Annotated in this window: 50 protein-coding genes (1 of these 50 running past the window's edge); 18 read left to right on the top strand and 32 right to left on the bottom strand. The window is 31.7% G+C overall.

The features are described 5' to 3' along the window. Both gcvP and ACEW8E_RS04215 read right to left on the bottom strand, forming a co-directional pair. Positions 1-1,714, bottom strand: the 5' portion of a protein-coding gene (gcvP, locus tag ACEW8E_RS04220) for an aminomethyl-transferring glycine dehydrogenase (protein WP_373479092.1). 1,325 nt of this gene lie to the left of the window's left edge; only the first 1,714 of its 3,039 coding nucleotides appear in the window; its start codon is at positions 1,712-1,714; its stop codon lies beyond the left edge, outside the window. A 95-nt stretch (positions 1,715-1,809) separates the two neighbouring features. Beyond that, a complete protein-coding gene (locus ACEW8E_RS04215) occupies positions 1,810-3,132 on the bottom strand; it encodes an FAD-binding oxidoreductase (protein ID WP_373479091.1) in 1,323 nt (440 codons plus the stop codon). A gap of 310 nt (positions 3,133-3,442) precedes the next feature. On the opposite strand from ACEW8E_RS04215, the gene purF reads away from it, so the two are divergent. Beyond that, on the top strand, positions 3,443-4,918 hold the full coding sequence (gene purF / locus ACEW8E_RS04210; RefSeq protein WP_373479090.1) for an amidophosphoribosyltransferase: 1,476 nt from the start codon (positions 3,443-3,445) through the stop codon (positions 4,916-4,918). 277 nt (positions 4,919-5,195) lie between these two features. Here the strand turns inward: purF and ACEW8E_RS04205 are convergent, their stop codons facing one another. Genes ACEW8E_RS04205 through ACEW8E_RS04195 form a run of 3 tightly spaced genes read right to left on the bottom strand, consistent with a single transcriptional unit; the run spans position 5,196 to position 7,475 of the window. After that, a complete protein-coding gene (locus ACEW8E_RS04205) occupies positions 5,196-6,116 on the bottom strand; it encodes an SPFH domain-containing protein (protein WP_373479089.1) in 921 nt (306 codons plus the stop codon). A gap of 10 nt (positions 6,117-6,126) precedes the next feature. Then, entirely contained in the window at positions 6,127-6,567 is a 441-nt protein-coding gene (locus ACEW8E_RS04200; RefSeq protein WP_373479088.1) for an NfeD family protein, read from the bottom strand. Between the two features lie 53 nt (positions 6,568-6,620). Next, entirely contained in the window at positions 6,621-7,475 is an 855-nt protein-coding gene (locus tag ACEW8E_RS04195) for a branched-chain amino acid ABC transporter permease (protein WP_373479087.1), read from the bottom strand. Between the two features lie 204 nt (positions 7,476-7,679). Here ACEW8E_RS04195 and infC point away from each other — a divergent pair, with 204 nt between their 5' ends. Beyond that, positions 7,680-8,219: a translation initiation factor IF-3 gene (infC, locus tag ACEW8E_RS04190; RefSeq protein WP_066344743.1), complete on the top strand. Its 540-nt coding sequence runs from the start codon at positions 7,680-7,682 to the stop codon at positions 8,217-8,219. 160 nt (positions 8,220-8,379) lie between these two features. Continuing rightward, the gene (gene argJ, locus ACEW8E_RS04185; protein WP_373479086.1) at positions 8,380-9,621 is read left to right on the top strand and encodes a bifunctional ornithine acetyltransferase/N-acetylglutamate synthase; all 1,242 of its coding nucleotides are present in this window, start codon (positions 8,380-8,382) and stop codon (positions 9,619-9,621) included. A 51-nt stretch (positions 9,622-9,672) separates the two neighbouring features. Here the strand turns inward: argJ and ACEW8E_RS04180 are convergent, their stop codons facing one another. Together ACEW8E_RS04180 and ACEW8E_RS04175 are read right to left on the bottom strand one after the other, a co-directional pair. Next, the gene (locus ACEW8E_RS04180; protein ID WP_373479085.1) at positions 9,673-9,888 is read right to left on the bottom strand and encodes a high light inducible protein; all 216 of its coding nucleotides are present in this window, start codon (positions 9,886-9,888) and stop codon (positions 9,673-9,675) included. 111 nt (positions 9,889-9,999) lie between these two features. Beyond that, positions 10,000-10,899, bottom strand: a complete 900-nt coding sequence (locus ACEW8E_RS04175) for a CoB--CoM heterodisulfide reductase iron-sulfur subunit B family protein (protein WP_373479084.1) — start codon at positions 10,897-10,899, stop codon at positions 10,000-10,002. 125 nt (positions 10,900-11,024) lie between these two features. On the opposite strand from ACEW8E_RS04175, the gene xth reads away from it, so the two are divergent. Continuing rightward, entirely contained in the window at positions 11,025-11,813 is a 789-nt protein-coding gene (gene xth / locus ACEW8E_RS04170; RefSeq protein WP_373479083.1) for an exodeoxyribonuclease III, read from the top strand. 36 nt (positions 11,814-11,849) lie between these two features. Here xth and nadA read toward each other — a convergent pair whose 3' ends face one another. From nadA to cysE, 5 genes are all read right to left on the bottom strand, one after another. Beyond that, positions 11,850-12,806 carry a quinolinate synthase NadA gene (gene nadA, locus ACEW8E_RS04165; RefSeq protein WP_373479096.1) on the bottom strand — a complete coding sequence of 319 codons (957 nt, stop codon included), beginning with the start codon at positions 12,804-12,806 and terminating at the stop codon, positions 11,850-11,852. Between the two features lie 65 nt (positions 12,807-12,871). Beyond that, a complete protein-coding gene (locus tag ACEW8E_RS04160) occupies positions 12,872-13,249 on the bottom strand; it encodes a phosphomannose isomerase type II C-terminal cupin domain (protein WP_373479082.1) in 378 nt (125 codons plus the stop codon). Positions 13,250-13,422: 173 nt separating this feature from the next. After that, complete coding sequence (locus ACEW8E_RS04155) at positions 13,423-15,003, bottom strand: S8 family serine peptidase (protein WP_373479081.1); 1,581 nt, start codon at positions 15,001-15,003, stop codon at positions 13,423-13,425. Then, complete coding sequence (locus ACEW8E_RS04150) at positions 15,003-15,200, bottom strand: heavy-metal-associated domain-containing protein (RefSeq protein ID WP_373479080.1); 198 nt, start codon at positions 15,198-15,200, stop codon at positions 15,003-15,005. Before ACEW8E_RS04150 ends, ACEW8E_RS04155 begins: the two co-directional genes overlap by 1 nt. Before the next feature lie 90 nt (positions 15,201-15,290). Further along, on the bottom strand, positions 15,291-15,962 hold the full coding sequence (gene cysE, locus ACEW8E_RS04145) for a serine O-acetyltransferase (protein ID WP_373479079.1): 672 nt from the start codon (positions 15,960-15,962) through the stop codon (positions 15,291-15,293). A 373-nt stretch (positions 15,963-16,335) separates the two neighbouring features. Between cysE and ACEW8E_RS04140 the strand changes: the two genes are divergently transcribed. The 3 genes from ACEW8E_RS04140 (at position 16,336) to ACEW8E_RS04130 (ending at position 18,394) form a co-directional block, all read left to right on the top strand. Next, on the top strand, positions 16,336-17,439 hold the full coding sequence (locus tag ACEW8E_RS04140; protein WP_373479078.1) for a TRAP transporter substrate-binding protein: 1,104 nt from the start codon (positions 16,336-16,338) through the stop codon (positions 17,437-17,439). A 113-nt stretch (positions 17,440-17,552) separates the two neighbouring features. Then, a complete protein-coding gene (locus ACEW8E_RS04135) occupies positions 17,553-17,972 on the top strand; it encodes a YeeE/YedE family protein (protein WP_373479077.1) in 420 nt (139 codons plus the stop codon). 8 nt (positions 17,973-17,980) lie between these two features. After that, positions 17,981-18,394, top strand: a complete 414-nt coding sequence (locus ACEW8E_RS04130; RefSeq protein WP_373479076.1) for a DUF6691 family protein — start codon at positions 17,981-17,983, stop codon at positions 18,392-18,394. 2 nt (positions 18,395-18,396) lie between these two features. On the opposite strand, the gene ACEW8E_RS04125 is transcribed toward ACEW8E_RS04130, so the two are convergent. After that, positions 18,397-19,959: a B12-binding domain-containing radical SAM protein gene (locus ACEW8E_RS04125; protein WP_373479075.1), complete on the bottom strand. Its 1,563-nt coding sequence runs from the start codon at positions 19,957-19,959 to the stop codon at positions 18,397-18,399. Positions 19,960-20,353: 394 nt separating this feature from the next. Between ACEW8E_RS04125 and ACEW8E_RS04120 the strand changes: the two genes are divergently transcribed. Continuing rightward, positions 20,354-21,229 (top strand): carbohydrate ABC transporter permease, encoded by an 876-nt coding sequence (locus ACEW8E_RS04120; protein ID WP_373479074.1) that lies wholly within the window; start codon positions 20,354-20,356, stop codon positions 21,227-21,229. A gap of 95 nt (positions 21,230-21,324) precedes the next feature. Then, on the top strand, positions 21,325-22,533 hold the full coding sequence (locus tag ACEW8E_RS04115; RefSeq protein WP_373479073.1) for a M20 family metallopeptidase: 1,209 nt from the start codon (positions 21,325-21,327) through the stop codon (positions 22,531-22,533). Positions 22,534-22,608: 75 nt separating this feature from the next. Here ACEW8E_RS04115 and ACEW8E_RS04110 read toward each other — a convergent pair whose 3' ends face one another. The 4 genes from ACEW8E_RS04110 to ACEW8E_RS04095 all read right to left on the bottom strand — a co-directional run bounded on the left by ACEW8E_RS04110 (position 22,609) and on the right by ACEW8E_RS04095 (position 27,578). Next, positions 22,609-22,965, bottom strand: coding sequence for a 4a-hydroxytetrahydrobiopterin dehydratase (locus ACEW8E_RS04110; RefSeq protein WP_373479072.1), 357 nt, complete (start codon positions 22,963-22,965; stop codon positions 22,609-22,611). 20 nt (positions 22,966-22,985) lie between these two features. Then, the gene (locus ACEW8E_RS04105; protein WP_373479071.1) at positions 22,986-24,032 is read right to left on the bottom strand and encodes a glycerate kinase; all 1,047 of its coding nucleotides are present in this window, start codon (positions 24,030-24,032) and stop codon (positions 22,986-22,988) included. A gap of 5 nt (positions 24,033-24,037) precedes the next feature. Then, a complete protein-coding gene (locus ACEW8E_RS04100) occupies positions 24,038-26,278 on the bottom strand; it encodes an ATP-binding protein (protein ID WP_373479070.1) in 2,241 nt (746 codons plus the stop codon). 214 nt (positions 26,279-26,492) lie between these two features. Further along, positions 26,493-27,578: a metallophosphoesterase gene (locus ACEW8E_RS04095; protein ID WP_373479069.1), complete on the bottom strand. Its 1,086-nt coding sequence runs from the start codon at positions 27,576-27,578 to the stop codon at positions 26,493-26,495. 46 nt (positions 27,579-27,624) lie between these two features. Here ACEW8E_RS04095 and trmB point away from each other — a divergent pair, with 46 nt between their 5' ends. Next, positions 27,625-28,266 carry a tRNA (guanosine(46)-N7)-methyltransferase TrmB gene (trmB, locus tag ACEW8E_RS04090; protein WP_373479068.1) on the top strand — a complete coding sequence of 214 codons (642 nt, stop codon included), beginning with the start codon at positions 27,625-27,627 and terminating at the stop codon, positions 28,264-28,266. 339 nt (positions 28,267-28,605) lie between these two features. Here the strand turns inward: trmB and ACEW8E_RS04085 are convergent, their stop codons facing one another. From ACEW8E_RS04085 to ACEW8E_RS04065, 5 genes are all read right to left on the bottom strand, one after another. Beyond that, entirely contained in the window at positions 28,606-29,088 is a 483-nt protein-coding gene (locus ACEW8E_RS04085; RefSeq protein WP_373479067.1) for a DUF4079 domain-containing protein, read from the bottom strand. A 214-nt stretch (positions 29,089-29,302) separates the two neighbouring features. After that, positions 29,303-30,016, bottom strand: a complete 714-nt coding sequence (locus ACEW8E_RS04080) for a hypothetical protein (RefSeq protein WP_373479066.1) — start codon at positions 30,014-30,016, stop codon at positions 29,303-29,305. A gap of 33 nt (positions 30,017-30,049) precedes the next feature. After that, positions 30,050-33,760, bottom strand: coding sequence for a response regulator (locus ACEW8E_RS04075; protein ID WP_373479065.1), 3,711 nt, complete (start codon positions 33,758-33,760; stop codon positions 30,050-30,052). A gap of 178 nt (positions 33,761-33,938) precedes the next feature. Further along, the gene (locus ACEW8E_RS04070) at positions 33,939-35,372 is read right to left on the bottom strand and encodes a GTP-binding protein (RefSeq protein WP_373479064.1); all 1,434 of its coding nucleotides are present in this window, start codon (positions 35,370-35,372) and stop codon (positions 33,939-33,941) included. Between the two features lie 51 nt (positions 35,373-35,423). Continuing rightward, positions 35,424-36,611: a GNAT family N-acetyltransferase gene (locus ACEW8E_RS04065; RefSeq protein WP_373479063.1), complete on the bottom strand. Its 1,188-nt coding sequence runs from the start codon at positions 36,609-36,611 to the stop codon at positions 35,424-35,426. A 279-nt stretch (positions 36,612-36,890) separates the two neighbouring features. On the opposite strand from ACEW8E_RS04065, the gene ACEW8E_RS04060 reads away from it, so the two are divergent. The 4 genes from ACEW8E_RS04060 to ACEW8E_RS04045 all read left to right on the top strand — a co-directional run bounded on the left by ACEW8E_RS04060 (position 36,891) and on the right by ACEW8E_RS04045 (position 43,222). Beyond that, on the top strand, positions 36,891-37,361 hold the full coding sequence (locus ACEW8E_RS04060; RefSeq protein WP_373479062.1) for a DM13 domain-containing protein: 471 nt from the start codon (positions 36,891-36,893) through the stop codon (positions 37,359-37,361). Between the two features lie 318 nt (positions 37,362-37,679). Beyond that, a complete protein-coding gene (gene cruF / locus ACEW8E_RS04055; RefSeq protein WP_373479061.1) occupies positions 37,680-38,600 on the top strand; it encodes a gamma-carotene 1'-hydroxylase CruF in 921 nt (306 codons plus the stop codon). Positions 38,601-38,784: 184 nt separating this feature from the next. Beyond that, positions 38,785-40,791 carry a SpoIIE family protein phosphatase gene (locus ACEW8E_RS04050; protein ID WP_373479060.1) on the top strand — a complete coding sequence of 669 codons (2,007 nt, stop codon included), beginning with the start codon at positions 38,785-38,787 and terminating at the stop codon, positions 40,789-40,791. A 253-nt stretch (positions 40,792-41,044) separates the two neighbouring features. Beyond that, positions 41,045-43,222: a glycosyltransferase gene (locus tag ACEW8E_RS04045; RefSeq protein WP_373479059.1), complete on the top strand. Its 2,178-nt coding sequence runs from the start codon at positions 41,045-41,047 to the stop codon at positions 43,220-43,222. On the opposite strand, the gene ACEW8E_RS04040 is transcribed toward ACEW8E_RS04045, so the two are convergent. Further along, the gene (locus ACEW8E_RS04040; protein ID WP_373479058.1) at positions 43,178-44,722 is read right to left on the bottom strand and encodes a glycosyltransferase family 39 protein; all 1,545 of its coding nucleotides are present in this window, start codon (positions 44,720-44,722) and stop codon (positions 43,178-43,180) included. The genes ACEW8E_RS04045 and ACEW8E_RS04040 overlap by 45 nt on opposite strands. A gap of 167 nt (positions 44,723-44,889) precedes the next feature. Between ACEW8E_RS04040 and ACEW8E_RS04035 the strand changes: the two genes are divergently transcribed. From ACEW8E_RS04035 to zds, 3 genes are all read left to right on the top strand, one after another. Continuing rightward, on the top strand, positions 44,890-45,600 hold the full coding sequence (locus ACEW8E_RS04035; protein WP_373479057.1) for a PHP domain-containing protein: 711 nt from the start codon (positions 44,890-44,892) through the stop codon (positions 45,598-45,600). 127 nt (positions 45,601-45,727) lie between these two features. After that, entirely contained in the window at positions 45,728-46,300 is a 573-nt protein-coding gene (locus ACEW8E_RS04030) for a Uma2 family endonuclease (protein WP_373479056.1), read from the top strand. Between the two features lie 198 nt (positions 46,301-46,498). Then, positions 46,499-47,950 (top strand): 9,9'-di-cis-zeta-carotene desaturase, encoded by a 1,452-nt coding sequence (gene zds / locus ACEW8E_RS04025; RefSeq protein WP_373479055.1) that lies wholly within the window; start codon positions 46,499-46,501, stop codon positions 47,948-47,950. 44 nt (positions 47,951-47,994) lie between these two features. Here the strand turns inward: zds and ACEW8E_RS04020 are convergent, their stop codons facing one another. From ACEW8E_RS04020 to ACEW8E_RS04010, 3 genes are all read right to left on the bottom strand, one after another. Next, a complete protein-coding gene (locus tag ACEW8E_RS04020) occupies positions 47,995-48,165 on the bottom strand; it encodes a hypothetical protein (RefSeq protein ID WP_373479054.1) in 171 nt (56 codons plus the stop codon). 107 nt (positions 48,166-48,272) lie between these two features. Next, the gene (gene tgt / locus ACEW8E_RS04015) at positions 48,273-49,370 is read right to left on the bottom strand and encodes a tRNA guanosine(34) transglycosylase Tgt (protein WP_373479053.1); all 1,098 of its coding nucleotides are present in this window, start codon (positions 49,368-49,370) and stop codon (positions 48,273-48,275) included. A gap of 117 nt (positions 49,371-49,487) precedes the next feature. Continuing rightward, positions 49,488-49,931: a hypothetical protein gene (locus ACEW8E_RS04010; RefSeq protein ID WP_373479052.1), complete on the bottom strand. Its 444-nt coding sequence runs from the start codon at positions 49,929-49,931 to the stop codon at positions 49,488-49,490. Positions 49,932-50,383: 452 nt separating this feature from the next. Between ACEW8E_RS04010 and cobS the strand changes: the two genes are divergently transcribed. Next, positions 50,384-51,142 (top strand): adenosylcobinamide-GDP ribazoletransferase, encoded by a 759-nt coding sequence (gene cobS / locus ACEW8E_RS04005; protein ID WP_373479051.1) that lies wholly within the window; start codon positions 50,384-50,386, stop codon positions 51,140-51,142. A 24-nt stretch (positions 51,143-51,166) separates the two neighbouring features. On the opposite strand, the gene folP is transcribed toward cobS, so the two are convergent. From folP to ACEW8E_RS03975, 6 genes are all read right to left on the bottom strand, one after another. Then, the gene (folP, locus tag ACEW8E_RS04000; RefSeq protein ID WP_373479050.1) at positions 51,167-52,012 is read right to left on the bottom strand and encodes a dihydropteroate synthase; all 846 of its coding nucleotides are present in this window, start codon (positions 52,010-52,012) and stop codon (positions 51,167-51,169) included. A 117-nt stretch (positions 52,013-52,129) separates the two neighbouring features. After that, entirely contained in the window at positions 52,130-52,855 is a 726-nt protein-coding gene (tpiA, locus tag ACEW8E_RS03995; RefSeq protein WP_373479049.1) for a triose-phosphate isomerase, read from the bottom strand. A 218-nt stretch (positions 52,856-53,073) separates the two neighbouring features. Continuing rightward, positions 53,074-53,349 carry a MoaD/ThiS family protein gene (locus tag ACEW8E_RS03990; RefSeq protein ID WP_373479048.1) on the bottom strand — a complete coding sequence of 92 codons (276 nt, stop codon included), beginning with the start codon at positions 53,347-53,349 and terminating at the stop codon, positions 53,074-53,076. 222 nt (positions 53,350-53,571) lie between these two features. Next, the gene (thrC, locus tag ACEW8E_RS03985; RefSeq protein ID WP_373479047.1) at positions 53,572-54,876 is read right to left on the bottom strand and encodes a threonine synthase; all 1,305 of its coding nucleotides are present in this window, start codon (positions 54,874-54,876) and stop codon (positions 53,572-53,574) included. A 236-nt stretch (positions 54,877-55,112) separates the two neighbouring features. Continuing rightward, positions 55,113-56,108, bottom strand: coding sequence for an aldo/keto reductase (locus tag ACEW8E_RS03980; protein WP_373479046.1), 996 nt, complete (start codon positions 56,106-56,108; stop codon positions 55,113-55,115). A gap of 24 nt (positions 56,109-56,132) precedes the next feature. Next, positions 56,133-57,059, bottom strand: a complete 927-nt coding sequence (locus tag ACEW8E_RS03975) for a hypothetical protein (RefSeq protein WP_373479045.1) — start codon at positions 57,057-57,059, stop codon at positions 56,133-56,135. Positions 57,060-57,671: the final 612 nt, after the last annotated feature.

The following is a 57,671-nucleotide window of genomic DNA, read 5'->3' as shown; positions in this document are numbered from 1 at the left end:
AACCCGTAATTTCTGCTAACCATGTCTCTAATTGAGAAAAAAGAGTTTGATAACCCTGAGTTTGAGATAAAGGTGCGAAGGGATGAATACTGTTAAATTCTGCCCATGTCACGGGTAACATTTCGGCGGTAGCATTAAGTTTCATGGTACACGAACCTAACGCAATCATAGATGTAGTTAAGGATAAATCTTTAGTTTCAAGACGGTGTAAATAACGCAATAATTCCGTTTCTGAATGATATTGATTAAATACTGATTCCGTTAGATAACGAGACTGACGCTTTAATGGTGAAGGAATACCTAAGTTATCTATGGTTAAATCATTAATATTAAGCTCATTTTGTCCGAAAATTGACCAAATTGTTTTAATATCATCAATAGTAGTGGTTTCATCAACACTAATAGCGATCGCATTTTTGAAGTAACGGAAGTTAATTAAATTGCTTTGTGCTTTTTGTCTAACGATATGAGGATCATTAATTTCTATCGTAATAGTGTCGAAAAAGTTATTAGATTTGATTTTATAACCAAGATTTTCTAAACCTTTTGCGAGAATTTTTGTTAATTGATTAACTCTTAAAGCAATATTTTTTATCCCTTCTTCCCCATGATAGACGGCATAAGTAGAAGCAATAACCGCTAATAAAACTTGAGCAGTACAAATATTACTGGTTGCTTTATCTCTACGAATATGTTGCTCTCTTGTCTGTAAAGCTAATCTTAAGGCTGGTTGCCCGTGTACATCTTTTGAAACTCCAATAACTCTACCTGGGACTTGTCTTTTATAATCGTCTTTTGTAGCAAAATAAGCAGCGTGAGGGCCACCATAGCCTAATGGTACACCAAAACGTTGAGTATTTCCTACGGCGATGTCAGCATTTAATTCACCGGGGGATTTTAACAGAGCAAGGCTTAATAAATCGGCAGCAAGGGTGACAATACCTTTTTGTTGATGAATTTGATTAATGATTTCTTGATAGTCATAAATTGTGCCGTCTGAAGCAGGATATTGAAATAATGCTCCGAAAATAGCAGTATTAAAGTCAAAAGTCTGAGGATTATCGATAATTAACTCAATTTCAAGATATTTTGCCCTTGTTTTAATAACTTCTATGGTTTGAGGGTGACAATTTATATCAATAAAAAAAGTATGAGATTTATGTTTTGTGACTGCATAACTCATCGTCATGGCTTCAGCCGCCGCAGTGGCTTCATCTAACAGGGATGCGTTGGCTATTTCTAACCCTGTTAGGCTAATAATCATGGTTTGAAAATTTAATAACGCTTCTAGTCTTCCTTGGGCAATTTCTGGTTGATACGGGGTGTAAGCAGTGTACCAATTTGGATTCTCAAGAATGTTACGTTGAATAACTGCAGGAGTTATACAGTTATAATAACCCATACCTATATAAGAATTATAGACTTGATTTTCTTGGGCGATGGCTTTTAGGGTAGCTAAGGCTTGAGTTTCCGTGAGAGGAGAGGGTAACTTAAGGGGATTTTGCAGACGAATAGATTTGGGTACAGCAGTATTAATTAACGTATCTAAGCTATTATAACCTAGTTGTTTTAACATCAATTGTTGTGAGTTGCTATCAATACCGATATGACGATGTTTAAATATATCTTTGGCTATAGAAATTTGAGGTTGAGAGGAGATTATTTGATTATCTTCGACAACGGAGGAGGAGTTAATATTATCTAAATCAAGCATTGGCTGATGGAAATTAATGAATTGATATATATTTTAACATATCTTAATCTAAGGAATTTATGATTTAGGTGAAACCAATTCACCCCTATAGATTATTAATTGTTTTTCCATGCTTTCATTTTACCTTGATTCATTAAACCATAAGGATCTACTATTTTTTTGAAATTAAGTTGCTCAATATCAATTTTTTTTCTACCACCATCTTCTAAAATATAAGTATGAGGATTAGCTATAAATGCACCATTTTCTTCGTGATATTTGATAATTTCATTTAATCTTTCTTCTGTGGAAAATTTTACTAATTGTAACCCAGCAGGAATAGCTTTTCCTTCCACTCTTAAAAATTCTAAGTGCATCATAACTTCATCACCAAAATAATTATACATTTCTTCAACTTTATCTATGGTGAAAAAGAAAGTTTGTAAATAGGTAATATTTGGCTCAATATTTCTGACATGAAAAGTAGTATGATTCCATGTAAATTCAATTAAATTAATGTTATTTTCTTTAGATAAATCTTGTTGATAAGTAATTTTTCCTTGATATTCATTAACTAATTCTTGTAAAGGATATAAAGAATTTTCAGCTATGGTTAATAAAGCACAATTTTCTCCCTTTGGTAAATAAGATTTAAGAGCTATAAAATAATTAGCAATAGGTTGAGCATGAATACTGATTAGTTTTTTAATTATACCATCACTATCAGCTAAGGCTTGACCAAATTTTACACTGGTAATAAAGTCATCAAAAGTTACGATAATATCAATCCAATTATAAGTTGGTGCGAGGGGAATTTCTAATTGAGTAATGATGCCATTTGTGCCGTAAGCATGGTTAATTTGTTGAGTTTCATCTCCTTTTAATTCGATAATTTTTGGCTCTTTTTCTAAAGTCACAACTCTAACTTTATTTAAGTTTCCTCTATCTCTTAATTGCCCATAATTTATTGAGCCAATGCCACCACTACCACCTCCAATAAATCCTCCTAAAGTTGCAATTTTATAGGTAGAAGGAATCATGCGCAATTCCCAACCTTGTGTTTTAGTTTCTCTTTCTAATACACTCATTTTTATTCCTGCATCGACACAAGCAACTCCTGATTTTATCCAGTGAATTTTCTTCATTTGCGTCATATCTAAAACAATGCCTCCATTAAGAGGAATACATTGCCCATAATTACCTGTACCAGCACCTCTTACCGTTATAGGTATTTGATATTTAACGCAAATTTGAGCGACTTTTAAGACTTCTTTCTCACTGGTAGGAATAACGACTAAATCTGCTGTTTTATCTTGTAAAATTGAGGCTAAAATAGGACTAAAATAATAATAATCTTGAGATAATTTTTTGACTTCTTCTAAGTTTTGAATGGCTTTAATATTGCCTAATTCTTCAATAATTTTTGGATAGTTAATCATAGTGTTTTAAAAATATTATTGGTTATTGATATAGTTACAAATCGGTTAAATTAGCCTCTATTATAATCATAATTGCAAAGGTAATTATTGTCATTTCTTGATGTGATAAAATACCGATGTTTTTTGAAGATTATTATTTAGACTATTTTAACTAACGGGGAATGATTTGATTGTTTTTTTATGATAACAATATGAGTTGTTTAAGAATTGGTTAAAGAAAAGAAAGATAATGCTCTGAAAGTCTGTTAAGATTGACCCTATGCAGGATTACAATATTTAACTGAGCAGGTAGAGAAAATCAGGACAGAATATGAAGGATAACCAATACAACCTAATCGATGAACACTACTCCATCCAAAAAGGAGACAAACCCGAAGAAGCCTGTGGTGTTTTTGGAGTTTATGCACCCGAAGAAGACGTGGCTAAATTAGCTTATTTTGGATTATATGCACTACAACATCGAGGGCAAGAATCCGCAGGAATAGCTACTTTTGACGGTGAAGCCTGTTATTGCTATAAAAATATGGGGTTAGTCTCTCAGGTTTTCAGTGAATCTATTTTAACAAATCTACAGGGTAAAATTGCCATTGGTCATACTCGTTACTCTACTACTGGCTCTAGTTTACAAGCAAATGCACAACCTGCGGTGATTAATACCAGACTAGGAAAATTAGCCCTAGCACATAATGGTAATTTAGTCAATACTTTAGCCTTAAAAACAGAATTAGATAAAAGAAATTGCACATATATTACCACCACCGACTCGGAGATGATTGCCTTGATGATGGGTAAAGAAGTCGATGGCGGAAAAGATTGGGTGGAAGCAGCTATCAGTGCTTTTCAATGGTGTCAAGGTGCTTATAGTTTGGTTATTGGTACACCTGTTGGTATAATTGGTGCAAGAGATCCTCATGGTATTCGCCCTTTAGTAATTGGTAAAATGGAGGAGAAAGGCACACCTATTCGTTATGTTTTAGCTTCGGAAACTTGTGCTTTAGATATTATCGGTGCAGAATATATCCGAGATGTCCAACCGGGTGAATTAGTTTGGATTACTGATGAAGGTTTTTCCTCCATTCAATGGGCAGAAAAAATACAGCATAAACTGTGCGTATTTGAAATGATTTATTTTGCTCGTCCTGATAGTATTATGGGTCATGATAGTCTTTATGCTTATCGGTTAAGATTAGGAGAACAATTAGCCAAAGAATCCATGGTAGAAGCTGATATGGTAATGGGTGTACCAGATTCAGGTATTCCAGCCGCTATTGGTTACTCTCGTTATACAGGCATCACTTATCAAGAAGGATTAATCAAAAATCGCTATGTAGGGCGTACATTTATTCAACCAACTCAACATATGAGAGAACATGGTATTAAAATGAAACTTAATCCTCTTAAAGATGTTTTAGCTGGAAAACGTATTATTATCATTGATGACTCTATCGTTAGGGGTACAACTAGCCGTAAAATTGTTCGCGCTTTAAGGGATGCTGGAGCAAAAGAAGTACATATGAAAATTTCTTCTCCTCCTGTTACTCATCCTTGTTTTTATGGTATTGATACCGATAGTCAAGATCACCTCATAGCTGCTACAAGAACTGTTGATGACATTGCGAAACAAATCGAAGTGGATACTTTAACTTATTTATCTCAAGAAGGGATGTTAAAAGTAACTAATGAGAATCCTCAAAGTTTTTGTACTGCTTGTTTCAACGGTAATTATCCCATAGATATACCTGAAGAAATCAAACGCTCAAAATTAATTTTAGAAAAAGTCTCTTAATTTAACAATTTAAAAATATTTTGGGCTCTACTACTTCTGTTCGTGATAAATTATGTCTAAAAAAAGGTATCAGGTAGCAGGTATTAGGTTAAATTCAAACTGTTAATTTATAATAATTGCATTTTTAAAATACTCAAAGCCATACTGATTAAAGTTTACATTAATTATTTTCTATTAATTTGTCATAACTACTGTAGGAGAGCCATATTTTGCTTTTTTTGAGGGGGTTAATACTTGGTAAGTAGATTTGCCATTAACCCCTAGTTTTATTTATTAATTAATGAAGGTTTTTTTCGGTATCGATAATTGAGCCAATACCCTGTAAAGTGGAGACAATAGAAGTGGGATTCATAAACATGACTTTACTACTTTCACTACTGCCGATAGTTTTGCTGGTGTCTAAATATTGTTGAGTTAAAAGAAATTGTAATGCTTTTTCTGAACCTTGATCACTGTTTAGTTGATTCATAATAATTGATAAAGATTCGGCGGTAGCTTGTGCTTGAAGAAGTTGCTGTTGTTTTTTGGCTTCTGCTTCTAAAATAGCGGCTTTTTTCATGGATTCTGCTTCTAGTAGTTTAGCTTCTGCTCTACCTTGGGCGGAATTAATGGCTGAATCTCTATCCCCTTCTGAGTTTAAGATTACTGCCCGTTTTTTTCTTTCTGCCGTCATTTGTTGCTCCATGGCTTGTTGTACTGCAGTTGAAGGAGTAATGTCTTTTAACTCTACTCTTAATACTTTAACACCCCAAGGATCTGTGGCAATATCTAATTCTCTTAGTAATATATTATTGATTTCGGTTCGTGCGACAAAAGTTTCATCTAATTCTAATTTGCCGATTTCCGAGCGAATTTGGGTTAAAACTAGCTTTTCCATACCTAATTCTAAATTCTCAATTTTATAATAGGCTTTTTCCATGTCCACAATACGCCAATAAACCACGGCATCAACGCTGATAGAAACGTTATCTTTAGTAATACAAGATTGAGGAGTTACATCTAAAATCTTATCCCTGATGGTGTCTTTATAAACAATTTTATCTAAAAAAGGCACAACAAAGTTTAACCCTGGTTCTAGTTTCTTATTGTAACTTCCAAGACGCTCTACCAAAAATTCATTTTTTTCGTTAACGATTTTAACGCTACCAAATAATGCCGAACCGCCTAATGCGATAATTAAAAATAAAAATGATTCCATAATCTTTCACCTAAAAACTTGAATTTTTTAAAAATCTTGTGGGTAAAACCGATAAAGTATTACCATTTCTGCTAACAATATAAACTTTTTCATCGGGAAAGATCTTAATATTTTCATCTTCACAAACCGCACTCCATGAATTACCTTCATACATCACTTGCCCTATTTTTCCTGCCTCAATAGCTGTAATGGTTATACCTTCTTGTGCTTGTTCTAAAATCGGATCTTTCTTTTTAGGCATTATAAACTTTTTCGTCATCATTACTAGCACCACGGAAATAACCATCCACAAAATAATTAAGACGTTATCATAAGGAATTAATAATGCTAAACCTGCCACCATAATCGCACTTAATCCCATGGCAAATTCTACAAAAGCTGTAGGGAAAATTAATTCCATTAAGCATAAAATAGCGCCAATTATAAGCCATAAAAATACAGGAGAAGACATGGTTAAATGAGTAATGAGTAATGAGTAATGGTGAAACTAAATTTTAAATCGGATTATTTGCTAAAAATTCCTTGAGGGCGAACTAATAAAATTACTATCATTATAACTAAGGCTACTGCTAGTTTATATTCTGAACCAAAGAAGGGAACACTTAATTCTTGTGCTATACCGATAATTAAACCTCCTGCGATCGCACCATAGGGATTACCAATACCACCTAAACTGATAGCGGCAAACATGGGTAAAATTAAAAACCAGCCCATATTCGGGCGCACGGTAGTAATTAAGCCATATAAACCTCCTCCAGTGGCTGTTAACACCGCCGTAATAATCCAAGTAAATAATACTACCTGTTCAACATTAATGCCTGAAACTCTAGCTAAATCAATGTTATCCGCCACCGCGCGCATGGCTTTTCCGATTTTTGTATTTTTTAAAATTAGATGCAGTGCCACAATAGCGACAATAGTTAAAGCAATAACGATGACTCGATAATAAGCAATTTTCACCCCACCTATATCAATAGCTTCTAAAATCGGTAAATCATAATTTTGGTTACTACCTCCCCAAATAAATAAAATTCCATTGCGTAAAAATAATGCCAAACCAATAGAAATAATAATTAAAGTAGTGCTATTTGATCGCTTATTTCGCATCGGCTTCCATAAAAGTTGCTCACAAATTAACATTAAGATTACCGTACCCAGTGCCGCCACGATCATTGATAACCAAATATTAATACCTTTACTATTAACCAACCATGTTAAATAAGCACCGATGGTTAAAAAATCACCGTGAGCAAAATTTGATAATCTCAAAATACCTAAAGTAAGAGTTAAACCCACCGCAGCTAAGGCGATAATACTACCCACGGCAACACCATTAAAAAGTGATTGTATTGTTTCCATTCAAATTTAAACTTGTTAATTTTTTTTAATATTATGATTAAATAAGCAGTAATTAAAGTTTCTGGTGAAAATGCTCAATAAAAAATCCGACAGATTCGCTCCGGTGCAATTATAATATTGACTATGAAGAAAAAATATTATTTACACAATCAACCGTTTTCATTAAACCATTTGATCGCATATTGGAGAAGTTAATCAAAGCCTGTGACCTATAGCAACAACAAAAGAACCAATCAAAGAGACTTACCAAAAATCAACAACAATATTCGTTTTCCTCAAGTACGAGTAATTGGTACAGAAGGAGAACAACTGGGTATCCTCGACACCAGAGACGCAAATCGTATGGCTGAGGAGCAAGAATTAGACTTAGTATTAGTCAGTGAAACCTCAGATCCTCCTGTATGTCGTATCATGGACTACGGGAAGTTTAAATTTGAGCAAGAGAAAAAAGCCCGTGCTATCCGTAAAAAGCAACATACTGCGGATATAAAAGAGGTAAAAATGCGTTACAAAATTGATGAGCATGACTATCAAGTGCGTGTGAGTCAAGCAAAACGTTTTCTCAATGCAGGAGATAAAGTTAAAGCTACCATTAACTTTCGAGGTAGGGAAGCGCAACACGTTCACTTAGGTCAAGAGTTACTCGAACGCATGGCTCAAGATTTGACTGAGTTGGCAGAAATTCAGCAAAAACCGAAAAAAGAAGGACGTAATATGATTATGTTTCTCTCACCCAAGAAGTAAAGGAGAAAAACATAGGCAAAACTTCCACGAGGGGAAGATTGGGAAGACTACAGTAAACTTATAATTACCCTTTGTCTTTCCTAATTGTTTATGGTGAACTATTCATTATTCACTTTTTGCTAATTATTAATTCCTAATTTCTAATTCCTAATTAACTATTATGTCTGACTGGAAAGTGATTGAAGGGGGCGTAACAGCCCCTAAAGGCTTTAAATCTTCAGGTATTACCGCCGGGTTAAAAGCGTCTAAAAGTCCTGATTTATCTTTAATTTATTCAGAAACTGAGGCTATTGCTGCTGGAGTTTTTACTACTTCTGAAGTTCGTGCTGCTTGTGTAGATTATTGTCGCCAAAAATTACAAAAAAAATCTAGCGCCAAAGCTATTTTATGTAACTCAGGACAAGCTAATGCTGCTACTGGTGAACAAGGTTGGCAAGATGCAAAAGATAGTGCAGAGGCTTTAGCTAAAGAGTTAAATATTGATGCAGACTCCATTTTATTGGCTTCTACTGGGGTTATCGGGCAACGTATCAAGATGGACATCATGATCAATGCTTTCCCTCAATTAGTGGCAGAATTATCGGAAAATGGTGGAGAAGCTACGGCAAAAGCTATTATTACTACTGATTTAGTTACTAAATCCATCGCCCTTGAAACCATCATAGACGATCGCCCAGTACGCATTGGCGGTATTTCTAAAGGTTCGGGGATGATTCATCCTAATATGGCTACTATGTTGGGTTTTATTACCTGTGATGCCGCCGTTTCCACAAACTTATGGCAACAGATGTTAAAACGAGCGGCGGATAAAAGTTTTAATCAAATTACCGTAGATGGTGATACTAGCACTAATGATAGTTTAATCGCCCTTGCTAATGGTCAATCTCGCACTCCAGCCATTACTAGCCTTGATGAAAATGGGCAAAAATTAGATGCTATGTTAACGGAAGTATGCCAATATTTAGCTAAAGCGATCGCCCGTGATGGTGAAGGGGCAACTTGTCTGATGGAAGTAGAAGTACAAGGAGCAACCGATGAAACTTCCGCTCGTCAAATCGCTAAAACCATTGTAGGATCATCTTTAGTCAAATCTGCTATTTTTGGAAGAGATCCTAATTGGGGAAGAATTGCCGCAGCAGCTGGTAGAGCGGGAGTACAATTTAACCAAGATGATTTAATGATTAAACTTGGGGACTTTTTATTAATGGAAAGAGGACAACCGCAACCATTTGATCGTATTGCAGCCAGTAATTATTTAAAACAAGCAGCCACGGGAGAATATTTAAAAACCGACACTGTAGCCATTTCTGTTTCTGTAGGTAATGGTTCAGGAGTAGGTAAAGCGTGGGGTTGCGATCTCAGCTATGATTATGTGAAGATTAACGCTGAATATACAACTTAAACATGAGATAGGGTGGGCAATGCCCACATTTCTATCGAGCATTATCAAATTTTAAAGATTAATTAACCAAGATACCAATCCTTGTCCAGTTATCACTTCAAAACCGACAAGAGAGATAAAACCGATCATGGCTAAACGGCCATTCAATTTTTCAGAGTATTTATTAAAGCCAAATTGTTGACTAGAGTCCACATACATTTTTGGTTCAATGGCGTAGTTGTTTAAACGACCTTGATCTTCAACTATAAAAGTGTTTTTTGCGTTCATGATAATTATATTTTTATGATTGCTTATGTTAAACATTATAACAGTATGTTAACTTTTTTTGCAAGGTCTTGACAAAAACAAATAAATACTGTATCTATTTTGTTCAAGAACTCAAAAATTTATTCCTAATTTAGTGAGAATTTTTTGAGTAGAAACAACATGATGGTTTAAGCCTAATAAATGAGGCTCAATTCCTAAAGCTAAACCGACTAATTGCGGTAAATGTAGAATAGGAATATCTAACTTTTGTTTTATAACTTTAGCTACTTCTGGTTGTCGAGAATCTAAATTGAGATGACAAAGAGGGCAAGGTGTAACGATACAATCAGCGCCGTTATGGATAGCATCTAATAAATTTTTCCCCGCCATTTGGAAAGATTGCTCTGTGGCATAACTAGATAAAGGCCAACCACAACATTTACTTCTACCTTCATAATAAATAGGAGTTGCACCTAGGGTAGTAAAAACATTTTCTAAAGATTGAGGATTGAGAGGATTATCAAAGGGTAAATTTTCCCCCGCGCGTAGTAAGTAACAACCATAAAAAGAGGCACATTTTAAACCCGTTAATGGTTTAATTACCTTTGCTTTTAACGCCTCTAAACCATAATCTCCTACTAATGCCCACAAAATATGTTTTACTTCTGTTGTACCTTGATAGGGTGAGCAATTTTCTTTTGCTAAAAAACCGTTAACTTTATCTAAATAATCAGGGTTATTTTCTTGTGCATCTTTTAATCTTTCATCTACATGACCAATTACTCCTTGACAGGTGCTACAGTGGGTTAAAAGTGGTAAATTTAAAGATTCAGCTAAAGCAATATTACGCGCGTTAACAGTATCTTCTAATAGTTGAGAATCTTCTTTGTATGTACCCGAACCACAACAAGCTGCTGTTTTGAGTTCAATTAATTCAATGCCCAAGGCTTTACTAATAGCAGTGGTGGCAGTGTGTAACTCTTTACAAGCTCCTTGAGCTACACAACCCGGAAAATAAGCATAACGAAGCATAATTAAAATTTATAACGTAAAATTAAAAACGGATCACAGTTTTAGAATTAACTAAAAACCTTTACTTCAAAGGTAACTTATTTTAACCTTAATAAAGTCATCAAAAATCAATTATTAATTCGCTAATGAAAATCGCTACATGGAATGTTAACTCAATTCGTACCCGTAAAGAGCAAGTAAAACAATGGTTAATGGAAAATAAAATTGACGTTATTTGTTTACAAGAAACTAAAGTTATGGATGGTGATTTTCCCGTAGATTTTTTTACCGACATTGGTTATCATCTCTATATTTATGGGCAAAAAGCCTATAACGGAGTAGCTATTTTTAGCCTTCAACCTTTAGAAGATATTAGATATGGTTTTTCTGGGGTTTTATCGGAAAATATTGTCGATAATTTTGATGAACAAAAAAGGGTAATTAGTGGGGTTATTAATAATATTAGAATAGTTAATCTTTATGTTCCTAATGGTAATTCTTTAGGTTCACAAAAATATGAATATAAATTAAGATGGTTAGAGATATTAAAACAATATTTAACTACTTTAAAAAATGAATATTCAGAGGAATTATTAGTCTGTGGAGATTTTAATATTGCCCTAGAAGATAAAGACATTTACAAGGCTGAAGGTAAGGAAAATCATATCATGGCTTCTACTTTAGAAAGAGATGCGTTAAAAGAAATTTTAAATTTAGGATTCGCTGATATTTTTCGTAAATTTACTGTGGGAGGAGATTATTATAGTTGGTGGGATTATCGTCAAGGAGGATTTAGTAAGAATAGAGGTTGGCGAATTGATCATATTTATTTAACGGATAAATTATCTCAAAAAGCCATTAATTGTTATATTGATACTAATCCTAGAAAATTAACTCAACCTAGTGATCATGCTCCTGTTATTTGTGAATTTTAAACAATTCTTTAAAAATTGATATTGATTGTTAATTATTTAAGACATTGCTAACATTTTTTCAATCGGTTTTAAGGCTTTGATTCTAGTAGATTCAGGAATTATAATTTGTGGGGTACGATTTTTTAAAGCTAAATAAACTTTTTCGAGAGTATTTAACCTCATGTGAGGGCATTCATTACAAGCACAGTTACCTTCAGGCGGTGCTGGAATAAATAATTTTTCTGGTGCATCTTTTTCCATTTGATGAATTATTCCCGACTCAGTGGCAATAATAAACTCACAGGAAGGACTTTTTAAGGCATATTTTAATAACGCAGTAGTTGAACCGATATAGTCTGCATGGCGTAAAATATGAGTTTCACATTCAGGATGTGCCAGAATTTCTGCTTGGGGATGTTGTACTTTTAGCTGAACAATTTTTTTCTCGGAAAAAGTTTCATGAACGATACAACTACCGTCCCATAATATCATTTTTCGTCCTGTTTGTTCCATGACATAACGTCCTAAATTCTTATCTGGTGCGAAGATAATGGGTTGATTTTCAGGAATTTGTTGTACAATTTTAACGGCATTAGAGCTAGTACAAATAATATCACTTAGGGCTTTAATTTCAGCACTACAATTAATGTAAGAAATAACGATATGATCAGAATACTGTGCCTTAAACTCACTAAATTTATCTGCTGGGCAACTATCAGCTAACGAACATCCAGCATTCATATCTGGTAATAATACTAACTTATTTGGGTTAAGAATTTTTGCTGTTTCTGCCATAAAATGCACTCCCGCAAACAAAATTACATCTGCCTCAGTGGAAGCAGCTTGTTGAGATAATCCTAAAGAATCACCAATATAGTCTGCTATATCTTGAATATCAGCTTCTTGGTAATAATGAGCTAAAATTACCCCATTTAGTTCTTTTTTCAAATCGGCGATCGCCTTAAATAAATCTTGGGGAATAGTGGGAGAAGAAGGAATAGTGGCAGTAAACACAATTAACAGCTTAAAACAAAAATAATTTATTGTTCCCATTTTAAGCTATTTGAATAATAATTTATTTATGACTCATCAGGAAAACGAATAATATCATCATCTCCTAAATATTCGCCATTTTGAATTTCAATCATAACCAAAGGCACAACCCCCGGATTTTCCACACGATGACGAGTATTCATCGGTACATAAGTTGATTGTTTTGGTAATAAAAATCTTTCTTCGCCATTAAAAATTACTCGTGCCGTTCCTGCTACTACAACCCAATGTTCACTACGATGATAGTGCATTTGAGTACTAATATGATGACCCGGTTTAACCATAATGCGATGAATACGATAATTACGGCCATCTTCTAATAAAGTAACAGTACCCCAAGGCGGAGTTCGAGTGTATTCGCTTTCTAATATTTCCTGATGAGCTGCATTATTATTGTCATTCATAAATTCTGAAATAAATTAAGATATTTTATTTATAACGAAAACTTACTCTTTTTTGGGTTATGATTTTCGGTTTTTCATCAAAATTCTTAAGTTTGAAACCCCTTCTTTCTCTATCAAAGTTAAATTAATATTAGGGCAAACAACAGTAGTTGCTTAATTGATAATTATTTCTCCTATCTCCTATTTTCTACACCATGCCACGCTAAACCATAAAATTGAATTGGTTTATTAACTTGAGTGGTAAATTTTACCCTTATTTTATATTCTCCTGTTTCAGGAATAGGGCAAAAAATATGTTCGACACTGTCAACTTTACTAATGGATGAGCAAGTAATTTTATTATTATTATTATTAATTAGCTCCAAATCTAAGTTATTTAATCCTTCATCTATAAAATTTTCTCCTAAGTCATATTCTTGATTATTATTAAGATCATTTAACTCAACTAATCGATCCCAAGCTAAAGTAATTGTAATAAAACTTTTGCCTTTTAAAGGTTGTTTAATAAAATAATCATGGGTTTGGCTTTTATCAATTTGAGCATAATTCCAGCCCACAGAAGGTACTTTTTCCTTATAATTATACTGCCCTGCTTCTAATTGTTTATAAGCTCTCATGGTATTTAGATGTCCTGTACCCATTTGTATATGTAAAGGAATTTCAGGATTATTATAAGCATCACTTTCTAACCAAGTTTGATTATTTTGAGTAAAAACAGTGCGAGTCATTCCTAATAAATTACCATCACCTAAATCTTTTAATTTATCAGCTGAATTAAGTAAAATTGCTTTCATTACTTCATGTTGTCGATAATCCTTTGTAAAAATAGACGATTTTTGTCGTAGAAAATTATTTCCAGCCTCATGTAATAAAGCCACCGAAGCGGTAATATGAGGAGCAGCAAAACTACTACCAGTGACTTGCTCAATTTTCCCATCAACGTTATAAACAGAGATTCTATTACCCGGAGCTAGTAAACTAATACTACGTCTAGGACCAACATTAATTTCTTGTCTAGTTAAACCCTTAGCAATCCCCAAAGGAGAAATACTTAAATTAGCAAAATCAACTTTACTAAAAATGCCATTTTTTTTCATGCTATAGGCGGTGGTAATGCCATTATAATTATCCGTTGGAATTGGTATTCCTCCTTTTCCTTGATTTCCTGCTACTACATAAAGAACATTGTGTATTCTAGCTGACCAATCTACGCATTGAGTTAATAAGCTATTACCATCTAATTGAGGATTTTCTCTCTTATCCCTTGCTAAAGACTCTCCAAAACTGAAATTAATCGCCCTTACTGTACCACCATTTTGTACGGCGATATGATTTGTAGTAATACATTCTTCTGGTTGTCCTGCATTTTTGATGGAGCCCACCGCACCAGAATATAAATTCGCCCTTGGTGCGATACCTGTAAATTTTTTCTGATTACTGATCATCACCGAAGCCACCATCATGGCATGATTATCAATATGGTTATTAGATTGAGCTGGTTGATTTCGGTAAAAAAGACGAGTTATGGGTAACTTTTTATAGAAAGTGCTTACTTTATCTAAACCAAATTGTTTTGGCCTTCCAATTTCAACTTGACCTATACTAACCTTACGTCCTTGTAAATTATAAGGCTCTTGTTGTAACCTTAATACATCAATACCTTTTTCTGATAATGAGTTATTTAAGGCGACAACAGGAAAAGTAAAACAAAGTATATTTAAGCCAACAGTTAAAGAGATTATTATTTGTTTCATTAATCTTCAATAGTGTGTCCTACTTCCATAATAACTTTTTTAATTTCATGGACTGTTTTACTCGTGGTTATAGAAACTATTTTTGTACCAACATCAACACTAATTTGTCCTTGAGGATCATAATTTTCCATTGCTTTAGTAATAGTATTTGCACAAACTTCACAGGCGATACTTGGTACTTTTAACGTAATTATCATATAAGTTAAGTGGTTATATATAGAGCAAAATTAAAATGACAATTAATCTATAGAAATGATCATTTTTTCTTAATTTGCGCAAAAATTGCATTATTTAGAAGGAGAAGAATAATATTGTTTATCTAAAGATTGTTGTTGTAATTCATTGACTTGTTTTTCTAATTGTTCAATTCTATCTAATAAAGTTTTAATGACGGTGGCTTCAGAATCTGGTAAATTACTATGATCAAGAGGATCAACTTTTACTCCAGAACGGTAAACGACACGCCCCGGAATACCTACTACAGTAGAATCTGAAGGTACATCCTTTAACACTACAGAACCAGCACCAATACGGACATTACTACCGATTAAAATATTACCTAAAACTTTTGCACCACCACCGATTACTACATTTTCCCCTACGGTAGGATGACGTTTGCCGCCGTGTTTTCCCGTACCGCCTAATGTGACACCTTGATAGATGAGACAGTAATCACCAATAATAGCAGTCTCACCTATGACGACTCCCATGCCATGATCAATAAATACACTTTTACCGATAGTTGCCCCGGGATGAATTTCAATACCTGTAAAAAAACGTCCTAAATGGGAGATTAAACGAGGTATCACAGGTAATCTTAAATTATAAAGCCAATGAGAAAAACGATGAAGTACTAAGGCTTGTAAACCGGGATAACAGAGTATTACCTCTAACCAGTTACGAGCGGCTGGATCTCGTTCAAAAATTATCTTAAAATCAGCAATGAGTGATGAAAGCACGGTTAGCTAGTTTTTGTTTCAATTTTTACTATTCATATTATCTCTTATTGACATAGTTTTGATAATTCGTATTTTCCACGCCTTGTCAAAATTATACTTCTGTTAAACTTAGATGTTGCACCCCATTAAATACGAGAAGGGGCAAAGGGATTAAAATTGACTTAAACTATACTAAAATTGATTTTTTAACTTTTGATTATTAAGTATTTTTGATCTAATGCAAGATCTCAGTTAGAAATAAAATTATTAACACACAAAAGTAATTAATCATCCTCGATTACTCAAGACGTGGAATAATTGTTGGTTGCTAAAAAAATTTTACAGTTTCAGATGGTGGTTATAATATTTGTTTTATTTAATTTTTAATAAATCAATGCAAAGAAGACAATTTTTAACCAATGCAGGAATTAGTGCGGTAACTTCTGCGACTTTAGTTTCTTGTCAAAGTCAAGATAAATCTACTGTTACAGCTAATAGTCTTCCTGAAATTAAGTGGCGTATGGTGACGAGTTGGCCTAAATCCTTAGATACTATTTTTGGTGGAGCACAATTAGTTTGCGATCGCCTAAAAGAAATGAGTGGCGGAAAATTCACCATAACCCCTTATGCGGCGGGGGAAATTGTGCCCGGATTAGAAGTTTTAGATACGGTACAAAATGGTACAGTGGAATGCGGACATACCGCAAGTTATTATTACATAGGAAAAAATCCTGTTTTAGCCTTTGCAACATCTGTACCTTTTGGGCTGACAGCAGAACAACAAAACGCATGGTTATATCATGGAGGTGGTTTAGAAGCCATGCAAAAGGTATATAGTGAGTTTAATATTATCAATTTTCCTGCAGGTAACACTGGGGCACAAATGGGAGGATGGTTTAAAAAAGAAATCAAGTCTTTAGGGGATTTAAAAGGCTTAAAAATGAGGATACCCGGATTAGGCGGTGAAGTAATGGCAAAATTAGGGGTTAACGTACAAGTTTTGCCCGGAGGTGAAATTTTCTTAGCACTTGATCGAGGTGCTATAGATGCGGCAGAATGGGTAGGTCCTTATGATGATGAAAAATTAGGTTTAAATAAAGCAGCACAGTACTATTATTATCCCGGATGGTGGGAACCTGGACCAACTTTAGACGTTTTAGTGAATAAATCCGCTTGGGAAAAATTGCCTTTAGAATATCAAAGTATGTTTATGGCGGTGGCAAAAGAAGCCAATCTAAATATGTTGTCACAATATAATTTTCTTAATCAACAATCTCTAGCAACTCTTATCACTGGGGGTACAAAATTAGTTATTTATCCTCAAGATATAATCACCGAAGCACAAAAAATTGCCACGGCTATTTATGATGATAATTCCACTAAAGATCCTAATTTTAAAGCTATTTATGAACAATGGAAAACCTTTAAAAAAGGTATTGTTAAATGGAATACTATCAATGAATTAAGTTACGCTAATTTTATTGCTAGTAGTTCATAATTGACCATTGAATTATATATTTTGATGATTCTACTATGTTCTAATTTCCATAGCCATAAATTTTAAATTAATTTATATTATTATAAAGCTATATAGTTAATTAAAACAAAAAAATGGTCATAGAATCAAGTTGGATTAATGGTTTAATTGGTGGTATTTTAATCGGTGTTAGTGCCACAATTTTACTTGCTTTTAATGGGCGTATTGCAGGAATTAGTGGCATGATTAATGGCGTTTTAGAGTTTTCTTCTGGAGGAAGTTGGCGGATTCTTTTTCTGGGTGGAATGTTAATGGGCGGTTTTATCTACGAATATTTATTACCTTTGCCTAATACTCCTTCTGGAGATTTTAATTTATTTCTTCTGATTCTCGGTGGTTTTTTAGTGGGTTTTGGTACAAGAATGGGAAACGGTTGTACTAGCGGTCATGGAGTTTGTGGTTTAGGTAGATTGTCTGTGCGATCGCTTACAGCAGTAGTGAGCTTTTTAGCATCGGGAATGATAACAGTATTTATAATGAAACATATTTATTAGATAAAAAAATGACCAGTAAACAGAATTTAATGGCTTTAATTAGTGGTTTATTATTCGGCTTAGGATTAGCAATATCTCAAATGATTGATAGAGAAAGAGTCATTGGTTTCCTTGATGTCACGGGAAATTGGGATGCAACTTTAATATTTGTTTTAGGTGGTGCGGTAGGAATAACAATAATTACTTTTCGGTTTATTTTACCTTTAAAAAATCCTTTTTTTGATACCAAATTTTATTTACCTACTAGCAAAGATATTGATATACGTTTGATATTAGGTGCAGTTATTTTTGGTATCGGTTGGGGTATCTCTGGTTATTGTCCAGGCCCTGCTGTTACTTCTTTGGTACAATTTAATCTTAGTCCGATAGTCTTTATTTTAGCTTTTATTGGTGGTTCTTTCGCTTATAAATCTATAGATTAACATTATAATGTTACCTTCAAAATACTTAAAGGATCATAACCTAATTGCAGTGCAATCCTTTCTTTGGCTAAAATGCGATATTCCCAAAAATGTTCACCAGTCAAGCATAAAACCAAATACATAACTAAAACTTGAGGTTTTTTCCATAAAATTGTACCTAATTGTTGCCAAAATTGTCCTCGAATTTCCTGACGACAAATGCCTTGATGCCAAATTAAGTTACTGATGACTCGTAATCCTACATTTAAAGGTAATTTTTTTGTTTGTTGCCAACCAGTTTTGACATTAATATTGAGACATTGTTGAAAACAGCGATGAAGATAAGTAGTTGGTTCGTATAACATCCAAAATCCTTCAACATATTCTTTAGCAATTTCAGCAATAGCTCTTGTCGGAATAAAATTCATCAAGGCATTTTGATCTCCCATTGCCGTGTTACTCATATTTTCAATTAAACGGTTTTCCTCTTGCAATCTTGTCCAAAGTGCTGTATTTGGCAAGGCTTGAAGAATACCTAACATGGGTTGTGGGATATTCGTTTCTGCTACAAACGCTTGAATGCGATCGCCTGCACCTTTACGCTCACCATCAAAACCAAGTATAAATCCAGCATAAATTAACAACCCTGCTTGATTTATTTTGTCACAGGCTTCCACGAGGGAATTACGAGTATTTTGAACTTTTTTAGTGACATGAAGACTATCTTGATCGGGAGTTTCAATGCCAAGAAAAACGCCATAAAACCGAGCTTGTGTCATCAATTGTAATAATTCATCATCTTCGGCTAAATTGACTGAGGCTTCCGTCAAAAAAGTGAAAGGATAATTATGTTGTTTTACCCAAGGGATTAATTCTCGTAAAAAAACCTTGACATTACGCTGATTACCGATAAAATTATCATCAACGATAAAAACTGAACCTCTCCAACCTAAATCATAAAGAGTTTGTAATTCAGCTAAAGCCTGAGAAGGATTTTTAGTGCGAGGTTTTCGACCATAAAGACTAATTATGTCACAAAATTCACAGTTAAAAGGGCAACCACGAGAGAATTGAATTGCCATCATAAAATAAGCATTCATTTGTAATAAATCGAAACGAGGCATGGGGCTAATAGTCACATCAGGTTTATCCATAGAGCGGAAAATACCTTCAGTTTGCCCTTGATTTAAGGCTTCTAAGAATTTGGGTACAGTCATTTCTCCCTCGTCTAAAATGAGGTAGTTTGCTCCAGAATTTAAGGCATCATCTGGCACAGATGTGGGGTAAGGACCACCTACAGCGACTTTTTTACCCCATTCCACCGCTTTTTTGATTAAATAGTGGAAATCTGGCTTTTGTACCAACATTGCCGAAAGAATGACTATATCGCACCACTGCCAATGTGCATCGGTTTCTAAACTGACATTGCGATCGAAAAATTTAATTTCCCAATCTTGGGGTAACAATGCCGCAACGGTAATAATCCCTAATGGTGGAATTACCGATTTAAGTCCTGCCATCTCCATAGCACGATCATAAGACCAAAAAGATTGCGGAAATTGAGGATAAAGCAATAATGCTTTCATAGTAAAACTCCCACAAAAAAGTGTTTAATAAGTTGATGAAAAAATAATTTAAAATGTGATATTTGTTGAGAGATACTATAAATTTTTTAGTCTTGTAAATATTCTTAATTTATTTGAAAAAGTTTCTTAAATAGTAAAGTAATTCTAGTTTTAAGTAAAATATTAATTCTCTCAAGTTTAAAGTCATAAAATATTTTGAAAACGTTTTTTTTTAATTTTAAAATTAGCTTATTCCCCTCTCATTGTAATCTTAAATATTTTTTTATCTGTACGGTATAGTACGCTTTTTCCCCAAAATAAATTCTAATAGTTTTATTTATATAGCTTAGAGAAAATCTTAAAATAATATGTTGTTTTTAAAATAAAATCTAATTATTAACTTTTACTGCTAATTATGATGAATAATTCTCGATTTTGGCAAAAAATACAGCCTTATTTATTTTTACTTCCTGCTTCAATAGTTTTATCGATAATTGTTTTTTTTCCTGCCATACAAGCCTTTTCTCTAAGTTTTACCCGTTTTGAATATGACTTAACTCAAACCCCTGAATGGGTGGGATTAGAGAATTTTGAAAGATTATTTCAAGATAAATTATTCCGCCAAACCGTAATTAATACTTTTATTTATTTAATGGGAGTTGTACCACCTTTAGTTATTTTATCTCTGTTTTTAGCCATTTTAGTTAACCAAAAATTTAAAGCTATTAACTGGTTTCGCACAGCTTACTATACCCCTGTAGTAATTTCAATGGTGGTAGCAGGATTAGCATGGAGAGCGATTTACTTATCAAATGGTATTTTAAACCAATTTTTCTTTAGTCTTGGTTTTAAGCAAGGAATTCCTTGGCTAACCAGTGCTGATTGGGCGATCTGGAGTCTGATGATTGTTACAATTTGGAAAGGCTTAGGGTATTACATGGTTATTTATTTAGCAGGATTACAAGGCATTTCCCCTGAATTGTACGAAGCAGCCGCCATTGACGGTTCTGATGGTTGGAAAAAACACTTAGATATTACAATACCTTTAATGAAACCTTATATCTTTCTTGTAGCGGTTATTTCTGCTCTTAGTGCGACAAAAGTTTTTGAAGAAATTTATCTTTTGACTCAAGGAGGCCCTCAAAATGCTACAAAAACCGTTGTATTTTATCTTTATGAAAAGGCTTTTAAAGAGCTAGATATAAGTTATGCTTCCACTATGGGTTTAGTATTATTTGTCTTTATTTTAATATTATCTATCGCTAATTTATCTTTATCTCGTAAAGTGTAAAATAATAATAGACATTTCAAATTATCCTTATTAATTGACTATTTACATTCATTTAATCAATAAAATTTATCCTTTATTCAAGTATATTTTTTCTTATGAATAATACTCTTATTACTCCTATTAAATCCTCAGAAATTCGACCAGTGATAGCAAAGTTACAACCGCAATTAGTTCATTGGAGAAGAAGATTACATCAGTATCCCGAATTAGGTTTTAAAGAAGTTTTAACCGCTGATTTTATTGCCGAAAAATTAAATGATTGGGGTATTGAATATCAAACTTCCATCGCAAAAACAGGCATTGTTGCCACTATCAAAAGTCATCATCAAGGAAAAGTTTTAGCCATTCGTGCGGATATGGATGCTTTACCCATTCAAGAAGAAAATGAAGTATCTTATTGTTCAAAACATGACGGATTGATGCACGCCTGTGGTCATGATGGACATACGGCGATCGCTTTAGGTATAGCGTATTATTTAGCACATAATCGAGATAAATTTCAAGGGATAGTAAAGATTATATTTCAACCAGCGGAAGAAGGGCCAGGTGGTGCAAAACCCATGATGGAAGCAGGAGTGTTACAAAATCCAGCGGTAGATGCAATCATAGGGTTACATCTATGGAATAACTTACCTTTAGGCACAATAGGAGTAAGAGAAGGTGCATTGATGGCGGCGGTAGAATGTTTTAAGTGTGAAATATTAGGTAAAGGTGGCCATGGGGCAATACCAAATCAAACTATTGACTCTATTGTGGTAGGATCTCACATAGTCAACGCTTTACAAACTATCGTCTCTCGGAATATTTCTCCCATAGATTCGGCGGTGGTTACTGTCGGAACATTTCATAGTGGTACTGCATTAAACGTCATTGCTGATACAGCCAGAATAAGCGGTACAGTACGTTACTTTAATCCTACTTTAGAAAAATATATCGGTGAAAGAATTGAGGCTATTATCAGTGGAATTTGTCAAAGTCACGGTGCAAAATATAAACTAGATTACTGGCAACTTTATCCTCCCGTTATCAATCATCCTCGCATCACACAATTAGTGAAATCCGTCGCTTTAGAAATAGTCGAAACTCCTTTAGGAGTAGTGCCAGAATGTCAGACAATGGGAGGAGAAGATATGTCGTTTTTCTTACAAGAAATACCCGGATGTTATTTTTTCCTAGGTTCAGCTAATGCCCAAAAAGGTTTAGACTATCCTCATCATCATCCTCGTTTTGACTTTGACGAGACTGCTTTAAGTTTAGGAGTAGAAATCTTTGCTCGTTGTGTAGAAAAATTTACTAACTTTTAAACATATAGAAAAAAGATAATTAATTCTTCCTTTTAACCATAGTTTTATCAAAGATTAATACACAACAAAAAGTAATTACTGTTTAAAAAAACTGTTAGCAATTATAACAATTTCTTCCGCCAAGTCAAAATCTTTTTGAGTAATTCCTCCAGCGTCATGGCTACTTAGATGAATAGTAATCTTGTTGTAAGATATTTCAATATCAGGATGATGACCAGCTTTTTCCGCAGGTATTACTAACTTATTGACAAATTCTATGGCTTGAATAAAGTCTTTAAATTTATAAGTTTTACTTATAGCTTGTCCGTTAGTTATCCAATCAGGAAAGTTAACTAATTTTTGTCTAATTTCTAATTCATTTAAAACCATAATTTTCTCACTTTTGATATTATTTGTTTCTATGATAACAGGAAGTATATTTTGTATAAACATTTTATAAATTAATAATAATTTTAGCAGGTTGGTCGATAAATTTTACTGATACAATGATCATAGTTAATATTGATAACTAAATCCGTTATTTCAGGGTTTTTTGTAAGAGGTTTAATATAAATATCGGGATGTAATGCTTTCCAAAAATAATGTACAAATTGCTCAATTTCTTTGTCATTCATCCCTGTTTTTCCTCCCTTAATCATTTTATGTTCAGCTTTTTTTCGCCATTGTAAACTATATTTATAATCTTCGGGATTTAGTATTATTAAGTAATCTAATTTTTCCCACAACGGTATATATTCTTTTAATCTTTCATTACAATCTAGCGCAAATTGCTTATCTTCTTTCGTCACAATGGGATAAGGTGGCTTTATAAATGCTTTTTCTGTCACTGGTTTTACTCCCACAAACCAACCTTCAAAAATAATCATTTCTCCTTGAGTTACTATTTCTGAATTATATATACAATCACCACTACCATGATAAAGAGACTTATCAAAGCGAGGCATGGCAACGGGATATTGACGTTGTTGAAGTTTATTTAAAATTTTGATACCTAATTGTACGTCATGAGTAATCGGAGGGCCACGCCAAATTAAACGACAATCTATTTCAAGGAGTTTTTGTCTTTCATGATAAGTTTTATATAAATCATCTAAAGAAAATCCTACATTAGACAAGTTTAAGTGTTGCCAAATAAGAGGTAATATTTTTGTTAAAGTAGTTTTTCCTGTACCTTGTCCGCCTAAAATACCTATAGTTAAAGGGTGAGATTGTTGACTTTTTTTATCTGCTAATTCTAAAGCTAAAGGAAGCCAAAAATACCACAGATTGTGAAGATTATTAGTTTTATTTGTAAGTTTTAATTGATTAAATAATAGATTTATTTTAGGATATAATAACGGTAAAATGTCAAGTTTTTTCTGCAATAAGTTACAATTATTTTTAAATGCTAAAGGATATTTATTATTCTGGTTATCATCTTTTAATACTTGTAATTGTGATGATGATAATTGATTTTTTTCTATCCATTCAAATAATAGATTAATAACTAATGATTCCATAGATTTTAATGATTAATTATCTCCCCTATTTTTTTGAGTAATAAACTAGGTTGTAATGGTTTAAGCAAAAATTCATCAATGCCTGATGTCGATAAATTTTCCCATTGATTCCCGTTAATTGCTTCTTGAATTACAATTAAATGTAAATTATTATTAGCCTCAGATTTTAAGTTTTTAGAAATCTCTAAAGATATTTTTTGATTTTGTTCTAAGATAACAATTATAGGATTAATTAACTTGATTCTATTAATAGCTTCATGTATATCTACTAACCAAATAACTTGATAATCAGCAGCCGTTAATAATTCACATAAAAAAGTACCTATCTCATCATCATCACAAATAATCACAATAGTTTTATTAATTTTAAAATCGACAATTTCTTTTTGATTTGTTAGGGGTTTTAAATTATTTTTAGTTTCAGAATTAGGCAAAAATACCGTAAAAATAGAGCCTTTTCCCACAATAGATTGAACTTCAATTAAACCTCCATGTAACTCCACTAAATGCTTAGTTAAAGCTAATCCTAAACCTGTACCTGAATGAGTACGAGTACGATAATTTTCTAGTTGTTGAAACTTAGTAAATAAGAGAGAAATTTGCTCTTTATTAATGCCAATTCCTGTATCTTCTATTTGAAAAATTGCTTGATTTTTATTCCTACTTATAGTAATTATTACTTCTCCTCCTGAAGGAGTAAATTTTATCGCATTATCTACCAGATTTAATAGTATTTGATATAGTCTTTCTCCATCGGCAAAAAAATTGTCTAAATCAGGAGTGACTAAGTTATTTAACTTGATACTTATTCCTTTATTTCTAGCAATTTCTAAACTAGATAAATAAATCATTTTACTAACATTTTCTAAGGAAATTTGTTCAATATAAAGGAGAGATTTTCCCGCTTCAATATCAGCGAAATCTAAAATATTATTGATTAAATTTAATAATTTTCTACCACTATCTTGTATAATTTTTAAATATCGAATTTGTTGCTCATTAGATAAGTTATTTTTCATGGTATCTTTAGACCAATGAAGTAATGTTCCTGATAGTCCGATAACACAGGTTAAAGGTGTTCTTAATTCATGACTAATACTACCTAAAAATTCTGTTTTTGATTGATTAGCTATTTGTGCAACGATTAAAGCATCTTGTAATTGTTTAGCTTTTGTTTCTATTTGTTGTTCTAATAATTTCTTTTGTTGTTCTAATTTTTGACAAGAATTATATTGATAAATTGCTACTGCTAAATATTCGGAAATATTTTTAAGAAAATTCACTTCATTGCTTTTCCATTTTCTCACATTAAAACATTGATGGGCGATTAATAAACCCCATAATTCATTTTTTACAATAATTGGTATGGCAATTTTAGCTTTTACTCCTAACTTTTCCATGACTTCTTTTAAACAACTATTAAGATTAGAATTATTAACATCTTCTATCGCTAAATGAAATCCATTAAGATATTTTTCTTCACAATTTTGTATATTTTTAAAACAACTTTCTTCTTGAAAATTTAACAAAGAAGGAATAATTTGATTCGCTTTTGCTTCATAAGTTACCGTATCGATAAACTGAGTTTCTTCTGAAAATTCTTGTTGAATTGGCACTTTTATTTGGTATATTAAAAGACGATCTATTTCTAATAGTGTTTGTACTTGTTCAATGGTCATTTTAATAATAATTAATAAATCCACATCCTGCTGTATTTGTTGAGTAACTTGATGTAAAATTCTTTCTTGTTCGATTTTATTTTTTAAGATAATTTCAATGGATTGAGACTGATAATATTCTTTTAGGCAACCATCTTGTAGTGTTAATGGTTTTGTTAAGATTTGTAAGATAGCAAAGATAAAATTTTGATGATCTAAATCTTCTTTTTTGTGTTGAAATAAGATAGAATTGATAGTCAATAATTGTTCATTAGAAATAATTAATTTATATTGAATTAAATCTAAAAAATCTAAAATTTCATAATGATCAAAGGTTATTGTTATTTGATAATATTGTTCATCAATTTGTTTTTCTAGTAATAATAAACATTGCAATTTAGGAGAAATAAATAATTGAAAACTCAAAAAATTATGGATATTTTCTTGAGAGACTAAATCTGATTCATTAAGATATATTATTTCTTCACGGTTATTCTTATTTACTAAGTTTTGCCAAAGATGACTAATGTTAGTAAACATTTGATAGGTAATAATTTTGCTAATAAAGGATTGATTGGGAGTAAACATTAATTAAAATTTTAAAAAGAAGGCACTTTGGTAAAATGCAGAATAAGAAAAGAAAAACTGTTAATTTTTTCCAGAGAATTTTATATTCTTATTTTTCTAACTCACTTTACTGTTAGTTTTTCTAGCTCAACAAATACCTATTACTATCATCTCTGTATTTGTTTTATTTTGGTAAAATTGTAATGTTTTCTAAAGATTAATCTAAAATTTATGATTAGTGGTATAGATTAATTTTGGTATTGTTATCGATAAATTGTGGCTTTCCATTTTCATCAACCGCACCAAATTTTTGAAAATATTGATTAATCTCCGAAGGTAATTCAGGAAAATTAAATAACTTATCACCATGAGCAATATCTGCCCAAAAATGCTTTAATAATGGTGCATATTCTTGTGCTTGTGTCACGGATAAATTTAGAGGGGGTGATGTTAATATAGTCATCATAAAGGTAAATGAGTGATCGCTAGTCCATTTTGCGGAAAAATCCCCTAAATTTTTCTTTTGTGGCAATTCAGTGATACGATGAGATTCAATAATTAATTGATTATCCTTTAACTCTAAAATGCGATAAGGATGAGGATAGGTAATTAATGAGCCTGTAGTAATTTCATAAATATTTTTATAAGTGGCGATGTCTTGTATATGTAAGTGTCCTGTAAAAATAAATTTAACCTGATATTTTTCTAAAATAGACAATAAACGAGAAGCATTATCTAACATATATCTTTGTCCTAAAATATGGTTAGATTGTTGAGGTAAGTGTTCAATGACGTTATGATGAATCATCAACAAGACTAATTTATCGGTAAGATTTGAGAGGATTTCTTCTAACCAAGTAAATTGATTTTCACTCAAGCAACCTAACTGTTTTCCTCCAGCATTAAATTGATTAGAATTAAGGGCGACTAACTGTAATCCGTCTGATACTTCACAGGTATAATCTAAATTTTCGGTGTTTTGATAGCCAAATTGTTGATAATAATGGGGAAAATCAGCAACAGCAATAGTGGTTTCATTCCCCGTTAAACTAGGAATATCATGATTACCCGGAATCACATACACTGGATAAGGTAAAGTAGCTAATTTTGCTTTTAACCAACGATGATTAACTTTTTCGCCATCTTGAGTTAAATCTCCGGGTAACAAGAGAAAATCGATATTTTCGGTGTTTAAATGTTGTAAAACGACTTCTAAGGCATTTATGCTGAATTGAGTTAAATGAAAACGATTAGCATTGGAGTCGATGGTTTCAGGTAAAGCTATATGTAAATCACTAGCGATGGCAAAACGTACATTCATAGTTTAAATTAACCTGTAAGCAAATAAAAAAAGGAGGAAAAACAAATTGACTAGAGTTAGAGTGCGTCAACACGTCAATCCGCTAAGTAATAAGTATCAACAATCAATATCAATACCACATTGGAGTCAAATATATTCTAATCTATCCCAGCCCTTTCATCTCGATTTAGGTTGTGCAAGGGGGCGTTTTTTATTACAAATGGCGCAAAAAAATCCCCATAAAAATTATTTAGGTATAGAAATAAGAGAAGCATTAGTCACAGAAGCAAATCAAATTAAAGATGAATATAATCTAACTAATCTTTACTATTTATCTGGAAATATTAATTATTTTTTAAGAGAATTATTAACATCTTTACCTCTTAATATGATAGAGTTAGTAACGATACAATTTCCTGATCCTTGGTTTAAGAAAAAACATCAAAAAAGAAGAGTTGTACAATCAGAAATAGTAGAAATTTTAGCTCAATTTTTAAGTAAAAAAGGACAAATATTTTTACAATCAGATATTCAAGAAGTAGCTGAAGAAATGTGCGAAAAGTTTTTAGAAAATTCTCATTTTAAACCTTTAACACCAGAAATATGGTTAACAGAAAACCCTTTAGAAGTAATGACAGAAAGAGAAATCGCTACTTTAAATAAGGAAGAAAAAGTTTATCGCACAATTTTAATTCTTAATCAATCATAATTTTATTAACTGACTTACCCAATTATTCACTCCTAATGGTTTGAATAGGTATCAGGTTTAATGAAAATGATTGAAGTAAAAAGTCATTGAGATTTAAAACTTTAGCAAAAATCAATGAATTTCGTAGTGAGATGTTATCAATTAACTTCTTCAACAAATGTGAAGAAATTGGCACAATGTTATATAGTTTAACATAAAAAATGTATCAAGAAAAAAAATAGTAAATTTCTTTATTTTTAAATTGCTACATTCGACACCCGACATCTATTAATTTTATATTATATTTTGCGTAACATTAGTTATTTAAAAGGGGAGAAGATTAATCATCCCCTATACTCACTAAATAGATAATCCTAATTTGACTCCAAGAATAGCATGGATAACCATAATAACTAAAGCTAAACTACCTAAATAAGCGTGAGTAGTGCGTAAACTGTCTTTATTCCCGATAAAGCCTGTAGCAGAAATTAAGCCATTTAAACCTAATAAACCGATAACCGTTGAACCTGTCCAAAAATGATAACTTTCAAATATCGGTTGATCTTGCATAATTAAGGATAGCACACCGCCACTATAACCTAGTGTAATAAATAAAAATAAAAGTGGTGCTAATTTGCGATGATCTAATTTATTGGTTTCTTTTACTTCTTTTTCCTCAGAAATACGACTACGCCAACCAGTGATAGCGACAAAACTACCCATTCCAAAGATAACAATACCCATGAAAAAAGGATGCCCCCAATGAGTAATTAGTTCAGGTGTATTAAATCCTGAGAATGTGTCGGCTACGGGTTGTAAAATTTCCCTAATGGTTTCTTTCATAATTCTTAATTTTTCTTAATAAAACTTAATTTCTTTATTTAGTATATAGCAATCTTATTTGAGTCGTAAGAAAATGATAAGTTAATTTCCCCCAAAATTGGGAGGCGAAATTCTCAAAAAGGATTGAGGAATGGTATATATAGCTTGACATTGATTTATTTCCTGAAAAAATTTGATGATAAACAGTGAAAATGTTAGATATTTTTCCTTAATTTTAAATTTCTTGTTTAACTAAATAACCACTGCTTGATAAACAATCTAATATATTTATTTCGGCGGATTTTTGACTACATTGAGAAAGATTTGTAACGGTATAAGTTTTATTTTTAATAGTTTGAAAACAGTTTAAAATTCTAGGAGAAATACTAAATTTTGTCTGACAAAAACTAACACTATTGACATCAAGAAAATAGCTATTATTGATAATGTTGTGACAGTCATTTTTGGTGCTAGAATTAGTAAAAGCATTGCAGATATTTTCAGCTTTATCAAAGGCTATCTTATTCTCATATTCATAAGCTAATTGATTTTTATTAACTATTTTTCCACTATTTCTTAAACAATCATAAATTTGATATTCATGGGTACTATTTCCACAATTTAATAATTCTAAATTTGTATAACTTTTATCTTTAATACTATCAAAACAAATAATAGTGTGAGTAGAAATAAAAAATTTATCTTCACAAAGAAAAACCGCATTAAAATCAAAATATGCACTTTGGTTAACTATATTATTACATTTCTTTCTTAAATCAGATATAGTGTATGCCTGACAAATATTATTAGCTGTATTTAAACCTAATTTGATAAAATAATTATTCAATTGATTAAAGTTATTTATTCTGTTATTTTGAGCTAGAATAAAAGTTGAATTGACATTGATAAAAATGAAAGAAAATAAGAAAGCTAATGGTTTTAATAACATTGTAAAATAAAAGAGAAAAGACAACAAAAATTATCAGTTATTTTCATCAGTAATAAATGTGTCTAAGTTAATTTTTTGCAACGCTTGAAAAATATTCTCTGATTTAACAGGTTTACTAAGATAATCATTCATTCCAGCTTTTAAACAGTTTTCTCTATCTCCTGACAAAGCAGAAGCCGTCATGGCAATAATCCAAGGTTGCTGAATTTTTTTGCCTAAATTTCTAATTTGTTTAGTGGCATTTATTCCATCTAAAACTGGCATTTGCATATCCATAAATATCACATCATAGGATTTTTGTTGGACAAATTCTACTCCTTCTAAACCATTATTTGCGATGTCTATATCTTGATAACCTAATTTATTTAACATTAAACAAGCAATTTTTTGATTAAGTTTAGTATCTTCTACTAATAAAATTTTTATGTTTAAAGAGTTAGATTTTTTTCCTTGAGATTCGATGATGATAGTATTATTATCTGATTCTAAATTAGAAGATTTAATTAATAATTGTTGAATATTTTTATATAATTCAAATTGCTTAATTGGTTTAGTTATTACTGTAGCTAAAGGAGTTGTTTTTGCTAAATTTTCTTTAGTTGCTAAATTGAAAGGTGTTAACCAAATTAAAAGAATATTTGGAGTATTTTTACGGATAAATTCAGCTAATTCTAAACTGTTTATTTGCTTTAAAGGATAATCAACTATTATCACTGTCATTATGGGTAATTTAGTTAAACAAAGATTATGACTAGAAATAATTTCTACCTTTAAACCTAAACTTGATGCTTGTAAAGTAAGCATTTCTTTTATGGCAGAAGAATCGGAAATAATTAACGCTTTTTTATCTATTAAACAACTTTTTACTAGTAAATCAGGTAAGTTAGCTTTTATGGGATAAATACTTTCTGCTTGAATAGTAACTTCAAATATTGAACCTTTATTTATTTCACTTTGTACTGTTATCGTACCTCCCATTAACTCCGCTAGTTTTTTACTGATAACTAATCCTAAACCAGTGCCGCCGTATTTACGAGTAATGGAATTATCTACTTGAGAAAATGATTGAAATAAAACATTAAGACGATTTTTAGGGATACCGATACCAGAATCTTGTACACTTATTTTTATCTGATTGACGATAACTTCAAGCCTGACAATAACTTCCCCTATATCAGTAAATTTGATAGCATTACTTACTAAATTTAAGATAATTTGTCTTAAACGATTTGCATCCCCTTTAAATAAATAATTTGTGGTAGGATCTGCTATATAAATTAGATTTAGATGTTTATTTTCGGCTTGTAATGCCATTAAACTAATTACCGATTCTATACATTCATGGATATTAAAAATCTCTGACTCTAATTCCACTTTATTTGATTCAATTTTTGATAAGTCTAAAATATCATTAATAATTGTCAGTAAAGTATTACTACTTTGATTGATGATTTCGACAAAATTCCTTTGTTCTGAGTTAAGATTAGTATCTAGTAATAACTCCGTTATGCTCATAACACCACATATTGGAGTTCGTATTTCATGACTCATGGATGCTAGAAAATCTGTTTTGGCTAAGTTAGCTACTTTGGCTTGTTTTTCTGCTTTAGATAATGCTTTATTTTGTTTAGCTAATTGTTGTATTTGTTCTTGTTCTTTTTGTAATAATTGTGCTTGACTAATGGCAATTCCTAATTGATTAGCAATACTTTCTAATAAACTTATTTCTACCGATGTCCACTTTCTAAAGCGATCGCATTGTTGTAAACTAATAATACCATTGGCTTTATTTTTATAAGAAGTGCGCACACATAACATGGATTTAAGCTCAATTTGTTGACAGAAAGAAATCATTTCCTTTAAGATAGGATCTTCAAAAACATTATCACTGATAACGACTTGATCACTAGACATAATTAGATCAAAATGAGGGTTATTCTTTGATAAATCTACCTCAATACCTAACATGGGAATAAAATCTCCTTCAATGGCTTCGGCTACCATTTGAAAAGGAGGAAAATTAAATTCATCATAGAGAGAAATATGGCAACGATTAACATTAAAAGTATTGAGGAGAATGTTAACGGCGGTTTCAAATAATTGATTAAAATCTAAAGTCTGACGAATTTCTTGAGTTATTTTTTTGAGTAAGATTTCTTGTTGAAATTTTTGTTCAATCAAAGTCTGAGATTTTTCTTTTTCTAATTCATAACCTATCCATTGACTGATTAACTTAATTTTCTCTTTCACGATACTAGAAATTTCTACATCATTTTCATCCAGTGAGAAAAAACATAAAGTACCATAAGTTACATGATTTACTTCTATTCTTGCACCAAGATAAGACTCTATCTTAAGATTGAGATGCGCAGGATGAAGGCAATAGTTTGATTTACTAATATTATTAATAGCAAAAGGTTCTTTATTTTGATAAGCTATAAAACAAAAAGTGTCTTCTAAATTTAAGGATATTTCTTGATTAAATTGCTTTCGATATTTACCGGTAGTTTGCCATTCTATGATATGGCAATATTTATCCTCTATTTTGGTTAACATTCCCACATCAAAATTAAAGGTTTTTCTTCCTAAAGCAAAAATTCCTTGTAACTTTTGTTTAAAATTAATTTTCCTAGATGAACAAATTTTATATAAACTTCTAATAAAACTTTCTTGCTGCTTAAAAGCTAATTGACTATTTTTTAATTTTTTTTCTGATTCTTGGCGACGTTTTTCACTGCGATAGGAATCAATAATATTGCTACAAACGGAAACAAAAGGTTGTAAATATTCTACTAATTCCTCACTATAACCACCTTCTCGATTCGCAATTCCTACCATACCTAATAATTCCCCTTGAGAATGAAAAGGTAAACCTAAAAAAGAATATAACGGCGGATGTCCATTGGGGAGTCCTCCACTGCGAGGATCTGTGGTAGGATTATGGGAGATAACAGGTTTTTCTGTATTAATTACTGCACCAAAGAGATTTTTTAGGTTATGAAATTCCATGCCTCTTTCTTTCGTTGCTTCATATAAACGGATAGTTTCTTCATCCCAAGCTATATTTGTAATGGCATGAACTTTTATATAAGGTTTGCCTTGGGTTTTCATATAACCTTCATCTAATTCAACTATGCCTTGAGGATTATATTTCACTTCGCTAATAAAACCATATTGACTACCTGTTAATGTTAATAAATTATCAAGAAGATTATCAAATAAAAGCTCTTTATCTACATGAGCGATAAACTGAGATTGTGCATTTTCGATAAGACTCAATAAATCATGACTGCGACTTAAATCTTTTTCCATCATTTTTCTTTCACTAATATCTCGACAATGACAAATTACCGTCTCTTCATCGATAATCTTCAGGGAAATTTCTTGCCAAAATTCTACACCATTTTTTCTTAAGGCTAATGTTTCTCCTCGCCAAAATCCTTTTTCCCATAACACTGGCAAGGCTTCTTCTTCTAATCTTTTTATTTCTTTTTTATTATACAGCGATCGCCAAGATTGTCCTAATAATTCTTTTTCAGTGTAACCGAATAAATCTAAATGGGCTTGATTGAGATAAATATATTTTTCCTGTTTTAAAATAGCAATGCCATCAGCAAAACCCTCAATAATTTTTCCTTGACATTTATCTAAAATCTTGTCAGAAGGAGAGAGTTTTTGTTGATTATCTTGAGGGAAAGATGAAAAAGGGTTTAACTTTTTGTTATCAAACTCATTAATAGACATTTAATTACTTTGGGTTAACTTTAAACACTCTCAATATTTTTTTGTATCAAACACGACTAAAATCTAGGTGTGTAATCAAAAATTTAATTATATTCTAATGTAAAAATTCAATTTTCAGTGTGATTTAAAAACATTGAGAAAAAGAATTAGAAATTAATTACTCATTACTCATTACTCATTACTCATTACTACTCCTAACTCCTCTGTTTTTTAATTTAGCTTTTAATTCTCCTTTGATGCGATTTAAAATAGATGTTTCATCTAAGGAATTAATAATGTTTTCCACCACTGCTAAAGGGCCTTTTTCACCCCAAGATGCACCATTAATAAGATAAACTTTTGTAACTTGACCGATGGCATAAGTAGATACCCCTGCTAATGCGCCTTGAGTAATGGCAACGGAAATATAAGGAGCAACACTTAAACCACCAGTAACAGGAGTCGCCAAACCTAATAAGCCTTTTAAGGAGCTTAAACCAAAGGTTACTATAATATCACTAGCAGTAATACCTCCTAAACTGAAGGCAATTTTTTGTAAGAGTTTTACGGCACTTTGCTGAGTCATAGAGATACCATAAACGTGAGAGAGGGTTAAAATCATCGCTACATCAATAATTGCCCCAGTAAACAAATCTAACGCCGTTACGGGATTTAAGGCAATGGCTGTCGCTTTCGTCATGACTGTTTCTTGGATGATTTTTTCAGCTTCTTTTTCTCTCCAAGTAATTTTTTGTTGTACTAATTTTTCGTTAATTTCTCCCGTAAATAACATGGTATTTAAAGCGACTAAAGATTTTCCTTCTTGATGAAGAATCTCTAAAATCTTGAGTTGTAAATCCTGAATTTGAGGTTTTCCCCGTTGACGAATAATTTTGTTATCTTTTAACTTCATCGCTACTAAAGGAGAAGCCGCCACCATGACTATTTCATCGGCGGATAATAATTCCCTTACCCTAACATCTCTAATGGTAGAATAAATTTCTTGACGATCAACATCAGGATATTGATCAATTTTATTAAAAACTAATAACATGGGTTTACCCACTTCCCTTAACTGACATAAAGCCTGATACTCAACCCTTGTAATATCTCCGGCAATAACAAACAAAATCAAATCAACTTGAGTAGCTATTTGATGGGCTAATTTTTCTCTTGTTTCTCCATCAATTTCGTCAATACCCGGAGTATCAATTAATTGAATTTGCACATTTTCCACCGCTTTAACCAATCTTTGCACTTTTTGCTCGGTATCACCGATATTTTCTCGACTTAGATGCCAATTAGTTTGATCTGTTTCACGAGTTACACCATGTAAAGGTCCTGTCACAAAAATTTCTTGTCCAATTAAAGCATTTAAAACACTAGATTTTCCTCTGCCAACCATGCCAAAAGCGGCAATTTGAATGATGGAATCTTCTAATTTTTGCAACATTTGTGTTAAATGAGCAATATCTTTTTCTAAACCTTGTTTTTCTTCTTCTTTTAGATCAAGATTAAGTAATAAATTTTGTAGAGATTCTTGCGCTTGTTTATAGTTAATTTCTCCTTGTAAATTGGCAAAATCGAGGATAGTATTTTCCCAGTCTTCTTCCTGCCATTGCCATTGTGTCATAATTTATCCAAAGTAAATAACTTTCGTTTTACATTTATTAGCTATCAGATATTAGGTTTTATCCGTAGGAGATTCTGAAGAATGAGACTGTGTATTAGATGTCTTTTCTAACCAAGATTTTGCCCAATGGGTAGGGATGGGAGTTTGTGCTGGTTTTAAGCCGTTTAAAACTTCAGGTAAGCTAAGGGATTCTAAGGGTTTTGCTTCTCTAAGTTTATGCCACACAGAACGAGACATTAATAAATTTTGATCAACTCTTTGTGCGCCTAATTTTTCCAAATATTCTTCTCTTTCAGGTTGATAGTCGGAGGAAGAAACTCCCAGAGATTGTGAAGGAAAGGTTTTAATTAGGGTTGCCATTTGACTTAATAATTTAGGATAAAGCCATGTATAAGCAGGATGTACTGTTAAAATTGCTTCATGGGGTTTACTGCCATCTTTAGATAAAGCTAGTTTAAAATATCCTATAGCCGCTTTTCTTTGAGGTTCAAATACATACGCACTAATTTCTTCTATGTGATTTAACCATTCGTAAATTTTTTCACTGAGAAAACTCCACAAATTCGTTTTGAAATCATCGAGATGGCGATCGAATATTTGTCGTAGCATAGGTGGCATAGAAACACAATCTAACTGATAAAGTAATTTGGCATCAGCATTACTAACAGGCAATAAATTTGGTAAATTAGGTTCTTGTTGTGCTAGTTTTTCTAATATTTCAGGTTGACAATGCCAATAGGTAATTTGTGCGAGAGGTTGAAAACCATTTTCTCGATATAATCCGAGGGTGTTTTTTTCGTTAATATTAACCTCTAGTATCCATGTTCTAGCTTCCCAAATTTTTTCAAAACAATGTCGTAATAGTTGTGAGCCAATACTACGATTACCGATAAGTAAATGACTAATAGAAGTGTTGTAATTAATTAAAACTTGCTCAACTTTCCATGTGCTTCGAGTATTATTAAAGGGTGCAACTTGTATAAAACCTAAAATTTGCTCATCTTTTTGGGCTACATATAGATAAAAATCATTGGTAAAACTGAAGGGAAATAATTTGGATAGTTGTAGTAATCCGTAAAAACTTTGATATTGCTCGATTTTTTTGAGTAAAATTTCCTGACGAGAATTATATTCAACAGATAAACGTTGTTGTAATAAAGAGGCGATGGCATTTAAGTCTCGATATTGTATTCCACGAATTTTAAGGGAGGATTTGGGTAAAGTTGAGGTATTCATCATATTTATTAAAGGTATCAGGTTTTAAAAAAGACTTTTAAATATTGCTTAGGGCTTCATGGTGAGAGGATAATGACTAATGAAAGAAAATTATTAAGTAGAAAAAGGATAAATTATTATTTTCATTTTAGCTTAACTGAGAAATTGTTAACCTCAGTTGTATGTTTTCCTCAGAGTAATGATTAACTAATGATTATTTACTCAGAGAATATCAAGATTTTTTTCAGACAAGATAGTGAAAATAATAGTTAAGAAAATTAATTCATTTCACCATCACAAAATATGAAATTCAATCACTTAAAAAGTCTAAAGGTTTCTACTATTCCCTTAATTATTGTTGCAGGTAGTTATGCCATGACAACTAATTTATTTTTATCGGTAAAACCAGTTCAAGCAGATATATCTGTAATGGTAGCTCAAAATCCCATCAAAACAGGAAAATTTATCACCGTTAAACAAGAAAAACAAACGACAGGAGAAGTAAAAATTATCACAGAAAATGGCAAACGCTATTTAGAATTAAGTTCAAATTTTAGCACAGCGAAAGGTCCTGATGTACAAGTAATCTTACACAGAAACGGTCAAATTGGAGTTAATCCGAAACAAAATGAATATTTTAATGTAGCAATGTTAAAAAGTTTTCAAGGTGGACAACGTTATCTTATTCCAGATCATGTCAATATTAATGAGTTTAAATCTGTAGGCATTTGGTGTCGTGAATTTAACGTAACTTTTGCCTTTGCTACTCTTTAATTTTCAATCAATTTCCATTATTTATTAGGAAAGTAGAAAGATTCTCATTTCTTTTTATTTTCCTGATTTTTTTTGCATTAGAAAACTTTGCTGAAAATATAGACAAATATTGATTTTCAAATATTTTACCTAACACCTCCTCATAACTCATACTTTTTGAGCAAAACCGATTATTTTTTTCTCTAATTTCTCTTTTTTAATTCCTCAGTTGTTGCTTGATGAGATAAAATTCTTCATAAAACTTAATAAATGTTTGTAAAATATGAAGAATAAATTTAATTTTACCAATATTGGTAGTTTTCATGTTAAAAAAGTGCAATGCTAGAGGAGGCAAAACCCTTGTTTAAAGAGATTTTAAGAGAAAAAGAAGGTTATTTTTTAATCAGTCATATTATTGCGATGATATTCGGTTTAGCAGGTTTATTGTTAGTTTTACCTCATCCTGAATTTATTGCGAGTTTACCAGAAATTGGACAAAGTGCGTTTCGTTGGTCCATGATGGGGGGCGGTGTGGTATATATGATCTTAGGATGGGCAACAGTAGCAATTTATGCTTATCGTCAATTAGGGACATTTCACTGGTTAACTTTCATGATTCCAGCCTTAGGAATTTCTCTAGGTAGCGAATTATTAGGTACAAGTACTGGTTTTCCCTTCGGTTCATATCATTATCTTTCGGGTTTAGGATATAAAATATCTGGTTTAGTACCTTTTACCATTCCTTTATCTTGGTTTTACCTCGGTTTTAGTAGTTATCTGATTACTAGAGTAGGTTTAAATAGGTTAGTAATTAATTCTTGGTTAAAAGATTTAGGCGCTATCGTCTTTGGTGCATTATTATTAACATCATGGGATTTTGTATTAGATCCAGCCATGAGCCAAACAAATGTACCATTTTGGCTATGGGATCAACCTGGAGAATTTTTTGGAATGCCTTATCAAAATTTTGTCGGTTGGTTTGGTACAGGAGTAGTATTTATGACCGTAGCAACGATATTTTGGCGTATAAAACCCCTTGATTTTGAGAAAGTTTCTTTAACTATTCCAGCAGGAGTTTATATCGGTAATTTTGGATTTGCGATGATTATGAGTATTGGCGCTGGTTTTTATATCCCTATTTTTCTGGGAATTTTATTAGGAATTGTACCTTTAACCGTATTTTTATGGTTAGCCAATCAACCTGATGATTCACAGAATAACACCGCAACGGAAGCCTTAGCTTCTGTATCACAACTATAACTTCTAAAATATTTAACTCGGTTTTTGATACTAAAACGTCATTAATCGAGTTATATAAAAAGTAAAAATCAAACCACCGTAAGATAGAAACAAATACATTTTTAAGGGAAAATATAAATTAAACTTATTTTGTCTTTTTAACCCTTAATATTGTGGAAACGGCAAAATTCCATCATCAAAATCAATGTTAAATATTCAGGAAAAAAAAACCTTAATTCTTATAGCCGATGACGAATCTATTAGTAGAAAATCTCTGACTTTAATGCTCAGAAGTGACAAATACGAGATTATAGGAGTAGAAAATGGTGAAGAATGTTTAACCGCTTATAAAAAATTGCACCCGGATATAGTACTTTTAGATGGCTTAATGCCCGTGATGGATGGTTTTGACTGTTGTAGAGAATTAAAAAAGTTACCTGAATCTCAAGATACAATAATATTGATGATTACAGGTTTAGATGATAGAATTTCTGTGAATAAGGCTTATGAAGTTGGCGCTACAGATTTTTTTACTAAACCCATTAATCCTGCGGTATTACGTCGTCGAATTAATTATTTACTAGAGGCAAAAAAAGCAGAAAAAGCCTTACGAGAAAGTGAGGAAAAATATCGAACTTTAGTGGAGAATCTTAGAGAGGTAATTTTTTATACAGACATAACAGGAAAATTAACATTTTTAAACCCCGCATGGAAAGAGTTAACAGGTTTATCTCCTGAAGAGAGTATAGGACATAATTTTACTGAATACATTTATCCTGATGATATACCCGTTTATGAAAAAAGTTTTCAAGAAAATAAGTGTCTTAAATATTATTCCCAAGTTAGGTATCTCAAAAATAATGGCGATATTGGTTGGATGGAAATTTTTACTTCTTTAATTTGGAAAGATGGCAAAATAAAAGGAATTTCAGGTACTTTAAATGATATTACTGAACGTAAAAGAATAGAACAATATCAAAATATTGAACGGGATGTTATTAAAATATTAGGACAATCCGAGGGGGTAGATCAAGGGGTTAACGGAGTTTTAGAGGTAATTGGTAAAAATTTGGCTTGGGAATTAGGAGAATATTGGAGTTATGATTTAGGAACAAACTTAACTGATTTTCATGCTTCATGGTATCAAAACTGTCCAGAATCAGAAAAATTCCACAATCAAAGACGAAAAACTGTTAATACCATTGAGTGGGAAAATTGGCAGTTTAAAACTTCAGGAGATTACTTAGATAAAAATAAATTGCTTTCTTCTAAAGTCAAAAGTAAAATAGAGTTAAAACAGGTGTTTTCTTTTCCTATTAATCATGGAGACGAACATTTAGGAGTAATGTGTTTCTTTTCCCGTCAAAACCAGCAAAATGATGGGACTTTGTTAGAAAATATTGCTACTATGGGGAATCAAATTGGACAATTTATTAAACGCAAACAAGCGGAAGAAGAGTTAAAACAAAGAAATTTATTATTACAATCGGAATTAAATATTGCTTCAGAGTATATTCTCTCATTATTACCCTCCCCTGATGAACAAGAGTTAATTGTAGAACAAAAATTCATTCCTTCGGCAAAATTAGGGGGTGATATTTTTGATTATTATTGGTTAGATGAGGAAAATGTAGTTATTTATTTACTAGATGTAGCAGGACATGGTATTCATTCGGCTTTATTATCCGTATCTATTTTAAATTTAGTACGCAACAATTCTTTATACAATACAGATCCTTATCAACCTTGGACTATTCTGACAGAATTAAATCGACTCTTTCAAATGGATAATGATAGAGTTAACTATTTTACTATTTGGTATGGCGTTTATAATAAAGATACTCGTGAATTAGTTTATGCTTCAGCAGGACATCCTCCCGCAATTTTAATTTCTCCTTTAAGTAATGGTTGGCAATGTCACAAGTTATCTACTCCTAATATGCCGATTGGAATGATTGAGGATATAGATTTTAGTCAAAATGTTTATGAAGTTCAAGCAGATAGTATTTTATATATATTTAGTGATGGTATTTATGAAATTGTCGAAGAAAATGGAGAAATTTGGGGTTTAAATAATTTTACTGATTTACTTTTACAAGTTAATAAAAATCAGGAATCTAATTTACAAAATATCATTGATCATGTTCATAGTATCAATAAATCTAGTAATTTTGATGATGATTTATCTATTCTTAAAATTACTCTCCATTAAAACAATAAATTATTAGTTGAAAAGAGAAATAAGGATAAAATTACCTCTATTTTAGATATGTCTTAAAATACTTTTTTTTTTCTTAAAATAAAGTTGTGTATAAAAAAAATATTGAAGGATACCTTAACAATTAAAGATAGTAAGTGTTATAGTTATTAGTTAGAAATATTAATTTTTTCTCAGATGTTTCTTGATATTTATTCATTTATATCATTAATAATTATAAGTATTTATCCTATTAAAATTGTTAACTATGCACCTTCAATCTCGATTTTACTCCACTACTATAATTATTTTTCTTTTAATAAGTAGTTTAATCGCTATTTTTTTTGGATGGATTAACGCACAAGAAACTATTTTTTCATTTTTTCATTTCTTATCTTTACAACAAAAAAACTTCTTTTCATGGTTAAATTTTTCTAATGTTCAATTTTCGATTACTTTATTTTTACCTTTAATAATAAGTATTCTAGTGATCCAGTTTACTTTAATCCTATCACCAAAACAAAAAAAATGGTCAAGAATAATAATAATTTTTACCTCCTTATTTCTGATGATTCGTTATTTTTTATGGCGTTGGCAAAGTACATTAAATTTAACTAATCCCGTCAATACTATCTTTAGTCTTGGGATATTTTTAATAGAATTAGCATTTATTATTAGTCCATTTTGGCAAAGTATTTTAATGTTAAATATTAAGCATAGAAAATCTCAAGCTGATACAATGTCAGAGGTAGTAAAACAAGGAATTTATCACCCTACAGTTGATATTTTAATCCCTAGTTATAACGAGCCTTTAGAAGTAATAAAAAGAACAATTGTTGGTTGTCAAGCTATAGAATATAACTATAAAAAAATATATCTTTTAGATGATGGAAATAGAGAAGAAATTAGACAATTATGTGAGCAATTAAAATGCTATTATATTAGTCGAGAAAATTCTATTCATGCTAAAGCTGGAAATTTAAACCATGCCTTGAGTCAAACTAATGGAGAATTAATTGTTGTTTTTGACGCTGATTTTATACCTACTACTAACTTTTTAACACGAACAGTGGGTTTTTTTCAAGACATAAAAATCGGCTTATTACAAACTTATCAGAGTTTTTATTCCCATGATCCTATTGCCAGAAATTTAGGTTTAGATGATAAAATACCGACGGAAGTAGAAATTTTTTCTCGCTATTATCAATTAGTTAGAGATAGTATAAATACTGCTTTATGTTATGGTAGCTCTTTTGTGGTTAGAAGACAATCTTTAGAAAAAATAGGGGGTTTTGTGATTAATTCTCTCAGTGAAGATTATCATACAGGAATCAAATTAGCATCAGAAAATTATCAAGTTATCTATTTAAAAGAAAGTTTGAGCGCTGGTTTATCGGCAGAAAATATTTTTGGGCATATTAGACAGCGTAAAAGATGGGCAAGAGGTACAATTCAAACATTATTTATTGCTGAAAATCCCCTGAAACTTAAAGGTTTAAAATGGTGGCAAAAATTAGCTCATTTAGAAGGTATTTTTCAATGGTTTATTAGTCCATTAAGACTTATATTATTGTTATTACCTTTAATATATATTTTTTTTCAAATCTCTCCTATCAAATCTAGTTTTGAAGAAACAATATCTTTCTTTTTGCCTTTTTATTTTGTACAATTATTAACATTTTCTTGGTTAAATTTTAACAGCCGCTCTGCTTTACTTGCTGACATTTATAATGTAGTTACTGCTATTCCTATATCTGTAGAAATTTTCCAAACTTTACTTAATCCTTTTCTTTCTATTTTTAAAGTGACTCCAAAAGGCATTAAAAATGATAATTATTATTTTAATTGGAATTTAGCTTCCCCATTAATTTTTATTCTTGTTATTAATTTAATGACGTTATTTTATTTAGGAAAAAAATTTATAATGAGTGAAAATAACTCTTTTGGTTTAACGATTTTTATTTTTTGGAATGTATATAATTTAATTATTTTATTACTATCTATCATCGTTATGTTAGATATACCAAAATTAGATGGTTATCAATGGTTGAAAATGAGAAAAAAAATTAGAATAATAACTAATGAATATATTTGGGAAGGTTTGACGGATAATATATGTGAAATTGGTGCAGAAATTAGCCTTAATTCCTTACAAATAATTCCTCCAGAAGGCAAAATAGAATTTATAAAAGAAGGATTATTATTAGAATTTAAAACTGTCAAAAATTATAGTAACAATAAAAATATTAAGATTATATTTAAAGATATTAACTTATCACAATATCGACAACTAATAATAATGATTTTTTGCCCTCCTAATAGATGGAATTACCAACAAACTCCTAGAGAATTAATATCATTTTTACTATTAATTCAATCTTTATTTATTACACCGTTAAAATTAATTAAAAGTAAGTTGATAAAGGAGAGGATACACGGAAGTTAACTCCCCTTTATAAGCGGTTTCTATTTTAGTGAGAAATTCAGATGAAGGATTAAATACATAAATTTTGTTAAATTCTTTATGGATTTTAATAGGCGTTTCTTTCTGAAATAATTGTAATTTTATATCAGGTTTTAATTTATGACTAATAGAGATAATATTACCTTCATTAATATCAAAATTATCAGTAATTAGTAAGACATTTTCAGCTTGATTAATGATTTTTGCAATGGCAGGATTATGATAACTAGAAGGTTTATTCCACCAAGTTTCACTATTTGCACTAATTATATTAGAAATAATACCAGTAGTAAAAATAACTATTAATATTATTGACCATCTTAGAGATTTTTTTTGAATTTTAATACCTAAAAAATAACCAATAGTAAGATAAATTGCTATATAAGCAGGAATAAAATATCTTGTCATACTTGATTTAACACCACCAAAAATTAAATCTGGTAAAATTAAACCTAAAGTGGGAATAACTGTTAATAATAATAAATATAACCAAATATTTTTCTCTGTATTTCTTATCAAAAAAAAGAAACTATATCCTATGATAATTAAAACTAAAATAATAAAAATATAGCTTAACCAATGATATAATGGTAAGCCCATATCAGCAAATAAGCTAGTAAAATGTAATCCCCATAAATTAGCTAAAAATATTAGTGGTTTTTCTATCTTTGTCCATTGAGTTGTATCTTTAAGTACGTTAAAATTAATTAACATAATAATAACCCAAGGAATAAATAAAAGAAAACTGATAATAGTATATTTAACGAAATTTATTAGTTTATTTTTACTTAAGTTTTTCCTCATAAGCAAAATATAGATAATATTTACAAAGGGCAAAAATATCGATAGAATCGAGGTATAAAAAGTTAAAGATAAACTCAAACTATAACTAATCCAATGAATACCTTTATTAAATTTAATACTTTTGACAAAAAATAAACTAGATAAAATAATAGTTAACATCCATAAACTATATTCTCTTGCTTCTTGTGCATATAATATTTGAAAAGGCGAAATTGCTACTAAACTAACGGTAAGAAAACTCACAAACTTATCATTAAATAATTCCCTAGATAACCAATAAATAGCTGGAAAAACTAGCAAACTAAAAATTATGGATAAGCTGCGATTAATAATAATTGAACTACCAAAAATATTTTGCCACAATCTTAAGATAATATAGTAAAGTGGAGGGTGTTCTGGATGGGTATTAAGAGATTTTATTGTTTGCGAAAAAGGAGTATTTAGGGATAATTTTTGAAATTTTAATAACTCTTGTGTCGTAATAATTTTACCGTTAAAAAAAGTATCTGTTACTTCATTACTTTGATAACCAGCAACCCTTAAAGAAGTATAAACCTCATCATGCCAATAAATTTTTTTATCTATATTTGTTACTCGAAAAAAAATACCGATTACGATAACAATAATAACTACTATTATTAACCAAAACTGACGAAGCGATCGCAAAGTATTTGTCATCAGATTATAGGAAGAGAATAAAAAAATGTGACGTAAGTATTTTCACTTATATGAGGAATTAATATTATAGCAATAAGAAATATTGTCATGATTTTAAAAATTAAGTCGTCAACAACCACGAATTTTTGTTACATTTAACTTAACAATTCGCAATAGTTGAGCAAAATATGTTGCTAAAAACAAAAAAAAATTTTTTCTTATGTGATAAAAATAAGGAACAAGATACAGTAAAATTAGCTTCAATATGGGAGAATATAGACTTTTTTAGTTGTCCTTTAGATTATAACTTTCATCTACATACAAATTGTTCTGATGGACAGTTAACACCCGAATCTATAGTTGAACAAGGATTATCCATTGGATTAAAAGGATTTGCTATCACGGATCATCATAGCGTAAAAGGTTATTATCGTGCGAAAAATTGGTTAAAAGAAAAATATAATCTTACCTCTAATGTGATGCTACCTCATTTATGGACTGGTATTGAAATCACCTCTGAATTAAACGGTACAAATGTTCATATATTAGGTTATGGTTTCAATCCTGAAGCGGATATTTTACATAAATATTTTACAGGAGAACAACCTAACGGAAAAGATGCCCTTGCCAAAAATGTCATCAGAAATCTTCATGAAGCTGGAGGATTAGTGGTGTTAGCACATCCTGCTAGATACCGTCGTAGTGCATTAGAATTAATCCCCGAAGCTATGGAATTAGGTATTGATGGAGTAGAAACTTATTATGCCTATAGTAATCCTCATCCATGGCAACCCAGCGAAAAGCAAACTATGATGGTGAAAAAAATGGCAGAAAAGTATAATTTATACACAACTTGTGGTACAGATACCCATGGTAATAATATTTTAGTGCGTCTATAAGTTGATATTTATTAATATCTAAATTAACAAAAAAAATACTTTAAATATTGAAAAGTATAAAAAATTAGAGTTAAATATATATCAATTATTCTGATAAATAGTTAGTGATTATAGAGGATAAAAAAAGATGAATAACTTAACTATTGATTTATCTTCCGTTGATTTAACTGATGAGCAATTTTTCAAATTATGTGTAAATAATCGAGATTATAGATTTGAAAGAAACAGTCAAGGAGATTTAATAATTATGTCGCCAACGGGAGGAGAAACAGGTAATAGAAATGCAGATATTTGTTATCAATTACAAGCATGGAATAGAGAAAAACAATTAGGTAAAGTGTTTGATTCCTCCACAGGGTATAAGTTACCATCAGGCAGTAATCGCTCACCTGATGCGTCTTGGATACCTCTTGAAAAATGGGATAATTTAAGCACTCAAGAAAAACAGAAATTTTTGCCTTTATCTCCTGATTTTTTAATAGAATTATTATCCCCTACTGATAATTTAATTGATACCCAAAATAAGATGAAAGAATATCTCGAAAATGGGACAAAATTAGGATGGTTAATTAATAGAAAAACTAGACAAGTAGAAGTTTATAGAATTAATCAAAAAGTAGAAATTTTAGTGAATCCTCATAATGTATCAGGAGAAAATATTTTAGAGGAATTTAATCTTGACATGGAATCAATTTGGTAAAAAAATTAATACAGAAAAGACAATTAATAGGGGTTGGTGATAAAAACGAAAACCTTTATTAGTAATTACTTATCAACTATTTTTAAAACTAATTTTAACTATACTAAAAAGCTGACGACTGATAGCTAACAGTAAAAGAAAGCAACATTAACTTTATAATGAAGAATGTAAAGAAAAGTTAAGAAACATTAGAAAAAAATGCGAGTTGCCATTGTAGGTGCAGGATTAGCAGGTTTAGCTACAGCTATTGACTTAGTTGAAGCTGGTTGTGAAGTAGAAATATTTGAATCTCGCCCTTTTGTCGGCGGAAAAGTAGGCAGTTGGGTTGATAATGACGGTAATCATATCGAAATGGGGTTACACGTTTTCTTCGGTTGCTATTATAATTTATTTGCTTTAATGAAAAAAGTAGGTGCGATGGATAGTTTACTATTAAAACAACATACTCATACCTTTATCAACGAAGGCGGTAGAGTCGGGGAGTTAGATTTTCGCTTCATTACAGGTGCACCATTTAACGGCTTAAAGGCTTTTTTTACTACCTCTCAATTATCTACCCTCGATAAAATTGCCAATTCTTTAGCCTTAGGTACAAGTCCTATTGTAAGGGGTTTAGTGGATTTTGAGGGGGCTATGCGCAATATTCGTGACTTAGATGGCATTAGTTTTGCTGACTGGTTTCGTAAACACGGAGGAAATCAAGGTAGTCTCGATAAAATGTGGAATCCCATTGCCTACGCTTTAGGCTTCATTGACACTGAGAATATTTCAGCTCGTTGTATGTTGACAATTTTTCAATTCTTTGCTGCAAAAACTGAAGCGTCTGTACTACGAATGCTAGAAGGCTCACCTCATGAATATTTACATAAACCCATAGTTAATTATTTAGAATCTAAAGGGGTTAAAATTCATACCCGTCGTCAAGTTAGAGAAATTAAATATCAAGAAGGAGAAAAAACCCTCGTCACGGGTTTAATGATTGCTAACGGTGACACAGAAGAATTAGTTACCGCAGATGCTTATGTTTGTGCCTGTGATATACCCGGTATTCAAAAAGTTATCCCCGAAGGTTGGCGTAAATGGTCAGAGTTTGATAATATTTATAAATTAACTGCTGTACCAGTTGCCACAGTTCAACTACGTTTTGATGGTTGGGTAACGGAATTACATAGTGAGAAAAAACGCAAACAGTTAGAAAAAGCAGAAGGTATTGATAATTTACTTTATACTAGCGATGCAGACTTTTCCTGTTTTTCGGATTTAGCTTTATCTAGCCCTTCTAATTATTATCGACAAGGAGAAGGTTCTTTGTTACAATTAGTTTTAACTCCGGGTGATCCTTTTATCAAAGAAAGTAACGAAAATATCGCCAACCACGTCTTAAAACAAGTACATAATTTATTTCCTTCTTCTCGGGATTTGAATATGACATGGTATAGTGTGGTTAAACTAGCTCAATCTTTATATCGGGAAGCACCGGGTATGGATGTTTATCGCCCATCACAAAAAACTTCCATTGCTAACTTTTTCCTAGCTGGTAGTTACACTCAACAAGACTATATTGATAGTATGGAAGGTGCAACTATTTCAGGAAAACAAGCCGCCCAAGCAATATTACAATCTAATACAAAAGTACTGGCGATCGCTTAAAATAAATAATAGGTAATAAGTAATAAATAAGACAATAAAAGAGTTTATTGTAAACCTAACCAAGTTAATAAACCTTGTCCAGTAAAATATTCAATAGATAAAGTAATAATAAAGCCAATCATTGCCGCTCTACCATTTAATTTTTCAGCATAATTGTTAAAGCCGAATTTTGGTTCTTCAATATTGGGGGTTTTGGTGGGTTGAGGTTGAGTCATAGTTGAGAAACTCCTAATTAAACAGTAATTATCTGGTTTTATTAAATTTTGTTAACATCTTAACATTAATTAACATTAATGGAAAATCAAACAAGAAAAATAGTTGATTATAGCCAATGTCCAAATTCTGTCATAAAAGTATCATTGAGAATAGCTTGACGAATTTTATTAGTGAAATTAATTAACTCGTGTAAATTATGAATAGATAACAAAATAAAACCTAACATTTCTCCTGAGCGCAATAAATGGTTAAGATAAGCACGGGTAAAATTTTGACAAGTATAACAGCTACATTGAGGATCTAAAGGGGTAAAATCTTCTTTATAAGGAGCATTTTTCAAGTTAATCCGCTTACCTTGCACTAATGCGGCACCATGTCGCCCTAAACGAGTAGGGATAACACAATCAAATAAATCAATGCCAGAAGCGATAGCTATAACCATTTCTCTATAAGTGCCAACACCCATGAGATAGCGAGGTTTATTGACAGGTAAAAGAGGAGTAGTCCATTGTATAATTTGATGGATTAATTCGGGTTTTTCTCCCACACTAACACCGCCGATGGCATAACCGGGTAAATCTAAACTAACTAAATCTTGTGCACATTGAGTGCGTAAGTCAGCATAAATTCCTCCTTGCACAATACCGAATAATGATTGTTTATCTGGCTTTTCATGGGCATTTATACACCGTTGCAACCATTTGTAAGTACGTTCAACAGCAATAACAACCTCATCTCGTGTAGCGGTGGCAGGAGGGCACTCATCGAAAGCCATAATAACATCCGCACCTAAAGCATTTTGAATTCTGATGGAGTTTTCTGGTGTCATATTAATAATTCTACCGTCTTTCGGGGAGCGAAATTTAACACCATCATCGGTAATTTGTCGTAATTTAGCTAAACTAAAAACTTGAAAACCGCCAGAATCAGTTAACATGGGTTTTTCCCAACCGACAAAATTATGTAACCCCCCAGCCTTAGCAATAATCTCCTCACCCGGTTGGATATGCAAATGATAAGTATTACCTAAAATCATTTGTGCATTAACTTCCCTGAGTTGTGCAGGAGTAATACCTTTGACAGTACCTACAGTACCCACAGGCATAAATTTAGGAGTTTCCACATCACCGTGGGGAGTAGAAAAAACTCCAGCCCGTGCTTTAGTATGAGAACAAGATGCAATTAAAGAATAAGAAAAAGACACTAAACAATGAACAATTAAAAATTAATAATGAACAATTAAAAAAATTATCCATCATCTACTATACATTGTTATCTATTCTTTTTTATTGCGGAAGATTTAATTTTTAATTTTAAGAGTTTAGAAATCTTCGTCTAATTGTACATCCCATTTAGCCGAAAGTACTTCTCCTAACATTTCTTCTAAATTATCAAACTCCAGATTTTTTTGAGATTGTTGTTCTTGACAAGATGTAACCAGAGGAATTAAAGTTAACTTACGATTGTCTTGTACTAAATCAAAATAGGTTTCTTGAGGAGATACTTGATTAAGTTGTAGATAATCAAAACTTTGAATATTGATGTAGAGACTGTTATTGATTACTACAGTAGCCTGAGTTGAATCGTTGAAAACTTCTAAAATCCAACCTTGTCCTTGATTTTGTATTACTCCATCAAGACTGTGTATATAACGTACTTGAGTTAAATCGTTGATTAGGCGTTTAATATCTTCTTTGTTAACTAAAATTCCCGACTCAATAATACAAGGTGCTGGTAAGTGATAATAATTCCGTTGATGACTCATAATAAATAACCCTTTTTTTTCGCTCTTACTTACTAATTAATTTGATGATAAGTTGAAAATATTAACATAAATCTGACTTTTTTTCAGTACATTAATATTAACTTTTTTGTTTGAGTTTAGCATTGTGGGCTAAAGTAGAAAAACATACAATATTTAACTGAATTAACCATTAATTCAAAGAATAATTAGTTATCAGTTATTAAGTGATATATATATTATTACAACATTAGCAACTAATATAAAATCAACTTTATGAAAGATTAATTCAATCTTCGACAACTAAATTGTGATGTTGAGATTGAAAAAAAGTTAAATTTTTGACAAACAAGCCAAAATCTATTTTCATGTTAGTAGCAAATCTCAGATTAAATGAATTTTTATTGTTTGCTACGACACAATCTTAACCTAAAATTTCTATTTTGTTTAGGTTTATTTCTATATGTTAATTGATTATGAAAAAATTGATCTCTTCTTTTTTTGGGGCGATAGTTTTTTACACGATTATTCCTGTTTCTGATTTTTTTCCCCTAGAGTTTAACAAAATTGCTCGATGGTTGCCTTATATTGGTATTTTTTTAGGTTGTTTACTAGGATTAATAGCCGAGTTTTTTACTTTAATAGATATTCCGTCTCTTACGAAAGCTGTTTTAATGGTTTGTTGCTGGATTTTTTTAACAGGAGGCTTACATTTAGATGGAGTAATGGATACTGCTGACGGTTTAGCGGTGCAAAATCCTGAAAAAAGATTAGAAGTAATGCGGGATAGTAATAGTGGTGCTTTTGGTGTAATGGCAGGAATTATGGTTATTGCTTTAAAAATCGCTAGTATCAGTGAAATTAATCACTATCTCTGGATTTCTCTAATTATTTCTGCTAGTTACGCCCGTTGGGGGCAATTAATGGCTATCGCACTATATCCTTATGTAAGGAAAGAAGGAAAAGGAGTTTTTTTAAAAGAAAACCTAAATTTACCTATAGATGTTATTTTTAGCTCATTATTTATGATTATGTTAATAATTACTCAATATTTCTGGCTAAATCAATCATTAACATTAATTACCTTAACTTTGCTGATGAGTATTATTATCTCACTATTCATCGGATGGTGGTTTTATAAGCAACTAGGAGGACATACAGGAGATACTTATGGAGCTACAGTAGAATGGAGTGAAGCCTTAATTTTATGTGCTTTAACGGTGCTTAATCATTAAAAATTCATTATTAATTATTCATTATTAATTATTCATTATCAATGTATCGGTAACTTTAGCAATATCATAAATTTCTTTAACATCATGAATCCTCAAAATATCAGCACCCTGAGTAATAGCATAACCGCAAGTAGCTGCCGTACCCCAAATTCTTTCTAAGGGATTTTCTTGTTTCAAAATTGTGCCAATAAAACTTTTTCGAGATGTGCCTATTAACACAGGAAAACCTAAATTTTTAATTATTTTAATATTTCTTAATATCTCTAAATTTTGTTGGTAATTTTTAGCAAAACCAATGCCCGGATCTAATATGATATGCTCTTTTTTAATACCCCATGTAATGGCTTGATTAATTCTTTCTTGAAAAAACTGATTAATATCCCCGATTAAATCTTGATAATCCGTAAAATTTGCCATAGTTTCAGGATTACCTCGAATGTGCATTAAAATTATCGGTACATTCAATTTAGCGACGAGAGGCAACATTTCTTGATCAAAAGTTCCTCCTGAAATATCATTAACAATATCAGCACCAACGGTTACGGCTTTTTCCGCTACTATAGCTCTAGTGGTATCAATAGAAATAGGAATATCTGATTGTTGACGTAAAGCAGAGATAACAGGAATAACCCTTTCTAATTCTTCTTCTAAAGTGATTTGTTGCGCATTGGGGCGGGTAGATTGTCCACCAATATCAACTATATCAGCACCGTCAGAAATCATCTTCTGAGCCTGTTTTAAAGCTTTCTCAATACCATTAAATTGTCCACCGTCACTAAAACTGTCAGGAGTTACATTTAAAATCCCCATCAAAAAAGTGCGATCACCCCAATTAAATTGATGATTGCGAATGGTTAAGATTCTTACCATAGAGATTAATCAATGCTCTAACTTTAAGAGATAAAATTCAAGTACAATTTGCAAAAAATCCCCATAATTACCTAAGTGAATTTTAGATTAAACTCAGGATATAATTGGAGATAAAATTTATAGATAGTTAACTAAACGGGCAAAGCTATTCGCTTCAAGACTAGCACCGCCGACTAATGCACCGTCAATGTCAGATTGTGCCATAATTTCGTCCACATTTTTGGGATTAACAGAGCCACCATACTGAATAGTTACATCTTTATTACTTAATTGAGAGCGGATAATACCAATAACTCGGTTTGCTTCTGTAGCTTCGCAAGTGTCACCAGTGCCAATAGCCCAAATTGGTTCATAAGCAATTACAAGGTTATGTTGATCAACGTTTATTAAACCTTTTTGTAATTGATTGATAATAATATTTTCCGTTTCACCAGCATCCCGTTGTGCTTTACTTTCTCCCACACAAAGAATCGGAGTTAAACCATGTTTTTGAGCAGCTAAAAGACGAGAATTGACGGTTTCATCAGTTTCACCAAAATATTGACGACGTTCACTATGACCGACAATAACATAATTAATGCCAATTTCCGTTAACATAGCGCCTGAAACTTCACCAGTAAATGCACCTTGTTCTGCCCAATGGATATTCTGTGCCCCTAATTTAACTCGACTACCATGCAAATTTTTCGACATAAAATGTAAACTGGTAAAAGGCACACACAAAACTACTTCTCTGGTTTCGGGGGTATCTTCTAAATGGGGTAAAAAAGCCTGTAAAAATTCTAATGACTCACTTTGAGTCTTGTGCATTTTCCAGTTACCGGCAATAATAATTCTTCGCACTTTTGCTCCTAATTTCTGTTATTGAGTTAATTTACTTATGCTATGCTCAAATTTTCTTCATAACATTTCAACGAGCATAAGTATCAAAACTAACATTTTATAATGTATCGGTTATTTTAGTAAATGCTTATTTTTTTTTGAAAATTGTTTAAAGTGAATCAAATTCTTTAAAGTGAATATCGTTTTAAGGGTGAATGCCATTCACCCCTACGGAGTTATCAACCTCCAGCCACCGCAGGTACAATACTAACTTCATCACCGTCTGTTAAAGTCGTCGAAACATTGTCTAAAAACCTTATATCTTCGCTATTAACATAGAAGTTAAGGAAACGACGAGGTGCGCCTTGTTCATCACATAAACGAGCTTTAATACCGGGGCAATTAGCTTCTAATACGTCGATTAATTCTTGAACATTAGTAGCTTCACATTCGATGGTAGCTTGTTCTTTGGTAAATTTTTGTAAAGGAGTAGGGATTAATACTTTAACAGCCATAATTTAATTCAATTTTAATAAAGTTTATAATCATTTTATTTCCCTCTGTCTAGCAAAGGGTAAACAGAGAGATTTTATTTAATAGACCTCTTGCAAAATAAAAAGTAAAATCTATTTTAGGATGGAAAACGTTAATTTCTTAACTTATTACTCATTACCTATTACTCATTACTCCACTTCTGCAAGAAGTCTAATATATGATGGTGGGCGATGCCCATAGTACTAAACGGAAACTTGTTGCCATTCTAAACGTTCAAGGGTACGAGAGCGATCTAATGCCCGTTCAAAACTGTCTAATTTAGGCTCAATCAAGAAAGGCTCACTAATATATCCTTGTACTGCTTCTTGGGTTTTCAAGCCGTTACCCGTGATATAAACTACAGTAGTTTCTTCGGGATCAATTTTTCCTGCTTCTACTAATTTTTTCAACACCGCAATGGTTGTACCACCTGCCGTTTCGGTAAAAATACCTTCAGTTTCTGCTAAAAGTTTCATTCCTTCGATAATTTCCGCATCGGTGACGGATTCTATATTACCGTTAGTCTTACGAGCGAGTTCTAAAGCATACATTCCATCGGCTGGATTACCAATAGCAATAGATTTAGCGATAGTGTTAGGTTTAACGGGAATAACAAAATCTCTGCCTTCTTTAAATGCTTGAGCAATGGGAGAACAACCTTCCGCCTGCGCACCACTAAAACGTACGGGTTTATCATCCACTAAACCAACTTTAACGAACTCTTGGAAACCTTTATGAATTTTGGTAAATAAAGAACCAGAAGCTAAAGGTGCGACAATATGATCTGGTAATTTCCAGCCTAATTGTTCGGCAACTTCAAAGCCTAAAGTTTTTGAACCTTCAGAGTAGTAAGGACGTAAGTTAATGTTAACAAATCCCCAACCGTAGGTATTACCAACTTCACAGCAAAGGCGGTTAACTTGATCATAGTTGCCTTTTACGGCCATTACTGTGGGATTGTAGATTAATGTGCCTAAAACTTTTCCTGCTTCTAAGTCAGAAGGAATAAAAACACAACAGTCTAAACCAGCATGGGCAGCAATGGCGGCTGTAGAGTTAGCAAGATTACCCGTACTAGCACAGGAAACGGTGGTAAAACCTAATTCTCTAGCACGAGTTAAGGCAACAGAAACTACTCTATCCTTAAAACTAAGGGTAGGCATATTAACAGCATCATTTTTAATATAAAGATTTTTCAGACCTAAACGACGAGCCAAGCGATTTGATTTAACCAACGGAGTCATGCCCGTACCTACATCTATAGGATTTTCACTTTCTACGGGTAAAAATGCTTTATAACGCCAGATGGAATTTGGTCCTTTGGCGATACTTTCACGGCTTACTTGTTCACGAATAGCATCATAATCGTAAGCTACTTCTAAGGGTGCAAAGGTTTCTTCACAAATATGAATGGCTTTGAGAGGATATTCTGCACTTCCTTCTTTGGAGACTAATTTAGTGAAAGTGGGTTTAAATTTGGCGCTAGGGCGATCAATTGCTTGGGTCATTTTATCTTCTCCTGTGATCGATAATGATGAATCTGAAAATAATCTTTAAATGATTGCTTGTGTAAAAAGTATAACAGTTAGCAAAATTAGTGTCAAATATACCCGACTTTTTTAGTCTGGATTATTTCTCTTAAAAATTATTTAGGCTTTGCTGAAAAAGTGTGAATGATAATGATAATGATAATGATAATGATGAGGTTAGGTTTAAAAATCAAGGTTTTATCGGAAGTAAAATATTATGTGGTTTGAAAAATATTTTGAATCATTTGCTTCTCTAAACCTAAAGCGATGGTTTCTAATTCCATTACCTCCGCCGAGGATAAACGCCAACCTAATGCGCCAATATTTTCTTTTGCTTGAAAGATAGTTTTTGCGCCCGGAATGGGAATTGTACCTTGACAAATACACCAATTTATGGCTACTTGTGCCATGGTTTTACCGTTATTTTTGCCTATGACATCTATCGCTTGTAATAAAGGTTTAATTTTTGGTAATAAAGACTTAAATAAACTTTTTCTTGCCCCTGATGGTAAATTATCTAAATTTCTATATTTACCTGTTAAAATACCTAATGTAAGAGGACTATAAGCGATAATTTTTACGTCTAATTCATCGCATAATGGTTTTAATTCTAGCTTTGTTAGACCATAAGTCGAGAGTAAAGAATATTGAATCTGCAAAGTACTAATTTTTACTTCTTTTGTGAGGAGAAAATCATAGGCTTTTTGTAGGTTTTTCGGTCCATAATTAGATAACCCTATTCCTTTAACTAATCCTTGATGATACAATTGGGCTAAACCTTCTAATAAGGGTTTTTCTTGCCAAGGAAGATATTTAGCAGGAGACCAGTGCATTTGAACTAAATCAACGGGTTTACCTAATCTTTCAGCAGATTTCTGACAGGCGTTAATCATGGATTGAGGTGTTAAACGCCAAGGATATATTGCTAATTTGGTAGCGATGGTAATATCATTTTGATGATCTCCTTGATATTTTCGGGCAAATGTGCCTAAAAGTGTTTCACTACGTCCTTTTAGTTTTCCTGTACCATAGGAGTCTCCCGTGTCAAACCATGTCACTCCTTGAGAAACATTTAAGTTAAAAACTTGCTCTAATTCTCGATCCATAGTAGGATCATAATTCCAGAGAAAACGATTTCCCCATGCCCATGTACCGCATCCCATCGGCGATAGAAATAAATTGTCTGCTACCTTAATGTTAGATTCAATCATAAGTATTGGGAATAAAAAGGGAAATCAATTAATCACTTTCATTATAGATAAAGATTTAGAAGCAAAGAAAAATTTAATAAAACATTTTTTAATCACTGTTTTAAAATCTATTACCGTATTTTTTACTTCTTCGGCTAAATCTTCAGCAAAATCATCCACTTTATTCCTTTCTTGAAAAGCTAATTTATTTAGATCTTTCTCCCAATTATTAAGCATTTCAGTACTAGGATTTTCTAAGATTTCTAATCTTTCTTTAAATTTAGTTTCAGTACTTCCATCACTGTTGATAATTAATTCTCCTGCAATAATTTTAGTTATTAAATCTCCTGCTGTCATTCCATTTTCGATAGCTTTTACTTCTATTTCTCTTATTACTTGAATAGGTAATTTTAAAGTACCCTTTTTAAGGTTTTGTTCTCCAAAAATTATCATTTCAATACGATTTGCAGTAATTTTATGAGGTTCATAAGTATCTAAAACTTCTTGCCATTTTTGGACTAATTCTTCTTCACTTAATTTGATTAATAAACGTGCTTGAGCTTCATTTTGGGGAATAATATTAAACCCAGCTTTTATTAGTTTAATAGCAATACTAGCTGAATCTATTACTTGATTTGCTCTCCATATTTGATAATGAACTGCTTTCTCACAATACTCTTTGAAGGATTTATATCTATTTTTATATAAGCGATAATATTTGACTTGATATAATTGAATTCCTAATTTTATATAGCTTATTCTATTATATTTTATACTATTAGTAATTTGTTCTAATTGATTATATTTTCCTTCTTCATTGACATAATAACATTCTTCTAAAATTGATTTATATGGTTCTTTTATATCTTCCCAAAATAGTTCATCGTTACTTCCTTCTCCACAACTATATAAAATGGCGATCGCCTCTTCAGTATTTCTATTTATTACATTTTTTGTGATTAATTGACTCATAGTTGTGTTTATAATTTTACTATCTTTTTAGTACATTGTTAGTACTATTTTCTCTAGGGGTTTTTATTATACATCTTTTACTGAAACTATCGATAACAATTTTAATAATATTTTTTTTAGCACTATTTAATAGTAATAAATAATGAATAATAAATAATGAATAATTAATAATGAATAATAACTGAAGTTACGCACTAATTCAAATGTTTTTACTAGGTTTCAGGTTGCAGGTAGTAGGTTTCAGGTTTCAGACACAAAAGAACTCAGGTGATTCGTCCGTCAAAAGATTTACTTCGACATTACGTTTAGAATCCTAAAGGCAAGTTAATGCAACGCTTTCCTCATTCTTCTACAAGAAAAAGAAGAAAATCAATAAACTTATGTTTCTTGTCAATTCTTTAACCCGACACCTGACACCCGACACCTGACACTTCAAACCAACAATTAATTCTATTTTTGCGTAACATTAGATAATTAGGGTTTGCTGAATAAATCAGAAAGCTATTAAAATCAAGGCTTGGGGCATCGTTAAGTTAATAAAAAAGTGCGTAGTTTTAGGCATTTTTGCTCAAAAAACAGGGTAGTATTATACAGTTACAAACTCTAATTTCA

The sequence above is a fragment of the Geminocystis sp. genome (assembly GCF_041753295.1).
Taxonomy (GTDB): Bacteria; Cyanobacteriota; Cyanobacteriia; order Cyanobacteriales; family Cyanobacteriaceae; genus Geminocystis.
This window is presented reverse-complemented; position numbering and strand designations above follow the sequence as displayed.

Excerpts from the sequence above, each read along its gene's own strand:
- ACEW8E_RS04175 (WP_373479084.1), bottom strand. The coding sequence starts at position 10,899 with ATGCTTCGTTATGCTTATTTTCCGGGTTGTGTAGCTCAAGGAGCTTGT.
- cobS (WP_373479051.1), top strand. The coding sequence starts at position 50,384 with ATGAAAAAATTGATCTCTTCTTTTTTTGGGGCGATAGTTTTTTACACG.
- ACEW8E_RS04195 (WP_373479087.1), bottom strand. The coding sequence starts at position 7,475 with ATGGAAACAATACAATCACTTTTTAATGGTGTTGCCGTGGGTAGTATT.
- ACEW8E_RS04205 (WP_373479089.1), bottom strand. The coding sequence starts at position 6,116 with ATGGAATCATTTTTATTTTTAATTATCGCATTAGGCGGTTCGGCATTA.
- ACEW8E_RS04180 (WP_373479085.1), bottom strand. The coding sequence starts at position 9,888 with ATGAACGCAAAAAACACTTTTATAGTTGAAGATCAAGGTCGTTTAAAC.
- ACEW8E_RS04065 (WP_373479063.1), bottom strand. The coding sequence starts at position 36,611 with ATGATGAATACCTCAACTTTACCCAAATCCTCCCTTAAAATTCGTGGA.
- argJ (WP_373479086.1), top strand. The coding sequence starts at position 8,380 with ATGTCTGACTGGAAAGTGATTGAAGGGGGCGTAACAGCCCCTAAAGGC.
- ACEW8E_RS04130 (WP_373479076.1), top strand. The coding sequence starts at position 17,981 with ATGACCAGTAAACAGAATTTAATGGCTTTAATTAGTGGTTTATTATTC.
- ACEW8E_RS04020 (WP_373479054.1), bottom strand. The coding sequence starts at position 48,165 with ATGACTCAACCTCAACCCACCAAAACCCCCAATATTGAAGAACCAAAA.
- ACEW8E_RS04155 (WP_373479081.1), bottom strand. The coding sequence starts at position 15,003 with ATGAAACAAATAATAATCTCTTTAACTGTTGGCTTAAATATACTTTGT.
- zds (WP_373479055.1), top strand. The coding sequence starts at position 46,499 with ATGCGAGTTGCCATTGTAGGTGCAGGATTAGCAGGTTTAGCTACAGCT.
- ACEW8E_RS04110 (WP_373479072.1), bottom strand. The coding sequence starts at position 22,965 with ATGTTTATACAAAATATACTTCCTGTTATCATAGAAACAAATAATATC.
- ACEW8E_RS04095 (WP_373479069.1), bottom strand. The coding sequence starts at position 27,578 with ATGAATGTACGTTTTGCCATCGCTAGTGATTTACATATAGCTTTACCT.
- ACEW8E_RS04045 (WP_373479059.1), top strand. The coding sequence starts at position 41,045 with ATGCACCTTCAATCTCGATTTTACTCCACTACTATAATTATTTTTCTT.
- ACEW8E_RS04030 (WP_373479056.1), top strand. The coding sequence starts at position 45,728 with ATGAATAACTTAACTATTGATTTATCTTCCGTTGATTTAACTGATGAG.
- ACEW8E_RS04050 (WP_373479060.1), top strand. The coding sequence starts at position 38,785 with ATGTTAAATATTCAGGAAAAAAAAACCTTAATTCTTATAGCCGATGAC.
- ACEW8E_RS04215 (WP_373479091.1), bottom strand. The coding sequence starts at position 3,132 with ATGATTAACTATCCAAAAATTATTGAAGAATTAGGCAATATTAAAGCC.
- ACEW8E_RS04135 (WP_373479077.1), top strand. The coding sequence starts at position 17,553 with ATGGTCATAGAATCAAGTTGGATTAATGGTTTAATTGGTGGTATTTTA.
- purF (WP_373479090.1), top strand. The coding sequence starts at position 3,443 with ATGAAGGATAACCAATACAACCTAATCGATGAACACTACTCCATCCAA.
- folP (WP_373479050.1), bottom strand. The coding sequence starts at position 52,012 with ATGGTAAGAATCTTAACCATTCGCAATCATCAATTTAATTGGGGTGAT.
- xth (WP_373479083.1), top strand. The coding sequence starts at position 11,025 with ATGAAAATCGCTACATGGAATGTTAACTCAATTCGTACCCGTAAAGAG.
- ACEW8E_RS04035 (WP_373479057.1), top strand. The coding sequence starts at position 44,890 with ATGTTGCTAAAAACAAAAAAAAATTTTTTCTTATGTGATAAAAATAAG.
- ACEW8E_RS04105 (WP_373479071.1), bottom strand. The coding sequence starts at position 24,032 with ATGGAATCATTAGTTATTAATCTATTATTTGAATGGATAGAAAAAAAT.
- ACEW8E_RS04200 (WP_373479088.1), bottom strand. The coding sequence starts at position 6,567 with ATGTCTTCTCCTGTATTTTTATGGCTTATAATTGGCGCTATTTTATGC.
- ACEW8E_RS04150 (WP_373479080.1), bottom strand. The coding sequence starts at position 15,200 with ATGATAATTACGTTAAAAGTACCAAGTATCGCCTGTGAAGTTTGTGCA.
- ACEW8E_RS04100 (WP_373479070.1), bottom strand. The coding sequence starts at position 26,278 with ATGTTTACTCCCAATCAATCCTTTATTAGCAAAATTATTACCTATCAA.
- ACEW8E_RS04070 (WP_373479064.1), bottom strand. The coding sequence starts at position 35,372 with ATGACACAATGGCAATGGCAGGAAGAAGACTGGGAAAATACTATCCTC.
- ACEW8E_RS04080 (WP_373479066.1), bottom strand. The coding sequence starts at position 30,016 with ATGTTATTAAAACCATTAGCTTTCTTATTTTCTTTCATTTTTATCAAT.
- ACEW8E_RS04075 (WP_373479065.1), bottom strand. The coding sequence starts at position 33,760 with ATGTCTATTAATGAGTTTGATAACAAAAAGTTAAACCCTTTTTCATCT.
- ACEW8E_RS03975 (WP_373479045.1), bottom strand. The coding sequence starts at position 57,059 with ATGAGTCAATTAATCACAAAAAATGTAATAAATAGAAATACTGAAGAG.
- ACEW8E_RS04160 (WP_373479082.1), bottom strand. The coding sequence starts at position 13,249 with ATGAATGACAATAATAATGCAGCTCATCAGGAAATATTAGAAAGCGAA.
- ACEW8E_RS03980 (WP_373479046.1), bottom strand. The coding sequence starts at position 56,108 with ATGATTGAATCTAACATTAAGGTAGCAGACAATTTATTTCTATCGCCG.
- ACEW8E_RS04120 (WP_373479074.1), top strand. The coding sequence starts at position 20,354 with ATGATGAATAATTCTCGATTTTGGCAAAAAATACAGCCTTATTTATTT.
- ACEW8E_RS04125 (WP_373479075.1), bottom strand. The coding sequence starts at position 19,959 with ATGAAAGCATTATTGCTTTATCCTCAATTTCCGCAATCTTTTTGGTCT.
- ACEW8E_RS04040 (WP_373479058.1), bottom strand. The coding sequence starts at position 44,722 with ATGACAAATACTTTGCGATCGCTTCGTCAGTTTTGGTTAATAATAGTA.
- ACEW8E_RS04085 (WP_373479067.1), bottom strand. The coding sequence starts at position 29,088 with ATGAAAGAAACCATTAGGGAAATTTTACAACCCGTAGCCGACACATTC.
- cruF (WP_373479061.1), top strand. The coding sequence starts at position 37,680 with ATGCTAGAGGAGGCAAAACCCTTGTTTAAAGAGATTTTAAGAGAAAAA.
- ACEW8E_RS04115 (WP_373479073.1), top strand. The coding sequence starts at position 21,325 with ATGAATAATACTCTTATTACTCCTATTAAATCCTCAGAAATTCGACCA.
- ACEW8E_RS04140 (WP_373479078.1), top strand. The coding sequence starts at position 16,336 with ATGCAAAGAAGACAATTTTTAACCAATGCAGGAATTAGTGCGGTAACT.
- ACEW8E_RS03990 (WP_373479048.1), bottom strand. The coding sequence starts at position 53,349 with ATGGCTGTTAAAGTATTAATCCCTACTCCTTTACAAAAATTTACCAAA.
- ACEW8E_RS04010 (WP_373479052.1), bottom strand. The coding sequence starts at position 49,931 with ATGAGTCATCAACGGAATTATTATCACTTACCAGCACCTTGTATTATT.
- ACEW8E_RS04060 (WP_373479062.1), top strand. The coding sequence starts at position 36,891 with ATGAAATTCAATCACTTAAAAAGTCTAAAGGTTTCTACTATTCCCTTA.
- thrC (WP_373479047.1), bottom strand. The coding sequence starts at position 54,876 with ATGACCCAAGCAATTGATCGCCCTAGCGCCAAATTTAAACCCACTTTC.